This is a genomic window from Roseobacter sp., from assembly GCF_039970775.1.
Lineage (GTDB): Bacteria > Pseudomonadota > Alphaproteobacteria > Rhodobacterales > Rhodobacteraceae > Roseobacter.
Genome location: NZ_JBDVLG010000039.1, coordinates 1 through 54,006 on the forward strand (window position 1 = coordinate 1; position 54,006 = coordinate 54,006).

The 54,006-nt window shown below is 57.5% G+C and carries 51 protein-coding genes, 1 tRNA gene and 1 pseudogene; 24 read left to right on the forward strand and 29 right to left on the reverse strand.

The features are described 5' to 3' along the window. Positions 1-210: 210 nt before the first annotated feature. The 4 genes and pseudogenes from ABJH13_RS09120 to ABJH13_RS09135 all read right to left on the reverse strand — a co-directional run bounded on the left by ABJH13_RS09120 (position 211) and on the right by ABJH13_RS09135 (position 4,358). Positions 211-1,269: pseudogene (locus ABJH13_RS09120) on the reverse strand (IS110 family transposase). Between the two features lie 423 nt (positions 1,270-1,692). Beyond that, a complete protein-coding gene (locus ABJH13_RS09125; RefSeq protein WP_348405907.1) occupies positions 1,693-2,337 on the reverse strand; it encodes a hypothetical protein in 645 nt (214 codons plus the stop codon). A 187-nt stretch (positions 2,338-2,524) separates the two neighbouring features. Beyond that, complete coding sequence (locus ABJH13_RS09130) at positions 2,525-4,069, reverse strand: helicase HerA-like domain-containing protein (RefSeq protein ID WP_348405908.1); 1,545 nt, start codon at positions 4,067-4,069, stop codon at positions 2,525-2,527. A 64-nt stretch (positions 4,070-4,133) separates the two neighbouring features. Then, entirely contained in the window at positions 4,134-4,358 is a 225-nt protein-coding gene (locus ABJH13_RS09135; protein ID WP_348405909.1) for a hypothetical protein, read from the reverse strand. A gap of 131 nt (positions 4,359-4,489) precedes the next feature. Between ABJH13_RS09135 and ABJH13_RS09140 the strand changes: the two genes are divergently transcribed. Further along, a complete protein-coding gene (locus tag ABJH13_RS09140) occupies positions 4,490-5,107 on the forward strand; it encodes an invasion associated locus B family protein (protein WP_348405910.1) in 618 nt (205 codons plus the stop codon). Positions 5,108-5,151: 44 nt separating this feature from the next. Here the strand turns inward: ABJH13_RS09140 and ABJH13_RS09145 are convergent, their stop codons facing one another. From ABJH13_RS09145 to ABJH13_RS09160, 4 genes are read right to left on the reverse strand one after another with little or no spacing between them, the layout of a single operon-like run. After that, on the reverse strand, positions 5,152-6,360 hold the full coding sequence (locus tag ABJH13_RS09145; RefSeq protein ID WP_348405911.1) for a beta-ketoacyl-[acyl-carrier-protein] synthase family protein: 1,209 nt from the start codon (positions 6,358-6,360) through the stop codon (positions 5,152-5,154). Positions 6,361-6,366: 6 nt separating this feature from the next. Next, positions 6,367-6,624, reverse strand: a complete 258-nt coding sequence (locus ABJH13_RS09150; protein WP_348405912.1) for a phosphopantetheine-binding protein — start codon at positions 6,622-6,624, stop codon at positions 6,367-6,369. 34 nt (positions 6,625-6,658) lie between these two features. Continuing rightward, positions 6,659-7,759 carry a UDP-3-O-(3-hydroxymyristoyl)glucosamine N-acyltransferase gene (locus ABJH13_RS09155; protein ID WP_348405913.1) on the reverse strand — a complete coding sequence of 367 codons (1,101 nt, stop codon included), beginning with the start codon at positions 7,757-7,759 and terminating at the stop codon, positions 6,659-6,661. Between the two features lie 31 nt (positions 7,760-7,790). Continuing rightward, positions 7,791-9,323 (reverse strand): L,D-transpeptidase family protein, encoded by a 1,533-nt coding sequence (locus tag ABJH13_RS09160; RefSeq protein WP_348405956.1) that lies wholly within the window; start codon positions 9,321-9,323, stop codon positions 7,791-7,793. A gap of 376 nt (positions 9,324-9,699) precedes the next feature. Here ABJH13_RS09160 and ABJH13_RS09165 point away from each other — a divergent pair, with 376 nt between their 5' ends. Further along, positions 9,700-10,269, forward strand: a complete 570-nt coding sequence (locus ABJH13_RS09165) for a DUF882 domain-containing protein (protein WP_348405914.1) — start codon at positions 9,700-9,702, stop codon at positions 10,267-10,269. Between the two features lie 425 nt (positions 10,270-10,694). On the opposite strand, the gene ABJH13_RS09170 is transcribed toward ABJH13_RS09165, so the two are convergent. The 3 genes from ABJH13_RS09170 to ABJH13_RS09180 all read right to left on the reverse strand — a co-directional run bounded on the left by ABJH13_RS09170 (position 10,695) and on the right by ABJH13_RS09180 (position 14,581). After that, a complete protein-coding gene (locus tag ABJH13_RS09170; protein WP_348405915.1) occupies positions 10,695-11,330 on the reverse strand; it encodes a response regulator in 636 nt (211 codons plus the stop codon). Beyond that, positions 11,314-13,659, reverse strand: a complete 2,346-nt coding sequence (locus tag ABJH13_RS09175) for a cache domain-containing protein (RefSeq protein WP_348405916.1) — start codon at positions 13,657-13,659, stop codon at positions 11,314-11,316. Before ABJH13_RS09175 ends, ABJH13_RS09170 begins: the two co-directional genes overlap by 17 nt. A 337-nt stretch (positions 13,660-13,996) precedes the next feature. Beyond that, complete coding sequence (locus tag ABJH13_RS09180; protein WP_348405917.1) at positions 13,997-14,581, reverse strand: YceI family protein; 585 nt, start codon at positions 14,579-14,581, stop codon at positions 13,997-13,999. Positions 14,582-14,731: 150 nt separating this feature from the next. On the opposite strand from ABJH13_RS09180, the gene ABJH13_RS09185 reads away from it, so the two are divergent. After that, the gene (locus tag ABJH13_RS09185; protein ID WP_348405918.1) at positions 14,732-16,177 is read left to right on the forward strand and encodes an alpha/beta hydrolase; all 1,446 of its coding nucleotides are present in this window, start codon (positions 14,732-14,734) and stop codon (positions 16,175-16,177) included. Positions 16,178-16,235: 58 nt separating this feature from the next. Beyond that, entirely contained in the window at positions 16,236-17,264 is a 1,029-nt protein-coding gene (locus ABJH13_RS09190) for an aldo/keto reductase (protein WP_348405919.1), read from the forward strand. A gap of 63 nt (positions 17,265-17,327) precedes the next feature. On the opposite strand, the gene ABJH13_RS09195 is transcribed toward ABJH13_RS09190, so the two are convergent. The 3 genes from ABJH13_RS09195 to ABJH13_RS09205 are packed head-to-tail and all read right to left on the reverse strand — an operon-like array spanning position 17,328 to position 20,852. Beyond that, complete coding sequence (locus ABJH13_RS09195; RefSeq protein WP_348405920.1) at positions 17,328-18,395, reverse strand: DUF1513 domain-containing protein; 1,068 nt, start codon at positions 18,393-18,395, stop codon at positions 17,328-17,330. After that, positions 18,395-19,366: an imelysin family protein gene (locus ABJH13_RS09200; protein ID WP_348405921.1), complete on the reverse strand. Its 972-nt coding sequence runs from the start codon at positions 19,364-19,366 to the stop codon at positions 18,395-18,397. The genes ABJH13_RS09195 and ABJH13_RS09200 overlap by 1 nt, the downstream gene beginning before the upstream one ends. A gap of 1 nt (position 19,367) precedes the next feature. Further along, the gene (locus ABJH13_RS09205; protein WP_348405922.1) at positions 19,368-20,852 is read right to left on the reverse strand and encodes a di-heme oxidoredictase family protein; all 1,485 of its coding nucleotides are present in this window, start codon (positions 20,850-20,852) and stop codon (positions 19,368-19,370) included. Between the two features lie 146 nt (positions 20,853-20,998). Here ABJH13_RS09205 and ABJH13_RS09210 point away from each other — a divergent pair, with 146 nt between their 5' ends. Together ABJH13_RS09210 and ABJH13_RS09215 are read left to right on the forward strand one after the other, a co-directional pair. After that, positions 20,999-21,436 carry a hypothetical protein gene (locus tag ABJH13_RS09210; RefSeq protein ID WP_348405923.1) on the forward strand — a complete coding sequence of 146 codons (438 nt, stop codon included), beginning with the start codon at positions 20,999-21,001 and terminating at the stop codon, positions 21,434-21,436. Positions 21,437-21,542: 106 nt separating this feature from the next. Further along, positions 21,543-22,013, forward strand: a complete 471-nt coding sequence (locus ABJH13_RS09215; RefSeq protein WP_348405924.1) for a DNA starvation/stationary phase protection protein — start codon at positions 21,543-21,545, stop codon at positions 22,011-22,013. Between the two features lie 94 nt (positions 22,014-22,107). Here the strand turns inward: ABJH13_RS09215 and ABJH13_RS09220 are convergent, their stop codons facing one another. The 5 genes from ABJH13_RS09220 to ABJH13_RS09240 all read right to left on the reverse strand — a co-directional run bounded on the left by ABJH13_RS09220 (position 22,108) and on the right by ABJH13_RS09240 (position 25,780). After that, positions 22,108-22,365 (reverse strand): DUF1289 domain-containing protein, encoded by a 258-nt coding sequence (locus ABJH13_RS09220; protein ID WP_348405925.1) that lies wholly within the window; start codon positions 22,363-22,365, stop codon positions 22,108-22,110. 67 nt (positions 22,366-22,432) lie between these two features. After that, positions 22,433-23,692, reverse strand: a complete 1,260-nt coding sequence (locus ABJH13_RS09225; RefSeq protein ID WP_348405926.1) for an imelysin family protein — start codon at positions 23,690-23,692, stop codon at positions 22,433-22,435. A 33-nt stretch (positions 23,693-23,725) separates the two neighbouring features. Next, entirely contained in the window at positions 23,726-24,205 is a 480-nt protein-coding gene (locus ABJH13_RS09230; RefSeq protein ID WP_348405927.1) for a hypothetical protein, read from the reverse strand. Further along, positions 24,202-24,378, reverse strand: coding sequence for a hemin uptake protein HemP (locus ABJH13_RS09235; RefSeq protein ID WP_348405928.1), 177 nt, complete (start codon positions 24,376-24,378; stop codon positions 24,202-24,204). Before ABJH13_RS09235 ends, ABJH13_RS09230 begins: the two co-directional genes overlap by 4 nt. Positions 24,379-24,751: 373 nt before the next feature. After that, a complete protein-coding gene (locus ABJH13_RS09240) occupies positions 24,752-25,780 on the reverse strand; it encodes an extracellular solute-binding protein (RefSeq protein WP_348405929.1) in 1,029 nt (342 codons plus the stop codon). A gap of 389 nt (positions 25,781-26,169) precedes the next feature. On the opposite strand from ABJH13_RS09240, the gene rbsK reads away from it, so the two are divergent. Further along, complete coding sequence (gene rbsK / locus ABJH13_RS09245) at positions 26,170-27,114, forward strand: ribokinase (RefSeq protein ID WP_348405930.1); 945 nt, start codon at positions 26,170-26,172, stop codon at positions 27,112-27,114. Between the two features lie 15 nt (positions 27,115-27,129). On the opposite strand, the gene ABJH13_RS09250 is transcribed toward rbsK, so the two are convergent. Continuing rightward, entirely contained in the window at positions 27,130-27,576 is a 447-nt protein-coding gene (locus ABJH13_RS09250; RefSeq protein WP_348405957.1) for a hypothetical protein, read from the reverse strand. Between ABJH13_RS09250 and ABJH13_RS09255 the strand changes: the two genes are divergently transcribed. The 7 genes from ABJH13_RS09255 to ABJH13_RS09285 all read left to right on the forward strand — a co-directional run bounded on the left by ABJH13_RS09255 (position 27,551) and on the right by ABJH13_RS09285 (position 35,062). Further along, complete coding sequence (locus ABJH13_RS09255) at positions 27,551-28,582, forward strand: LacI family DNA-binding transcriptional regulator (protein WP_348405931.1); 1,032 nt, start codon at positions 27,551-27,553, stop codon at positions 28,580-28,582. The two genes, ABJH13_RS09250 and ABJH13_RS09255, sit on opposite strands and share 26 nt — an antisense overlap. Before the next feature lie 101 nt (positions 28,583-28,683). Next, positions 28,684-29,988 (forward strand): sugar ABC transporter substrate-binding protein, encoded by a 1,305-nt coding sequence (locus ABJH13_RS09260; protein ID WP_348405932.1) that lies wholly within the window; start codon positions 28,684-28,686, stop codon positions 29,986-29,988. 112 nt (positions 29,989-30,100) lie between these two features. Beyond that, positions 30,101-30,967: a sugar ABC transporter permease gene (locus ABJH13_RS09265; protein ID WP_348405933.1), complete on the forward strand. Its 867-nt coding sequence runs from the start codon at positions 30,101-30,103 to the stop codon at positions 30,965-30,967. A 12-nt stretch (positions 30,968-30,979) separates the two neighbouring features. Continuing rightward, positions 30,980-31,810, forward strand: a complete 831-nt coding sequence (locus ABJH13_RS09270) for a carbohydrate ABC transporter permease (RefSeq protein ID WP_348405934.1) — start codon at positions 30,980-30,982, stop codon at positions 31,808-31,810. Between the two features lie 11 nt (positions 31,811-31,821). After that, on the forward strand, positions 31,822-32,826 hold the full coding sequence (locus ABJH13_RS09275) for an ABC transporter ATP-binding protein (protein WP_348405935.1): 1,005 nt from the start codon (positions 31,822-31,824) through the stop codon (positions 32,824-32,826). After that, positions 32,823-33,596: an L-iditol 2-dehydrogenase gene (locus ABJH13_RS09280; RefSeq protein ID WP_348405936.1), complete on the forward strand. Its 774-nt coding sequence runs from the start codon at positions 32,823-32,825 to the stop codon at positions 33,594-33,596. The genes ABJH13_RS09275 and ABJH13_RS09280 overlap by 4 nt, the downstream gene beginning before the upstream one ends. Then, positions 33,584-35,062 (forward strand): mannitol dehydrogenase family protein, encoded by a 1,479-nt coding sequence (locus ABJH13_RS09285; RefSeq protein ID WP_348405937.1) that lies wholly within the window; start codon positions 33,584-33,586, stop codon positions 35,060-35,062. The genes ABJH13_RS09280 and ABJH13_RS09285 overlap by 13 nt, the downstream gene beginning before the upstream one ends. Before the next feature lie 57 nt (positions 35,063-35,119). On the opposite strand, the gene ABJH13_RS09290 is transcribed toward ABJH13_RS09285, so the two are convergent. Together ABJH13_RS09290 and ABJH13_RS09295 are read right to left on the reverse strand one after the other, a co-directional pair. Further along, a complete protein-coding gene (locus ABJH13_RS09290) occupies positions 35,120-38,269 on the reverse strand; it encodes a multidrug efflux RND transporter permease subunit (protein WP_348405938.1) in 3,150 nt (1,049 codons plus the stop codon). Between the two features lies 1 nt (position 38,270). Beyond that, complete coding sequence (locus tag ABJH13_RS09295; RefSeq protein ID WP_348405939.1) at positions 38,271-39,398, reverse strand: efflux RND transporter periplasmic adaptor subunit; 1,128 nt, start codon at positions 39,396-39,398, stop codon at positions 38,271-38,273. A gap of 1,141 nt (positions 39,399-40,539) precedes the next feature. On the opposite strand from ABJH13_RS09295, the gene ABJH13_RS09300 reads away from it, so the two are divergent. After that, positions 40,540-42,714: an EAL domain-containing protein gene (locus ABJH13_RS09300; RefSeq protein WP_348405940.1), complete on the forward strand. Its 2,175-nt coding sequence runs from the start codon at positions 40,540-40,542 to the stop codon at positions 42,712-42,714. Between the two features lie 225 nt (positions 42,715-42,939). On the opposite strand, the gene ABJH13_RS09305 is transcribed toward ABJH13_RS09300, so the two are convergent. Beyond that, entirely contained in the window at positions 42,940-43,251 is a 312-nt protein-coding gene (locus ABJH13_RS09305; RefSeq protein WP_348405941.1) for a cupin domain-containing protein, read from the reverse strand. Positions 43,252-43,290: 39 nt separating this feature from the next. Next, entirely contained in the window at positions 43,291-43,971 is a 681-nt protein-coding gene (locus ABJH13_RS09310; protein WP_348405942.1) for a GntR family transcriptional regulator, read from the reverse strand. Positions 43,972-44,221: 250 nt separating this feature from the next. Between ABJH13_RS09310 and ABJH13_RS09315 the strand changes: the two genes are divergently transcribed. The 4 genes from ABJH13_RS09315 (at position 44,222) to ABJH13_RS09330 (ending at position 47,921) form a co-directional block, all read left to right on the forward strand. Continuing rightward, positions 44,222-45,001 (forward strand): SDR family oxidoreductase, encoded by a 780-nt coding sequence (locus ABJH13_RS09315; RefSeq protein ID WP_348405943.1) that lies wholly within the window; start codon positions 44,222-44,224, stop codon positions 44,999-45,001. 52 nt (positions 45,002-45,053) lie between these two features. Beyond that, entirely contained in the window at positions 45,054-46,037 is a 984-nt protein-coding gene (locus ABJH13_RS09320; protein ID WP_348405944.1) for a TRAP transporter substrate-binding protein, read from the forward strand. 68 nt (positions 46,038-46,105) lie between these two features. Beyond that, complete coding sequence (locus tag ABJH13_RS09325; protein WP_348405945.1) at positions 46,106-46,627, forward strand: TRAP transporter small permease subunit; 522 nt, start codon at positions 46,106-46,108, stop codon at positions 46,625-46,627. A gap of 13 nt (positions 46,628-46,640) precedes the next feature. Next, complete coding sequence (locus ABJH13_RS09330; RefSeq protein ID WP_348405946.1) at positions 46,641-47,921, forward strand: TRAP transporter large permease; 1,281 nt, start codon at positions 46,641-46,643, stop codon at positions 47,919-47,921. Positions 47,922-47,969: 48 nt separating this feature from the next. Here ABJH13_RS09330 and ABJH13_RS09335 read toward each other — a convergent pair whose 3' ends face one another. After that, positions 47,970-48,329 carry an antibiotic biosynthesis monooxygenase gene (locus ABJH13_RS09335; RefSeq protein ID WP_348405947.1) on the reverse strand — a complete coding sequence of 120 codons (360 nt, stop codon included), beginning with the start codon at positions 48,327-48,329 and terminating at the stop codon, positions 47,970-47,972. Next, entirely contained in the window at positions 48,326-48,655 is a 330-nt protein-coding gene (locus ABJH13_RS09340) for an NIPSNAP family protein (protein WP_348405948.1), read from the reverse strand. Before ABJH13_RS09340 ends, ABJH13_RS09335 begins: the two co-directional genes overlap by 4 nt. Before the next feature lie 75 nt (positions 48,656-48,730). On the opposite strand from ABJH13_RS09340, the gene ABJH13_RS09345 reads away from it, so the two are divergent. After that, positions 48,731-49,414: a winged helix-turn-helix domain-containing protein gene (locus tag ABJH13_RS09345; RefSeq protein ID WP_348405949.1), complete on the forward strand. Its 684-nt coding sequence runs from the start codon at positions 48,731-48,733 to the stop codon at positions 49,412-49,414. 74 nt (positions 49,415-49,488) lie between these two features. Here ABJH13_RS09345 and ABJH13_RS09350 read toward each other — a convergent pair. Beyond that, a tRNA-Leu gene (locus ABJH13_RS09350) sits at positions 49,489-49,572 on the reverse strand. A 127-nt stretch (positions 49,573-49,699) separates the two neighbouring features. Here ABJH13_RS09350 and ABJH13_RS09355 point away from each other — a divergent pair. After that, a complete protein-coding gene (locus ABJH13_RS09355; protein ID WP_348405950.1) occupies positions 49,700-50,278 on the forward strand; it encodes a YqaA family protein in 579 nt (192 codons plus the stop codon). Beyond that, positions 50,275-50,727, forward strand: coding sequence for a disulfide bond formation protein B (locus ABJH13_RS09360; protein ID WP_348405951.1), 453 nt, complete (start codon positions 50,275-50,277; stop codon positions 50,725-50,727). Before ABJH13_RS09355 ends, ABJH13_RS09360 begins: the two co-directional genes overlap by 4 nt. Here the strand turns inward: ABJH13_RS09360 and ABJH13_RS09365 are convergent. Then, entirely contained in the window at positions 50,724-51,149 is a 426-nt protein-coding gene (locus ABJH13_RS09365; RefSeq protein ID WP_348405952.1) for an Lrp/AsnC family transcriptional regulator, read from the reverse strand. The genes ABJH13_RS09360 and ABJH13_RS09365 overlap by 4 nt on opposite strands. A 109-nt stretch (positions 51,150-51,258) precedes the next feature. Between ABJH13_RS09365 and rocF the strand changes: the two genes are divergently transcribed. Next, entirely contained in the window at positions 51,259-52,179 is a 921-nt protein-coding gene (gene rocF / locus ABJH13_RS09370) for an arginase (protein ID WP_348405953.1), read from the forward strand. Between the two features lie 27 nt (positions 52,180-52,206). Beyond that, complete coding sequence (locus ABJH13_RS09375) at positions 52,207-53,262, forward strand: ornithine cyclodeaminase (protein ID WP_348405954.1); 1,056 nt, start codon at positions 52,207-52,209, stop codon at positions 53,260-53,262. 84 nt (positions 53,263-53,346) lie between these two features. Here the strand turns inward: ABJH13_RS09375 and ABJH13_RS09380 are convergent. Beyond that, positions 53,347-54,006 (reverse strand): FAD-dependent monooxygenase (locus ABJH13_RS09380; protein ID WP_348405955.1); only part of this gene is annotated, 660 nt, incomplete at its 5' end.

The following is a 54,006-nucleotide window of genomic DNA, read 5'->3' on the forward strand; positions in this document are numbered from 1 at the left end:
CTGTGCGGACAGCTCCTGCATAGCAAGACATATTTGAAGTAATTTTGCACTGGTCAGAAGCAGACGTGTGTCCGGCCTGTTTGCGCGGCACTCGTAGCCGCTGGCCCTGATGGTTTCCGCGACCAAGTCCCAAACGGCTTATCGAACAACACTGTGTCCTGGATATTCGACGGGGTGTCTTGGTTAGCGGGCTGACTGTGCGCCATCATTTCATTGGTCTTGCTGTCTCGGGTGTTCTTTTTCTTTCTCTTGGGCTGCGTGAGGCCGATAGTATTTGTTCTTGGTTAGTATCGCCCAGACTATTCGTGCGGTCTTGTTTGCCATTGCGATGGCCGCCAATCGAGCAGGCTTACGCTCAAGAAGACTGATGGCCCATGGATCGACGCGGTCAGGTTTCACTTTCATTTGCCGCAATCTCGCTGTCATCCCGGTCAGCAAAAGACGCCGAATGTATCGGTCACCCATTTTTGTGATCCTCCTAATCGTTCTTTTCCGCCACTCGACATGTTCAGAGGTGTGAGCCCCAGCCACGCTGCAAATTGTCGACCATTCTTGAACTGCTTCGCGTCGCCGACTATGGCAACAATGGCTGACGCGGTCACAGGGCCAACGCCTGGGATCGTGCGCAACAGCATAACGCGTTTGTCCAGTTTCGAATGAAGTCGCATGCGCATCTCGTACCAGCGGAACCGGAGATGCATCGCAACAAGTTGGTGACTGAGTTGTCTCAAGACATCTATTGCAACCTCCGGAAGGAAGCGCTTCTCTCCTTCCAGAACACCTTTTGCGTATTTGGCCGCAGCCCCAGCCCTCTGTGGAATGATGACACCAAACTCGGCGAGCAAACTGCGAAGCATGTTGCTGAGTTGTGTTCGTTGCCTGACGATCAAATCGCGCGCACGATGCAGGAACAAGACGGCCTGCTGTTCCTCGGATTTGGGCGCAACAAACCGCATCGTCGGGCGTGTCACCGCTTCACAGATAGCTTCTGCATCATTCGCGTCAGATTTGCCGCGTTTGACATAGGGCTTCACATAATTGGCTGGGATCAAGCGTACATCGTGCCCAAGCTTGCTAAGCTCTCGCGCCCAATAGTGGCTGGACCCGCATGCCTCCAAGCCGATCAGACAAGGCTCCAGATTGATGAAGAACTGCATGAATTGCGCGCGCGCGGGATAGCTCGATTGAAGACACGTCTCCATCCTTGGTAATTCCGTGGACCTGAAAACCGTGTTTGGCCAGATCGATGCCGACTGTTGTAACTTGCACTGGGTAGCTCCTTTCCTAGCAGTGATAGACAACTGCAGTATGGCGCATTGCGGCGCCGGGTGGAGCAGGAGCTATCCACCCTATCCGCTTTGTCACTGCTGCAAGCGCAAAGGAAAATACCGCTGGCTTGTTCAAAAGCTTCACCCCGTTATCGTGCAAAAACTTACTGCACTGTGCCCAAATCTCTAGGTTCCCTCCGGCTTTGCGCGGAATACTTGGGACTAAATCTGTAGCCTTGGGCGGCCAGCTGATAAACATCAAACGCCTGCCCCTTCTCGGCAAAGTGCGACGCAATAACATGCCGGGCAGTCTATGATCTGTTTATCCGTGAAACAGGCCTTCATTTGTCCGCCCTAGCGTCGGGCGGACACGCTACAAATCTGGCGCAGTTTTGGGGGCAAAGGTCTGTCTATGACAGAATAACTAGGGAAGAGCCTTCTGGATGGTGTCAGAAATCACCTTCACTGAGTACTTTGTATCACTGCTCGTCTTATCCTTGCCGATGGCCTTAATCAGCTCTCCGATTTCTTTAGTATATGCTGTTTTATCGCCCATGGCGACAAAGTGTATGGCCTTGTCAAATTGCTTTTTGATCTTTGGTTTCTTCACGATCTGCTGGTCTGGCCCAATGAAAACCGCTTCCACTGCGTTTCTATTCATCTTGACGATCTTGTTTGTCGCAATGTCCGTCATGAACAGCTGATAGTGATCGTTCGCCGGTTTGTTGAACACCTTGAACCCCAATTCGATCTTCGAGCGCGCCCATGTTTCCAGAGCTTTGGCCAAAGCAGTAAACAGGTCAGGATCAAGGTCGCGCCCTTGCCTGATCGCGCCCTCTACTGGCTTTTGCAGATTTCTTGGCGTCACCGACTTGTAGCGGTCGTAGTATTTTTTGACCTGTGCAACAGAATTTGGCGGAAATTTGCAGATATGCCATGCGCCGAGCGCGTCGTTGTCACGCAGCATATTTTCAAAATGGCTCGCCATGAGGGCATTATTGTTCATCGCCTGAACGATTTTGTCCACTTTCAACGCCATACCGGGCGGGACGGGGATTTTTGTTGTCATGTGTTCGGTCCTTTTTCCAATATGCCTGTCCTGTTGATGTCAGGCTTATGGAATGTAAGTACCGTCGGTCCGTCAAAAGGTTCGCACAGTGCCATCCGTCAGCGATGTTTTCGAGCCTTTGACGCCGGCGCGATAGATTTCTCCGGAATGAGACATGCGCTTTTCATCTGAAAATCTGCATATCGGTTCATCGCCCCTTGAACAGCCCGCCCAAGATACCGCGAACAAGGCGGCGGCCGGTGGTACCAGAGAGTTCTTTGATGACGGCATTGGCAACCGCACCGCCCAGTGTTTTCGGCTGGCGGGTGGTGCGTCGCGCAGTAGAACGCGGCACGCGGCTGCCAGAAAACCGGCGCGCGGCGTTAAATTCGCGGGCTTGGGCGGTGTCCTCTTCGGCTTTTTCCTCGGCGTCTGCCGCCGCGACTGCGGCTTGATCGGCGCGGGCCTTTAATATTTCATAGGCCGATTTACGGTCCACCGGGTCGTCGTATTTCCCCGCCATATCCGACGCCGCCATAACGCCCGCACGTTCGGCCTTGGTGAGTGGCCCCAATTGCGATGAAGGCGGACGGATCAACGTGCGTTCTACCACACCCGGCACGCCCTTTTTCTGCAACATTGACGTCACGGCCTCGCCCACGCCCACCTCACGGATCGCCGCTTCGGTATCAAACGCGGGGTTCTCGCGGTAGGTTTCGGCGGCCATGCGCAATTGTTTGCGGTCTTTGGCGGTAAAGGCGCGCAGCGCGTGTTGAACACGGTTGCCCAATTGCCCCAGGATATCTTCGGGCACATCCGCAGGGTTTTGCGTCACGAAATACACCCCCACCCCCTTGGACCGGATCAACCGCGCGACCTGTTCAACCTTATCCACCAACGCTTTGGGGGCGTCATCAAACAGCAAATGCGCCTCGTCAAAGAAGAACACCAGTTTGGGTTTATCGGGGTCGCCGACCTCGGGCAGTTCCTCAAACAGCTCCGACAGCAGCCACAACAAAAACGTCGCATAAAGACCCGGTGCTGCCATCAATTTATCAGCCGCCAGAATGTTGATCTGACCCTTGCCATCCGCAGTGGTGCGCATCAGATCGGCCAACGCCAACGCAGGTTCGCCAAACAACCCCGTGCCGCCCTGATTTTCCAACACCAACAGCCGCCGCTGGATCGCCCCTATCGAGGCCGATGACACATTGCCATACCGCAACGACAGGTCTTTGGCGTTCTGCCCAATCCACACCAACAGCGATTGCAGGTCTTTCAGATCCAGCAGGGGCAACCCATCTTCATCCGCCAACCGGAACGCGATATTCAGAATACCCTCTTGCGCCTCGCTCAGGTCCAACAACCGCGATAACAACAGCGGCCCCATTTCCGAAACCGTGGTCCGAACCGGGTGCCCCTGATCCCCAAACAGATCCCAAAAGGTGACGGGGAATGCCTCGTAGATGAAATCGGCGAACCCAATGGTTGCCGCGCGTTCGGTAAAGGGGCCGTGCAATTTGTGCGTGTCAGATCCCGCCTTGGCCAACCCCGACAAATCGCCTTTGACGTCTGACAAAAACACCGGCACCCCGGCAGATGAAAACCCTTCTGCCAGGATTTGTAGCGTGACGGTTTTGCCCGTGCCCGTGGCCCCCGCGATCAGACCGTGACGGTTGGCGTAGCGCAGGCTGAGATGTTGTTGCGTGCCATATTCAGGGCCGCCCCCGCCGATAAAGATGTCTGATGCCATATGCCCGGTCCCCTTCGAAAAACTATCTGTATGAGAATACGGTTTTAACCTTTGAGTGCCATAGTCAATCTGTCCGGTCGGCATCTATGTCCTTGTCGCGCCGGGCATCCTCCCTGTTAGACTGGCCGTGCCGTTGATCGGTACGGCCTTTTTTTCGCTGAATTGTGATCTCTCTGGGGTTGAAATATTTTTCGAATTTCCAGTTGACGGCGTCCACCCGGTTTCGTAGCTTTTCAGTCAATAAGTCGGCCAGTCCGACGGGGAGAAAATAATTGAAAGGGGATGCCATGTGCATCCCTTTTCTGATTCTCCCCCGCGCGTTAAAAAAACCATGCAAAGCTGCGGATTTTACCTGCGTGGGCCTGACAGCCCCACAACCTCGTGGTACGACTGTGGCAAATGTTCAACGACGGAGCACTCATGTTGACACTGACCACGTTACGCCCGCAGGCGCTCGCCCTTCCTTTGATCTTTGCCGCGACGCTGTCGATGGCACAAACGGAAACCCCACAGGACAGCGCCGACGAAGCCCCGGGCGTCGAGGCTGATCTGAGCCTTGGCGAAGTCGCCACAACCGGCCCACAACTGGGCGAGCCCTACATCAAAGAGACCTTTGGCGATTGGAACATGCGCTGCGTCAAGAGCAACGAAGACGAAGACCCCTGCCAAATGTACCAACTATTGGCGGATGGCGACGGCGCGCCGATCTCTGAGGTCACCTTGTTCCGCCTGCCCACCGGTGGTCAGGCCGAAGCAGGTGCGGCGATCATGGTGCCGCTGGAAACATCCTTGGCGGCGCAGCTGACCATGAAGATCGATGACAACGACGCGCGCCGGTATCCATTTGCGTTTTGCAACACCGTCGGCTGCGTGTCGCGCATTGGGTTAACCCCAGACGATGTGACCGCCCTGAAACGCGGCAGCAAAGCGATCGTTACAATCGTGCCGATTGTGGCCCCTGACCAAAAGGTCGATGTAAATCTGTCCTTGAAAGGGTTTACCGCAGCCTATGACAAAGTGTCCGTGCTGAACCAATAACGACACCAGACACATATCACCGTCCGGTTTGCGCCGGGCGGTTTTTATATGGCGCGCAAAGCCAGCACCGCGTTCATCCCGCCAAAGGCAAATGCATTTGTCAAAGCCACGGTCACCCGTGCATCCCGCGCGGTATTGGGCACCACATCCAGCGCGCATTCTGGGTCTGGGTCTTGGTAGCCGATGGTTGGGGCAATGACACCGTCGCGCAGCGCCATAATACAGGCCAACAATTCCACCGCCCCAGTGCCGCCGATCAAATGCCCGTGCATTGATTTGGTCGACGATATCATCAACTGATCTGCATGGGGGCCAAAGACATCAGCGACCGCTGCGCATTCGGTTTTGTCGTTGGCGGCGGTGCCGGTGCCATGGGCATTGATATAGCCCACCTCTTCGCGGTTGATCCCGGCGTCTGTCAACGCGCCGGCCATCGCGCGGGCCGCACCGCTTTTGGAAGGCATAACGATATCGCTCGCGTCGGACGACATGGCGAAGCCCGCGATTTCGCAAAGGATCTGCGCGCCACGCGCACGCGCGTGATCGTATTCTTCAAAGACAAATACGCCAGCGCCCTCGCCCTGTACCATACCGTTACGATTGGCCGAAAACGGACGGCACGCGTCGCGGCTCATCACGCGCAAACCCTCCCAAGCCTTGACGCCGCCAAAGCACAACATGCTTTCTGATCCGCCTGTGACCATCGCCGGGCTCATCCCTGACCGGACCATGCTAAACGCCTGCGCCATCGCGTGGTTTGACGACGCACAGGCCGTAGACACCGTAAAAGACGGCCCCTTGAGGTTATGTTCCATGCTCACATGGGACGCGGCCGCGTTGTTCATCAATTTGGGCACAACAAAGGGGTGCACGCGGTTTTTTCCGTCTTCGTAGACGGACCGGTAGTTGTCATCCCACGTGCTGACACCGCCGCCCGCTGTGCCCAGCACAACGCCCGATTTCGCGGCCAATTCACCGCTAAAGACGAGCCCCGACTGGTCAACTGCCTCCTTGGCTGCCGCCAGCGTAAATTGGGTAAACCGATCATACAGCGACATTTGTTGGCGATTATAGCGCCCTTCGGCCTCAAACCCGCGCACCTGCCCGCCAATCTGGATCGACAGGCGCTCTATGTCGCGCATCTCCAGCGGGCCAATGCCACACACCCCGTCGCGCATCGCCGCCAGCGTTGTGGGCACGTCATGCCCCAGCGCGTTGATCGTCCCTGCCCCCGTGATGACCACCCGTTTCATAGGATGTCAGCCCTGTTCGGCCAGCAGGCGTTCTATTCCCGCCACAATACTGGCCACCGTCGAGATATCAAAATCAGAGGCCTGCGGTGCGTTGGCGTTGAAGGGCACCGTGATGTCAAAGGCCTCTTCGATGGCAAAGATCGCCTCGACCAAGCCCAAACTATCGATGCCCAAACCATCCAACGTGCTGTCAAGCGTCACGTCTGATGGTTCCAGAACGGCCTGCTGCGCGATAATCGCAATGGTTTTATCCGTGATGCTCATGCGTGTGATCCCCCGGGCGCACCTGTGGCGCGTTTCAATCGCTGTCCCCTGATTTGAAAACTGCCTTTTGCAACGCTGCAATGTCGCGCATCAAGCGTGGCAGGCGGCGGCTGGCTTTGTAGGTTTCGATATGTGTGGCCATCTTGACCGCAGGGTAGCCCAAAATGGACCGGCCAGCGGGCACGTTTGACAGGATCTTACTGCCCCCGCCCGCGATCACACCGTCGCCGATAAAGATGTTGTCGCTGACACCGACCTGCCCGCCCAAGATAACGTGATTGCCGATGGTCACCGACCCCGCGACACCAACGCATCCACACAGCAAACAATCCGTCCCAACGACGCAGTTGTGGCCGACATGCACGAGGTTGTCCAACTTGGTCCGGTCGCCGATGATCGTATCGCGGATCGTGCCACAGTCGATCACGGCGTTCATGCCCATTTCGACATCATCGCCCAGGCTCACCGCGCCCAGCGAATGGATGCGTGTCCAGGATTGGGCCTCGATGTCTTGCTGTTCGCCCAAGGTGCTGCGGGTGGCCTCTACGGCAGAGCGATCCGGCGTGACGTAGGAAAACCCATCCCCGCCGACGCGCGCGCCGGGTTGTGCGATGAACCGCGCGCCAATGCGCGCCCGTGCGCCAATGCCAACGCCCTCACGCAGGAACGCGCCTTCGCCCAGCTCGGCATTCCAACCGATGTAGCACTGGGGCCCGATCACAGACCTCGCGCCAATTTTAGCGCCGGCCCCAATAACACTCAGCGGGCCAACACTGACGTCGGCGCCCAATTCGGCCGTTGGGTCAATCACAGCAGACGGGTGGATTCCTGCGCCAAACCCCTGCCCCGGATCCATCAGCTTGGTGATGCCAGACATCGCATACCGTGGACGGCGCGGGATAATCGCGGCCTTCAGCCCCAGCGCTTCCCAGTCGGCCCCTTCCCACAGCAACCCCACCTGCGCCGCCCCCGCGCTCAGCGCGTCTGCATAGGTCTGGCTGGTGGCAATGGCCAGATCATTGGGCCCGGCGCTTTGTGGTTCTGCGGCGCGGGCCACACGTAGGCTGGTGTCGCCCAAGGCGACCGCACCCAATGCCGTGGCGATATCTGCGACGCTGTGATCTTGCTGTGTCATGGTTTTGCCCCCTCATGATGCGGGCGCAGATTTACCCCTGAACCGCGCGCAACGCCACCCCCGCTTTGGCCAACGCATTCCAAATTCGCCCGTCACGACCATAAATATCACGCCGGAATTGGGGCTGACCTTTGCCGTTGATAAACGCCGTGCGGTACATGATGTGCACCGGCACCGGGGCTTTCAAATCGACCTGCTGTTCTTTGCCTGTCGCCAGCTTGGCCTGAAACAGGCCTTTGGGGTCGTTGGTTTGTTTGGCCAGCAACGCGTAGGCAAAATCAAACGGGTCCGCCAGACGGATACACCCGTGGCTGTAGGCGCGTACTTCGCGGCCAAACAGGCTCTTTGCGGGGGTGTCGTGCAGATAGATGTTGTGCTTGTTGGGGAACATAAATTTCACCAACCCCAACGCATTGCCCCGGCTGGGGGGCTGGCGCATGGCAAACGGGAATGTTCTGGCGGTAAACTGCGTGAAATCCACCGCCGAGCGGTCGACCAGACGGCCGCTTCTGTCGGTGATTTCGATATGGTTCACGGCGTTCGGGTTGGCCTGCAGTTCGGGCAGGTATTCTTTGGTGACAATCGAACGCGGCACGTACCAGCTGGGATTGATCACCATGAATTCCATCACATCGGAAAATTCCGGCGACTGGCGGTCGTTGGCCCGGTGCCCGATGACAGACCGTGTCTCGAAGGTAACCTTGTCATTGTCGATAATCTTGGCGGTGAAATCGGTCAGATTGACTTCAACGTGGCGCTTGCCCCGCGCGATGTTCATCCAACGCTCGCGTTCCATCGCGACGATGATCGATTGCAATCGCGCCTGAACCGACGTGTTGATCTCGGCCATGGTGCCCGGACCTGCGACACCGTCTTGTGCCAACCCGTGCGCCTGTTGAAAGCCCTGCACAGCGGCAACCATTTTGTCGTCATATGATTGGGTCGCGTTGCGTTTCATGTAGCCCATGCGCACCAACCGGTCACGCAGTGCCACAACGCTGGCACCTGATGCACCCGGCTTGAGCGTTTTGGCCGGAACAACCTGCCCCCAGCCCCCCTGCGCCAGCAGCCGTTCAAGGCGCAGCTTTTCTTTCATCAAACCGGTATATTCATGGGTGTTCGGCGCCAACGCCCGAAAGAACCTCTTTGGCGATGATTTCGCGAAATTCGTCAAATAGGAGCCACGGTCGCGGTAGGGCACGTCCCGCACAATCGCCTTGTCGACGCGGCTGGGGATCAACACACCTGTTTGCAGATCGCGCGCATATCCAAGGAACACGCGGCTGATCTCGACTTCGAGCAGGCCACGATCACGTGGTGTCCGGGCCGCTTTCATCTGGGCCTGCAATCCGGCGACATCATACCGCGCTGCGGGTAAACCGTGGTTCCCGGCGGATGACAAAGCCTGGATCAGCGCCGTGCGGCGGTTGCGATCCCGGCCCTTGCCCGTCCAGATGCTGTCATAGCCGTTGGCCTGATAGAACGCGGCGATATCGGGGTCTTGTGCGGCGGCTTCTGCAACGGCCTGTTTGAACGCAGTACCCTGTGCCGATGCGGGGCTCATCCAGACAGATACCGCAAGGACGATGCCTGCCAGCAATACGGCAAAATGGCGCAAGTTCGAATTTGAAATCAACATTCAGGGTACCTCTTACAAATGTTCAAACGGTTTGACCGTCTCAGCCCGGCAAGTCCAATAACAATTTAATACATCCGCGCAGAAAGCGACAGATGATGCATACACGCACCGCTTGTATAAAATCCGAATCTGATCAAGGAACCGGCAAAATTTTGCCTAAAATTACGCCAAACAAATCGTCCTGTTCTTCAGTACTTGGTTAACAATCGGCGTTATGACATACCCAATGTTGCATCTGGGGAAGAGATGACACCCCCCGTGTAACATCACGGGTACAGGCAGAATACGGGGCGAAGACCATATGACGAAAGACATCCCATCGAGCATGTCTCGCCGGACATTATTGAGCGCGTTTGCGGCGACAGCGATCACTGCGGCACCAACCTACGCGAACGCGGCAGGCTTTCTGCGCGGCGGCGGCGATATCCGACGGATCAAAATGTATTCCGGCCGCACGGGCGAACGGATCGATATGATCTATTGGATAGAAGGCGATTACATCCGCGACGCAGTCAATGAAATCAACCACTTCATGCGCGACTGGCGCACCGACGGCATCAAAACAATGGATTTGCGGACAATTGATATCATGTCCGCGGCACACAACTTGTTGGACGTGACCGAACCCTATATGCTGCTATCGGGCTACCGCAGCCCCCAGACCAACGCAATGCTGCGGTCGCGCAGCCGCGGCGTCGCGAAAAACTCGCTGCACATGAAAGGGCAAGCCGCAGACCTACGTTTGGGCAGCCGTTCGGTGGGTCAGGTGGCGCGTGCAGCAACAGCCTGCAAGGGCGGTGGAGTTGGTAAATACTCGGGCTCTAATTTTGTGCATATGGACTGTGGTATCGTGCGCAGCTGGGGACGCTAACCCCCTAAATTCGAGACAACACGACGTAAAAAGGCGGCCTCAAGGGCCGCTTTTTGCGTATCTGGCCGAGCATCTCTGCCCGGACACCGCAAAATAACAGGGGCAGACGCGCGCCGAAAGAACCAGCGCGCGCCCTTTGTATAAATTGACTTCGAGGAAAATCAGAGCAGGCGCGTTGCAATCCGCCCGTGTGCAGTGGATTGCAACGCCCTTCCGGCTTGCTCAAGCGTTACGCACTTGAATTCGGTTTCCGGATGCGAAAAGTGAATTTCAAATGTGTCGCTCGTCAAAAGCAAACAGACATACTCGTTATACGTCGGCACTAAAACGTGCGTCCGATATCCAACATCCACACTGTGACAGTGTAATGCGATAAATTGGCTCGCGGGTAAATTCGTGTGATTGCCTAGGTAAAACTACCTATATTAGCTGTCGGCGAACAGTTTGGTGGAAATCGACAAGTCAACCAATTCGGCCACCGAATTCACCCGCATCTTCTCCAAAATACGCGCGCGGTGGTGGTCCACGGTGCGTGGGCTGATCTCGAGCTGTCGCCCGACATCTTTGCTGGATGCACATGAAGGGTTCGACACCAGCAGCTGCGCGATCTCTTGTTCTCGGTCGGTGAGCTTTTCAAACCGGGCCCGCGCATTGCGCGCCTTGTCACGCCCCTGCCGTCGTTGCACATCGATCTTCAACGCCGCGTCGACCTGTTTGATTAAAACCTCCTGACGAAACGGTTTTTCCAGAAAATCAATCGCGCCCAACTTCATCGCTTGCACCGATTCCGGCACGCCGCCGTGACCCGTCACGAAAATCACCGGTATGCTGTACCCGCGTCTGACCAAAACCTGTTGCAGTTCCAACCCCGACATATCCGGCAGCCCATAATCAAGAATCAGACATCCCGTTTGTTCTGGCGCATAGCCATCCAAAAACGCCTGCGCCGAGGCAAAGGCCTGCGTCGCATATCCGCGTGTGCGCAACGCCCGTGACAGCGACGTCCGGATCGCGTCTTCGTCGTCGACGATAAAAATGCAGGGTTCAGACACTGAATTCATTGCGGGTCTCATTCGTGATCGTGGGAATTAACGCAGGCAGTATAAACCGGAACTGCGACCGCCCTTGATGATCCAGCTGATACCACAGTCTACCGCCGTGGGAATCTATAATAGAGCGACATATCGTCAGACCAAGGCCCATCCCGTCTTCCTTTGTTGTCTCAAATTGTTCGAAAAGTTTCGCCCCAGGACGCACACCCGGGCCTGAATCGGTGATACGCACCGAAAGCCCGCCCCCCGCACTGTCGGCCGTCACCCAGATCTGCCGCACCGACACCCCGCTGTCACCGATCGCCTCGACCGCGTTGCGCAGCAAGTTGAGCAACACCTGCGCGATCTGCACCCGCGATCCATAAACCGGGTCTAACCCCTGAACATCGGTCTTGATCGACACGCCGTTTTCTTTGGCTTCGGCATGGATCAACTGCAACGTCTGCTGCATCAGTTCTTCAAAATCAAACGTCGCTTTTTCTACCCCGTCCTTTTTGACAAAGCCCCGCAATGCTTTGATGATGTCACCAGCACGGTGCGCTTGTTTGTCGGATTCTTCGAGAATGGTTTTGAGTTCATCCACCTGACACGCCCCCTTTTTGAGCGCATAAAGCGCGCTGTCCATGTTTTGCGTAATCGCCAGCAGCGGTTGGTTCAACTCATGCGCGAGGCTCGTGGCCATCTGGCCCATGACCGTCACCCGCGAGGAATGCGACAGATCACGGTTCAACCTGCGTATTTTGCGCTCGGAGTCCTTGCGCTCCCGAATGTCATCGACGGTCACAACCGCGTGGCGGGGCGTGCCGTCTTCATCGCGGATCACGATCACATTTTCACTGACCCAAATCTCGGAGCCTGCCGTGCACAACAGCCGTTTTTCGTGCAGATATTCCGAACGTTGCTGCGTGTTTCCTTCGAAAAAGAACCCCGCCACATCGTCATCGGGATGCGAAATTTCATGCAGGGTCTGACCCAGAATATCGGTCTGATCATACCCCAACATCTGGGCAAACTTGGCGTTCACCCGCATCAAACGGCCGGTTCCCCCTTCGACAAGGGCCATTCCGCGCGACGACAGCTCGAACGTGCGACCGAATTCCGTCTCTGATTGCTTGCGCTCGGCAATCGCCTGCACCAACGTTTCATTGGCCCGTTCCAATTCGCGGTAGGTTTTGGGCAGCGGCTCAGACGCCGCAATTTCCCCCTGCGACACCAACGACGACCGCACCGCAAACGCGCGCACCGGCTTGTGAATAAAATGCGCCAGCCCCAGCCCCAACAGCCCCGTGACCAATGCAATTGTCGCCGCGATCCACACGTTTTGGGTGCGATTGGCCCGGATTTCGCCGGTGAAATCTCGTTCGGGTGCATACACGGCGATGGTCCACGGCAAGGCCTGACTGATCACGGGCATCAACATCGACACGTAGGTCGAACCGCCGTGATCAAATCGCGACAATGTCTCGCGCGCGACGGAAATATGACCCCCACCGCTGAGCCCCCCAAACGCCGTCCGCGCCACCGGATCCGCAATTTCGCGGATATTGACAAAGCGGTAGGTTCCATCGTCGTTTTCGGTGCTGATAAGCGTTTGGTTCGGATGCGCGATCACGTCGCCATTTTCATTTAGTATCAGCGCCTTACCATTCTCTCCGATCATCAACCGGGATAAGAACTCTGATATCGCCTCGATCCCGATATCGACGCCAACAACCCCATGCAGCCCACCCGCGTCGTCAAACACAGGAGACGCCGCGGTAATGCCCGGCGTTTGTGATGTGAAAAAGATGTAGGGGTCCGTCCAGATACTGCCGGACGTGTCGCGCGCCATTTGGTACCATGGTCGCAGGCGCGGATCAAAGGTATCGCCAGGATCGGGGCGTTCAAGGATCACCTCATATTCGTTGTCACGCCAAATCAGGTCGGTGTTGCGACCGTCCGCATCATACCGGATAATCTTGCTGCGAAATGGGCCCGCGCCGCTGCTGCGCATCACATAGACAAAATTACCGGCCTCATCGCCGTAAAACAGCCCCGAAAACTGGGGTGATATTTGCAGTTGCTGGAACAACAGTTTTTCGAGTTGCCCAAAGTTATCGCGCCCGATCACCTCGCTTTCGGCCAGTCGCGTCGCGAGCTCGGCGGCCCCTTTTGCGGGCGTCAGGAAGCCTTTGGAATGGGCAATCGTGTTGCCGCCCACATCGCTCAGTAGCCGGCCCGCATGTTGCAGCAACACCTTTTCAGACGTCAAAAACGACGAAAACACCACCACCGTGACGGCGACAAATTGCAGCCCCGCCAGACAAAGCGCGAGCAACATACCCAGCGACAGCTTCATGCAGCGCGCCCCGTTGCTGTCGCACCACAGACGTCACACGCGCCAAAGCGGTGAACCTCTTGCGCGGCCTGTGTAATCTGCGTGCCCATCAAGTCGATGCTCGTTGTCATCCAATCCCCCGGTGGACGGTATTGTTGCATACTTTCCGGAATACGGAAGTCGATCGCCAATAAATTGAGCGGCAATTCGCTGCAACGTAAAGGTGTCGCGGCATAGGTTACTTCCCGCCGCACGACAGAATAGCAAAACCCGCAATGTTGCCAAGGCGTAGGCCCCTATTCGGGCCGTGAACCGGCACGGGGCAGCCCGACCTTAACGGCCGCCCCGCACCCCCACATTATTTTTCAAACACCATACGGACCGAAACAGGCGCCACGCGGGTGATCCCCGACAGGCCGGCCAGATCCATCAAGATGTCGACGCCCGCGTCGAGCTCCAGATCTTCGGTCGCCAGCATGATCAGATCTGCGGTGGTCACCAGCACCCGGTCTTGGCCCAACCGGGCCACCAACAGCTGCGTTTCGATATCGGCCTCGACCCCGGCAAAGGCCAGCGCGCCGTCAAAATCGACCACGGCGGTGGTGCCAACCTCAAGCGCGTTCAGCACGTCCATATCGACGGCGCCCGTCAACACCGCGCGCGCCTTGCCGGCCTGGAACAGGTGTTCGATCAGCCGTTCGTTGCGGATATCAATGTTGGTTTCCACCGACGTCAGGTCAATGGTGATAGCCACGTCGCCCGCCTCGCTCACAGTGCCCGAGACCGTGTTAAAGGTATGCACTTCGCCGATATAATCGTTTTTGATAGATCCGAACGCGACGCTGGATCCTGCGTCGACAGAGGTCCAATTGGCGTGCCCCCCTGCCATGGCGGTCGTCGCGGCCCATACAGCGGCAAAGGCAAGTGTTGCGATCTTGTTCATTCCAGTGGTCTCCCGTTTCGTCAATTGATGTGCGTATGTCGATAGATAACAGATCAGCCCCGCAATTTATTCTCACTTTTGCAAGATAATCTGATTTGGCATCCACCCGCACGGCCCCTAGGGTGCATGGGTTTGCATCAGGAGACACCCATGAGGCCCTATTTCGCCATCGCAATGACCCTCGCCGTGATCGCAGTGTCCTTCGGCGTACTGGGCCTCGCGCGTCAGGGCGTGACAGTGACCCAAACGCACGTCGGCGCAACGCCAGTCACATCATATCAGGCAGGCCACGCCGATGGACCTGTGGTGGTGATGGCGCATGGGTTTGCAGGTTCGCAACAAATGATGCAAGGCTATGCGCTTACCTTGGCCCGTGCAGGGTACCGTGTTTTTGTCTATGAATTTGAAGGGCATGGCCGCCACCCCCTGCCAATGTCGGGCGACGTTTCTCAGATCGATGGGACCACGCGTTTGCTGATGCATCAAACCCGCGCGGTGTTGGATGCGGTCGCGATAAAAGGGGCCCCGACCGCGCTGCTGGGGCATTCGGTGGCGACAGATATCTTGGTCCGCAGTGCTGCTGACCGTCAAGATATCGGCCCGGTGGTCCTGATATCGGCGTTTTCCCAAGCCATCACTCCCCAGACCCCCACCGACCTATTGTTGATCACCGGCGCGTGGGAACCGGGGCTGCGGGCCTTCGGTCTCGACGCGGTGCAAATGGTCACCCCAGACGCCACCGAAGGGCAAACAGCCGTGGGCGACGGCGTGTCGCGCCGTACTGTGGTCGCGCCCTTTGCGGAACATGTCTCGGTGTTGCACAGCCGTGTGGGGCGGCAAGCGGCCTTGCAATGGCTTGACCAGTCCTATGGCCGGTCCTCGGATATCACGATCTGGCCAACAGGGTGGGCCATTTTGGGGGTGCTCGCAGGGGTTGTCGTGCTGTTTCGGCCCATCGCGGCAACACTGCCCTGCGCGCCCGCCCGCACCCAACTGCGCCCACGGCAATTGACGTGGGTCATCTTGGTGCCCGCAGTGATAACCCCGCTGATCGCCGTGCCCATTCCCCTTGATCTGTTGCCGGTTTTGGTGGCCGATTATCTGGCGCTGCATCTGCTGATCTTTGGCGCGGTGCAATTGGCATTCTTGCGGTATTGGCGCGTCGGTTTGGGGCCCGGATCAAGGCGCGCCTTTGGACTGACGTTGCTGTGGTGCGCGCTTTTTGGGGGCGCCCTAAACCAGTATGCCGCGAACTTCTGGCCCACTTCTGGCCGCGCGTGGATCATCGCCGCGATGATGGTCGGCACCTTACCGTATATGCTGGCCGATACGGCGTTGACCGCGCAGGCGTCCTTGGTGCGCCGCGTCTTTATTCGGGCGGGGTTTTTGGTGTCTCTCGGGGGCGCTGTGGCGCTTGATTTTGACGCGTTGTTCTTTTTGGTCATGATCGCGCCCGTGTTGGTTTTGTTCTACCTCGCCTTCGGGACGATGGGCCGTTTTGTCAGTGCGCGCGCCGGGCCTGTCGCACCGGGCATCGCGTTGGGGCTGGTGTTGGCTTGGGCCCTTGGCGTCAGTTTTCCGCTGTTTCAACCGTGACGCCCTTGGCCAAACCGGTCTATGCTGCGGCCACGATCAAGCGGGGAGCACGACAGATATGACATTGAAAACACGCCATTGGGACCGCATCGGCAACGGCGGCCTGACCTTCACCGAACTCGGCTTTGGCACGGCGCCATTGGGCAATCTGTACCGCGCCATTTCCGATGACGCCGCGCGCGCCACACTGGACGCCGCGTGGGACGGGGGCGTGCGCTATTTCGACACGGCACCTTTGTATGGCATGGGTCTTTCCGAAACCCGTTTGAACGGGTTTTTGCGGGGCAAACCGCGTGACCGTTATGTGCTGTCCAGCAAGGTCGGGCGTCTCATGCAGCATTGTGCGCCCGAACACCGGTCAGGCGTTGGCAAATGGTTCGACGTGCCCCAACGGCGCGAACAATTCGATTATACCTACGACGGGGTTATGCGGTCGGTCGAACATTCGTTTTCGCGGCTTGGGGTTGACCGGATCGACATTCTGTATGTGCACGACCTGTGTGCGTTCAGCCATGGATCCCAAGACGCCTCTGACATGCGGGTACAGGAATTCTTTGGAGGTCGCGGGTATGACGCCATGATCAGCCTGCGTGATCAAGGGATGGTCAAGGCCATCGGCGGCGGTGTGAATGAATGGCAGGTCTGCCAAACTTTGGCCGAACGGGGCGATTTTGACCTGTTTCTGTTGGCCGGGCGCTATACGCTGCTGGAACAAGACGCGCTGACCTCGTTTTTGCCCCTATGCGAGGCACGCGGCATTGGCATCGTCACGGGCGGGCCTTACAATTCGGGCATTCTGGCCACGGGGGCCAAACCCGGCGCCTACTATAACTATGACCCCGCGCCGCAGCACATCCTTGATAAAGTCACCGCCATCGAGGCCACCTGCCGCAATCACGGGGTGCGCATGATTGACGCCGCGTTCCAGTTTCCGCTGTTGCACCCGGCGCATGTTACGGTGGTCCCCGGCGGGCAAGGGGTTGATGAAATGGACAGCAACCTACAGGCATCTCAGGCGCAGATCCCCGCAGACTTATGGGCAGATCTCAAATCACAGGGGCTAGTGCGCGCAGATGCCCCTACATAAAACGTTGGCCTAGGCGGCAGACCACGAAGGCAAACCCCGCGCACCGGCGTCATGTCGGTGGCGTCAGATCGCCACGAGGTGGTTGTCAAACGCCAGCCCATGGGTGTGCAGTCGCCGCAACCCTGCGCCCACCTGGTGCACCCCACCAAGCCCATCCGTAGCCAACGCGCCCCCCGGCCCGGCGCCAATGCCGCAGATATCGGTCTGCGGGCTTTGCGCCCGAAATCCGGCAACCGGATCAAACAGTTGCACGACCCCCCCGCGCGGCGAGGTCACCGCGATCTGCCCCTCAGGCAAGGCCGCGACAGACCCGACATAGGCCGTCAACCGCCGCGTGGCGGGTTCTGGGCTGTCGAGCAACCGCAGCCCGCGACCCGGCTGATACACCCCAACCAACGCAGGGCTCGCCCAAGGGTCCCCCTGCCATTGAAACCCGCAGGCCACACGCCCATCCGCAAACGCAGCAATGTGGCGTAGCGAATTTTGATGATCCGCATCCGGCAACGCCGCCTGATCAACAATTTGCCCATCGCCGGTCATCATCGTCAGATTGGGCCGCATAGTGGGTAGGTTCAGCTTGTCGCGCCCGGTTTCGGGCCGGGTCAAGATGCCGCCGTTAGCGATGGCCAAAACATCCTGCCCCGGCAGTCGCAGGATCTCGTGCGGGCCGATCCCCCCTGATGCAAATTCAGCGATGCGCGCATACCCGCGTGCACGCGCCCACACGCCGATCCGCCCCTGCCCGCTAGAGATATGATTTTCCGTGGTAAAAAGGTGCGTACCATCTGTCGAAAACGCCCCATGCCCGTAAAAATGATGGCCTTTTGGGGCGGTCAATCGTTGCGTCACCCGCCCCGTCACACAATCGAGCACCAGCGCATAGGTGCCCGGCCTGCGGGCAAATGCAACGGCCTCTGGCTGGGTGGGATGGGCCGCGCTTGCGTGGCCTCGGTCCGGCAAGGGCTGGGTGAAAGCCAGCGTGCCGTCGGACCGAAGCCCGGCCAGCACATAGTGCTCTTGCGAGGTCATCGCCGCCGTCAGATAGCTGGGCGCCCCGGCATCAGCCCAGCTCACGCCGGGCACGGCCCCGCTGGCCAGCAACCCCGCCAGAAATGCGCGCCGCCCCCGCATCAATCGCCGTCCAGCGAATTGAACCCGGCTCGCACACCAAGGCCGGTGCCAATCTCTTCTGATATCGCCATCTGGATCCCCGCGACCGCCTGTTGCAACACCTCTATCCGAAACCGTTCGGCCGGGTCTGCGACCCCCTGCAACGCCGGGTCATCCAAGCTTTCCGCACGGTTGATTGCATTCAAAAACGCCGCTTTGGTTTTGGGGATATCCGCGCCCGCCAATGCCACGGCCAGATCTTGTAACGCGGTCAGGTGTAGCGTGATGTTGCGCAGGCTCCGGTCTGACCGGCGCGCCTCGGCGCGTTTGGGGCGGGGCCTGTCGAACGTCCCCAAGGGGCGGCCAAGCCGTTGATCATGCAGAAATTCCAACCCCGATGACAACGCCGTATAGATGACCCGCTGCGCCTCTGCGATATTTTGATAGCGCGGGTTATCCGCGCCCGGCGTCTTGAGCACGGCGGCATGGCCATCGCGCCAATCGGCCTCCAGGGTCTGGGCATTCGCCGCCAGCCGCACGGCCATTGCATGGATCAACGCACAGTCATACGCCGTTTGGTCGCGCCCGCCGTACAGCATGCTTTCCAACGCCATCAGCCCTTGGGCCGCGACCGACACCTCGGCAAATTCTGCGTCATCTTGCACCGCAGGGTCCTGCGCGGCGATCAACCGCGATACGGCCTTTTCGGTCTGGTTTTTCGGGTCCGGCCAGAATGTAATCGCCAGGGTCAACCCTTCGGTTTCGATTGGGCCAAACTGGATGTGGCTTAGGCCCATCCATGCATCAAACGCGGCGTGATAGCCCACGCGCATGGCTGGTGTGTCGCAGGTTTGGGTCGCTGTGACCAGATCTGCGGTGCGGGCAGAAAACGCGCTGTGGGCGGGCAGGATATGTTCATCGACCACCGTGGCCACCCCTGCCGATAGCCCCATTGGTATACCGATGCAGATAGCGGATAAAACATGTTTCATATCAGAGGCTTTCAAGAAATCGGATCAGGGATTCGCGGTCGGGTTTTGGCATGCTGACAACACGGTCACGTGCGGCTTGGGCTTCGCCACCATGCCACAGCACCGCCTCTAGCAATGACCGTGCGCGGCCATCATGAAGGAAGTAAGTGTGCCCCGAAACCTGCTGCGTCAACCCAATGCCCCACAGCGGCGGGGTGCGCCATTCGAGCCCCGTGGCACGCGCCTCAGGGCGGTTATCGGCAAGGCCCGCGCCCATGTCGTGCAACAACATATCCGTGTAAGGCCAAATCAGCTGAAAGCTCTGCTCGGGCTGATCATCCAACCGGTGGGTGACGAATTTGGGCGTATGACACCTGGTGCAGCCGGTCTCGTAGAACACTTGCTTGCCACGCAACACCTCGGGGCTGTCGTAGTCGCGCCGCGCTGGCACCGCGAGATTGGCGGAATAAAAGCTCACCAGCTCCAGTCCAATCTGGCCGATCTCCGCATTGTCGTGAGCGGGCGTGTTGCCGTCAGGCGCGTTACGGCAGGCGGTTTGATTGGCGGTGCAATCACCATACCCGGCCGTATGCAAAGGTGTCGAAATGCCGATGTCCCCGTGAAACGCCCCGGCAGATTGTTCCCATACGCTGGGCATCCCCGCCTTCAGCCCAAACCGACCCAACATCGGTTGATCATAAACCTCTGACCACACAATGTTGGGACGCCCCGAAATACCATCTCCATCGGCGTCGTCTGGGTCGGCTCCCGCCAGAATATCCGCGGAAGGGATCGCATCAAGCAACCCCAGCCCGATCATCTGCGGCGCCACGCGGGCGCTTGTCATGACATCGGCGTGTAACGGCCCGTATCCTAGATCGGTCAGCGCTAGCGTCGGTTTGCGCAATGATACGGTCTCGTCCTCGCTTAACGTCACGGGAGTTTCGTCATAGGTAATGGCGATGCGAGCTTCGGCTGGGTGCCCCGCGACCCCAAAATCCTGGATCTGCCCGCCATATGTCGGGTCGGGCGCCGTCGCGATATACTCGGCGATTTCGTCAGTCAGCGTGTTTTTGGTGGCGGGGATCGAAACACGCACCAACAATGATGTTGCCGCATCCTGCGGGGTTTCCGGCGCATGCCCCCGGCCGTCTTTCAGGTGGCACCGCTGGCAAGAACGCGCATTATAAAGCGGGCCCAACCCATCCGAGGCCAACGTCGACGATGGCGACGACACCCATAGTTTTTTGAACAACCCGTTGCCCACCTTGAACTCCAGCTCGCGTTCAAAGCTGATATTCGCAGATGGCTGGCTAAAGACATCCGCCGTCGCGGACGGGCGCACCGTCGCCGCCCCAGCCGCATTTGCCTCAAACCGTTCGGCTTGCGTGAAATCCTGCGTCGGCGTGGTGATGTTGGCGATTCGCGCGGTTTCATCGGCGGTCCTTGGGACCACGGGCATATGGAGGTCCGCCAGCTCGGCAATGGCGCTAGATGTGGCACACATCACGATCACCGTGCTGGAAACCAAAGATCTTTTAAGCAAGTTTTTGTTACTCCGATTGCGGTATGTCTTTATTTCCGATAAATATACTCGGGTAAGGGGCGCGTCGAGCCCCCGCGAAGGCAAACACCGCGAAAGTGATAAGACATATGATCGCAGTTAAACAGTCCTCAACCGCCCTGCCCCAGCGGCATAGTGAAACCACGCTTGGTGCATTTGGGGTGGACGCAGCCGACCTGTTGAATGAACTGCGCCAAGTTGCGTTGGCCTGTAGATCAGCCGCCCGCACCGACCTGTTTGAAGCCTGCGCCGTGCTATCCCAGACACCAAATGTGGCACGCGCGGCCTACGCAGAGGCCTTGATGAAAAGCCTTGAGCAAGCCTTGGGCACCGCGCCAGTGGTGTACCGCCCCGGCGTGCAGGAGGTTTCCTTTGATGAGGCATGGTTGTTGCGCGCAATCACCACCGCGCGCGCCGATGATCGCAGCAGTTTTCTGTTTCTTTTACGGGCCCGTGTCCCCCACGCATCCCGGCGCAACCTGGGGTTTTTGATACTCTCGGTATCCGAGCGTTTTTCTAAGATTTAGAATAATTCTAATTTCCCCTTGGACTTTTCGCTGAAGGCGCTAAATAGGATTGTATCGCCAGCCAGCGTTACGCCAGCCAGCAGCTTTTTAGTTGGGAGACTACAGAATGACACAAACCGCCATTGCGCTGTCCACTGATGCACAGACACAGATCGTCGAAGCGCTGAACCAGTCCGTTGCAGAGACGGCTGTCACCACGATGCTCGCACAGAATTTCCACTGGAACGTAACCGGCATGGCATTTGGCCCGCTGCATGATCTGTTTCAGAAGATGTACGAAGATCATTTCATCGCGCAAGATGATCTGGCCGAGCGGGTCAAGGCGCTGAACGGTTATGCCGAAGGCACGCTAGCCGGGATGATCAAACGCTCCAAGGTCAGCGAGCAAGACGGCGACGCGACCGACAAAGAGATGATCAAGATGATGCTTGATGCTCAAGAAACACTGGCCAAAACGCTGGCCGGTTGCGGTGAGCTAGCGTCAGAACACGGCGACACGTTGACCGAAGACCTGTGCATCGCGCGCGGTCAGGTGCACGAAAAATTCGCATGGTTCCTGCGCGCCCACCTGAGCTAATACGCCCGGTGAATAAATAACAAAAGCCGCTCCTTGTTGGGCGGCTTTTTTGTGGGTTAGGCAGAGGTTGCTGCTGGTTGCCCAACGGCTCTGGTCAGGCCGCGTCGCGTACAGAGGCCGCAGGTTTGGCCTTTTTCTTCAAACACTTGCGCAGGTATTGCGGCGCCCAATGTTTGTACCGGCCCATCGCCTTTTGCTGGGTCACCAACATATCGACAAACGCTTCGCGGTGACTGTCTTTCTTTAGGTTCTTGAACAGGGATTTCTGTGCCTTGGTCATAGAACAACCAATACAATGGCCTTCGCGCTTAAACTTGCACACATCAATACAGGGGCTGGGTGTTTTGCTCATGCGACCTCTCGCGTCAAAAAGGGAGAGGCGTTTGCCGCCTCCCCCTCTTATGTAAGATCAGATGTCGTTATTGAAAGACCGCGTTGGGGTCATCCAAGCTATCTGATCCCTCAAATGCGATCTCGGACACACCCAAAACATCAACGGCACGTTCGATAGACCGGGTCTGATCAACCAGCGCATCAACCGCACCCAACACCAGCGCCTCGCCTTTTTCGTTGCCGCGTTCCAGCATCATGTCGTAGGCAAAACCTGCTTCGGCGGCGGCCTTCATTTCGGCCATTTCCAACATCGTCGCGTTCAACTTGGATGTCAGCTCGGCGTCGACATCTGCGTTGGTGGCTGCCACCAGAGACGATAGCGATTCGCCCGACACAACCGTGCCGTCGATCCCGGTGTAGCTGCCCAGATAGACGTTGCGGATACCCAAAGCGTCATAGAAATGGCTGTTGTGCGTGTTATCGGAGAAGCAATCATGCTCTTCTTCTGGATCGTTCAACAACACGCCCAGCTTCATGCGTTCGCCGGCCTGTTCGCCATAAGACAACGACCCCATGCCTGTCAGGATCGCCGTGATCCCTGCGTTTTCGTCTGCGATAAGTTGGGCGCGGGCATCGCCGCCATCCTGCCATTGCGCTGTCATCCATTCCAGATCGGACACCAAAAGATCGGTGGCCGCCTGAAGGTATGCACCGCGACGGTCGCAGTTCCCGCCTGTGCAGGCGTCATCTTGGGCGTAATCAGACCAAGGCCGTGCACCAGCGCCAGCGCCATGACCGTTCAGGTCCTGACCCCAGAGAAGAAATTCGATCGCGTGATATCCAGTGGCCACATTGCTTTCGACCTCGTCGGCCTCGTGCAACACGCTTTCAAGGAATTCAGGTGTGATGTCGCTTGCGTCGATGGCGTTACCAGACAATGTGAACGTCGGGTTGGCGATCACGTTCAAAACGGCATATTCGTTTTCGTCAGTGGCCCCACCGTATGCGGCATCGACGTAGTCGATCAAACCTTCGTCAAGCGGCCAAGCATTCACTTTGCCTTCCCAATCATCGACGATTGCGTTCCCAAAACGGTACACTTCGGTCTGTTGGTATGGAACGCGCGCGTTGATCCAAGCCGTTTTGGCGGTTTGAAGTGCTTCGGCAGAAGGGTGGCTGATCAATGCGGCAACGGCTGACTGCAAGGCCTGCGCGGTTGTTAGACTGTCACCGTATTTCGCGGCTGCGATATCGGCGTAATTGTCTAGAACTGCTGCCTTATCCGCGAGGGCGGGCGCAGCGATCAGCATCGTGGTGCCGAGTACGGCTGCAAGAGTGGTCTTCATTGGTTGCTGTTCCTTAATAGTTTTAGTTGGTCGTTAGTGAAGAGTTACAACATTACCGGCGCGGTGGGTCTCTTGGACCATATGCGCGCCACTAATAGATTTACGGGCGCAGCCGACCTGCGCCGCCAAAAGAGCCACCCGTTCGGCATGTGCCGCAGTGACCAAAAGCGTGGCAATTTGTGATGCCTCACCCAAATCCCCCGCGCTGGCCACACGTACGAGATGCGCAAACACCCCCTCGTCGGCACCCACGCAAGAACATCCAATGCCATGCCGGACCAAAGGCCGGTGTGCGTAGGTCGCAACCACAGACACTAGTTGCTCAAACGCACGCATTTCTTTGGCCGCCTCGCCTTTTGGCAAAGACATCGCGAATTCGTTCCAAACCTTGGCCTGCCCGTCCGGGCTGTCGCACCACAGCCGCAGGGTGACGATCAGATCCGCCTCCCAAGGCTCCAGATGCATGAGCACACCAACAGATGCGCCCCCACGATTTTGCGGATTAGGTCTCATTTTGTCAGGATCAATTTGCCTGCGCGTGTGATGCGCAGAAAATAGGGCTGTCCGTCCAGAACCAACCGGGCCTGCACGCCCGCGGTAATCAGGTCGCGCACATCGTAGGTTGCGAGATCGGCGGCGACCGCTTCGGACGGGTCCATTTGGGTGGGTTGTGACATCGCGTTCATGACCCCACCTCGATCCGGTCCAGTAGGGTTTCCAAGCGGTGATCCAGTGGGACTAGCCCGCTGAGCGCGGATTGGAGCAGTTCGATACGGCATAGGGCTTTACGATGGCCTTGCGGTTGGTTTCGGGCAGTGTCAGGGCAATGCTGCATGGTGGCCTCCAGGTGACTGTATGGCTCCGGGCTGCCCTGCAAAAAGGGGTGGCTGGGAATCTGTGTTAATTCTTGACTAATAAAGTAAGGAAAGTCAATCCCGACTATTTTACTTAGCTAATTTATTTGACCGTTTTTAAGGCACCCACCACGGCCAAACCCGCCACTGCACAAAAAAGGGGCGCGACGATATCGCACCCCTCTTCGGAAACTTAAGGCTTGGATTACTTCCAGCCGACTTCGTTAAAGATCTTCTGCGCGGCAGGCACATTCTTGGCCACCGCAGATAGGTCAACGGCGTCGCCTTCGTAGGCGCCCAATTGCGCCACGCTATCGCTCAGCGGCACACCCGGTACGGCCGGGAATTCATCATTGCCCGCCGAGAAATACACCTGCGCCTGCTCGGAGGCGAGGTATTCCATGAACTTAATCGCGTTCTCGAGGTGTGGCGCATGCGCGGCCACACCGCCACCTGACAGGTTCATATGCGCGCCTTCAGCGCCCTGTGCCGGGAACACCCAACCGATTTTATCCAGATCAGATGACAACCCATCGACGTCTTTGCGAATGGCACGCGCGAAATAATAGGTGTTCGAAATAGACACGTCACACTGCCCCGACACCAGCCCACGCAGCTGGTCGGTATCGCCGCCTTCAGGGTCACGTGCGAAGTTATCTACCACGCCCTGCGCCCAGGCTTTAGCCGCCTCTTCGCCGTGGTTTTCGATCACTGCGGCCAGCAAGGTTTGGCTGTATACGTTAGATGACGACCGGTGGCACACCATGCCTTTGTATTTAGGGTCGGCCAGCGCGACGTAATCCATCGGTGGCTCGGCAACGTCTGCTTTGTCGTAAAAGATGATCCGTGCGCGTTGCGAAAATCCGAACCACTGGTTGTCACTGTCTTGCAGGTTGCCGGGGATACGCTCTTCGAGGGTCGCACTGTCGATCGATTGCAGAACGCCTGCATCTTTGGCGCGCTCAAGACGCGACGTGTCGACCGTCAGCAGGATGTCTGCCGGGGAATTCGCGCCTTCGGCTTGCATCCGGGTGATCAGCTCATCCGCTTTGCCCTCAATCCGGTTGATGGTGATGCCTGTTGCTTCGGTAAAATCCGAATACAAGCGCTCATCGGTGTCATAGTGACGCGAAGAATAAAGGTTCAATTCGCCGTCCGCCTGCGCCAATGACGCAGTGCTAATGGCGGTTGTTGCGGCAACGAGTGCCACCATGGATGTCCGAAGTGTTGACATTACAAGCTCCCAGTAGATTAATTCTTATGGTTTTAGTCAATTATACGGTTCTGCGCAGAACGCAATATAGTTGATAAAAATTATCGGGAAAATTTCCACGAACACATACACGTGATCTACCCCTGCACAAAGTGGCATCATTTTACCCCGCTGCGGTCAATCCAAGCGGGAAATTCAGGTTAAAACCCCACCTAAAGTTGCTGCAATTGATGAATGCGCCCCCCCCGGATCTGCCCCCAATGTCAGGCATTGTGTCTGGACCGGCCAAGGTAGTATGTGCCGCCGCAGGGCCGGTGTCGGCACACGCAGGGTGTGCGACAAATCATCCCCAAATTGGTGAACGTGATCACTGTTATTCCCGATCACAATCATGTTATGCTTGGGTTATTATGAGTGATATCGTCGTCGTAGGCAGCATTAACATCGACCTAACCAGCCATTTGCCGCGCTGGCCGCAGGTTGGCGAGACCATCACAGCCGATCGTACGTTGGTCGATCTGGGTGGAAAAGGCGCAAATCAAGCCGTCGCGGCGGCGCGATTGGGCGCCCATGTCAGCCTTATCGGGGCCGTGGGTGCCGATGGGTTCGGGCAACAAGTGCTGCGCACTCTGACAGATGCGAACCTCAAACTGGCCGTCGAAACCCAGACCACTGCAGCAACCGGTATGGCGTTTATCGACGTGGGGCCAGAGGGCGATAACATCATCCGTCTTGCCCCCGGTGCCAATGCGACGCTGACCCCCGAGATCATCTTGCGCCATGCCCCGCTGATTGCCAAAGCCAAGGTGCTTTTGCTGCAAAACGAAATCCCGCTTGATGCGTCATTGCAGGCCGCCAAGATCGCCCGCAGCTATGGCGCCCGCGTCGTCATGGACCCGGCCCCCGCCCCGCAAACGATGTGGGATACCGAGACGTTGGCCCATTTTGACATCATCACCCCCAACGCACACGAGGCCGCATTGATGACCAAACACACGGCACAGACCCTGTCTGATGCCCAGAAAACGGCGTCTGATCTGGTCTTATTGGGGCCGCGCGGGGCTGTGGTTACTATGGGCGCACAGGGGGCTGCCTGGCAAATCGGGGGCATTCGGGGCCAACAGCCCGCCCCTTCGGTGGAAACCGTCGATACTGTCGCTGCGGGCGATTGTTTCAACGGAACGCTGGCGGTGTTTTTGGCACAGGGCTGCCTACCGGATCAGGCGATACAATTCGCGGTGGATGCCGCCGCATTGGCCACCACAAAACCGGGCGCGGCCGCGGCTGCGCCATCCTTGTCAGACCTTCTCGCCTTTCGCGAAGACACTGGCCAGCCATCGCCTGACCCTCACTGAGTACATGTGCGCTACTCACAAAAGGCGCGCTGATTCTTGACGGCCTGTCGGTTTATGAGGCCGCTCAAAACGTTCCGGCTTGCCCATTCGCGTCATGTCAAAGGCACATTCCCACCCTGCCCTGAACCGCCGCGCAAAGGTCACTGCGCCTAAAAATCTTACCCTCGCCAAGAAAGAGGTTTGTGCACAGACGCGGACTAATCCATTGATAATGCCGTTAATTTCTTTCGCCGCAATTGCAACTTTTAGGTTAATTCTTTCCACAATACATTCCACTATTTTAACGAATTCCATCGCGCGATCTTGACCGGGAAAACTATTTATTTCTACAGTCAAACTGAAAATTAACGCGCGAAAAGTTTTCGGACGTGATGTGAAGGTCCGCCAGACGGCACACACCACATTTGAAGGCGGCGCCGAAGGCCAGAGTAGAGGCATGAGCGACAACAAGATAAAAAACATGGCAGAGTTTGCCAACGTAAGCGGTATTTCTCGCCCGACGATCTCGAAGTATTTCAACGATCCCAGCAGCGTGCGTGACGCGATTCGCACCCGCATAGAGGCCGCATTAGAAGAACACGACTACCGCCCAAACATCTACGCCATGAACCAAAACCGGCGTCTTACCAAGAACATAGGCATCGTTGTTCCCTACCTCGCGGACCCCTTCTTTGCCGAAATTGCGCGCAATATCGAACAACGATGTATCGCCGCAGGCTATTGGCCCACCCTCTTTTCGTCCCACGGCTCGCAAGAGCTCGAAAGCAACATCCTCGACAGCCTCAGATCGTTAAAACCAGCGGGCGTTCTGCTGGCAGCCTTGGGACGCATTTCAAACCGCGCAGAGATCGAAAAGTTCTGTGCCGACGTGCCAACGGTTTTGTTCGACAGTGATCTCGAAGACATAGGTGCCGCGTTTGTTGGGTCTGACAACTACAGTTTTGTCTCGCAAAGCGTCGAATATCTAGTCCGGTCGGGTGCGCCCCCGTGTTTTTTCGAAATGCGAACCCCCGCCAACCCAAACGCCAACAAACGCCGCAAAGCCTACATCGCCATCATGGAGCAACTGGGCCTTGATCCTCAGATCATCAAAGTCGATGGCGAAGGATGGGCCTTTGAAGAAATCGGGTACCAAGGCGCGATGGAACTTCTGACGCACAACACCCTGAAAACAGATACGATCTTGTGCAGCAATGACCGGCTGGCAATTGGCTTTCTTGCCGCCGCTTACGAAAAAGATGTGCGCATTGGCCGGGGCCCCGATTGCGCCTTGCGTGTCGCGGCCCATGACGACCATCCGTTCTCGCGGTTTACCAACCCATCGTTGACCACGGTCGCACATGACTACGAGGCGGTGTCGAACCGGGGCGTCGAAATGCTCTTTAGGCTGATCGAAGGAGGGGGGCAATTGCCCGACCGCACCGAAAAACTATTCCCGGCACGGTTGATATTACGGTCATCGGCCTGAAATCACCCGATAATCTTTTCGAAAAAAATAAAAACTTGACGCGCGCCAATTTCCTAACAATGCTGGGGGTGGGAAATCCAAAATACTAAGGGAGGAATCGGATGTACCTAAGAACCGCACTTTGTGCGGCGAGCGCGCTCGCGCTTGTCGCTGGCGCAGCCGCCGCGCAGACAACCGTCACAATCGCAACCGTGAATAACGGCGACATGATCCGGATGCAGGGTCTGACGGATCATTTCACAGCAGAAAACCCAGACATCACGTTGGAATGGGTGACACTCGAAGAAAACGTTCTTCGTCAGCGTGTTACACAAGACATCGCAGCCAAGGGTGGCCAGTTCGACGTGCTGACAATCGGCATGTACGAAACGCCGATCTGGGCCGCGCAGGACTGGTTGGTCCCGCTCGACGATCTGAGCGCTGAGTACGACGTAGACGACATTCTGCCCGCGATGCGTGCTGGTCTGTCCTACGAAGACACGCTTTATGCCGCACCGTTCTACGGCGAAAGCTCGATGGTTATGTACCGCACCGACCTGATGGAAGCCGCTGGCCTTGAAATGCCAGAAGCCCCCACATGGGAATTCATCGGTAAAGCCGCCCGCGCGATGACAGATCGCGATGGCGAAATCTACGGCATCTGCCTGCGTGGCAAGGCCGGCTGGGGCGAGAACATGGCGTTCATCACCACAGTTGCGAACTCGTTCGGGGCGCGTTGGTTTGACGAAAACTGGACACCACAGCTCGACACACCCGAATGGGGTGCGGCGATCAACTTCTACAACGACCTGATGACAGACGCGGGCCCTCCCGGTGCAGCCACAAACGGCTTCAACGAGAACCTGGCGCTGTTCCAACAGGGCAAATGTGGCATGTGGATCGACGCAACAGTTGCGGCGTCCTTTGTGACCAACCCTGACGATTCAACCGTTGCAGACAAAGTCAGCTTTGCGCTGGCACCCGACACCGGCTTGGGCAAACGCTCTAACTGGCTGTGGGCATGGGCGCTGGCAATTCCTGCGGGCTCCGACGCAACAGACGCTGCCAAGAAATTCGTATCCTGGGCGACCTCGAAAGAGTATCTCGCACTGGTTGCGGAAAACGAAGGTTGGGCAAACGTACCTCCCGGAAGCCGGACGTCTCTCTATGAGAACCCCGAGTACCAAAAGGTGCCTTTCGCACAAATGACGTTGAACTCGATCAACGCAGCTGACCCGAACAACCCAACCGTCGATCCGGTGCCATATGTTGGTATCCAGTATGTGGCGATCCCTGAGTGGGCGGGTATCGGTACGTCGGCAGGCCAAGAATTCTCCGCGATGTTGGCCGGTCAACAGACCCCAGCCGAAGCGCTTGAGAATGCTCAGGCCTTGGTTGCAGACGAGATGGAAGCCGCTGGCTACTAATCTTTGCTAGGACGGGGGCGGCGGTTGTCGCCCCCCTCTCCTTTTTTTTCGCTCTTTTTACCAGTGTGCCCGTAGGGCTGCGTTTCTCCCGTAAACCGCGAGGACTTTCTCCATGGCGACCACTCACTCACGTTCTGCTGCCCGTTTCATGATGGCACCCGCTGTGGTGCTACTCTTGGGATGGATGCTCGTACCGCTCTGTATGACGCTGTACTTCTCATTCAAACGCTACCTGCCGTTGCGCGGTGGCGATCAAGGCTGGGTCGGATTTGAAAACTACGTCCGATTTGTCACCTCGAGCGCCTTTTGGCCATCGGTGCAAGCCACGCTGATCATTGTAGGTGGGGTTTTGCTCATCACAATCTTCTTTGGCGTTTTATTGGCCATCTTGCTAGACCAACCCATGTGGGGCCAAGGGGTCGTGCGCATCCTCGTGATTGCACCCTTCTTTGTTATGCCCACCGTTTCTGCTTTGGTCTGGAAGAACATGTTCATGGACCCTGTGAACGGCTTGTTTGCACATTTTTTCAAATTCTTCGGGCTTGCGCCGGTCGAATGGCTTAGCCAGGCGCCGATGACGTCGATCGTGATGATCGTGTCGTGGCAATGGTTGCCCTTCGCCACGCTGATCTTGCTGACCGCGATCCAGTCATTGGACAGTGAACAGCTAGAGGCCGCAGAGATGGACGGCGCCCCGCCGTTGTCACGGTTCCGGTTCATCACCCTGCCCCACCTTAGCCGGGCGATCACAATTGTGGTGCTGATCCAGACGATCTTTCTGCTGTCGATCTTTGCAGAGATCTTCGTGACGACCCAAGGCTCTTTCGGTAGCCGTACGCTTACGTATCTGATCTACCAGCGCGTGCTGGAAAGCCAGAACGTCGGGCTTGGTTCCGCAGGCGGCGTTTACGCCATCATCCTTGCCAATATCATTGCCATCTTCTTGATGCGCATTGTCGGCAAAAACCTGGACACCTGAGGAGAGACGATCATGGCACGTACCGTCACAAACCGCCGCAAATCGATCAACACTCTCGCCGCATGGACGGTTGGTTTGTTGATCTTCTTCCCAATCCTCTGGACCATCCTGACCAGCTTCAAAACCGAAGCAACAGCGATTGCCGACCCACCTGTTTTCTTGTTCTTTGACTGGACGTTAGAGAACTACCAGGTGGTCACCGAACGGTCTGATTATGGCCGCTTCTTGTGGAACTCGGTGTTTATCGCCGGGGGGTCGACCATCCTAGGCCTAATCGTGGCCATCCCTGCCGCCTGGAGCATGGCCTTTGTGCCCTCCAAGCGGACCAAAGACATCCTGCTTTGGATGCTGTCGACCAAAATGCTGCCCGCTGTGGGCGTGCTTTACCCAATCTACCTGCTGTTCATTCAGCTTGGATTGCTCGACAGCCGGATGGGTTTGATGATTGTTCTGATGTTGATCAACCTGCCCATCATCATCTGGATGCTCTACACATACTTCCGTGAAATTCCCGGCGAAATCCTGGAAGCCTCGCGGATGGATGGGGCCGGTCTACGCGAAGAGATCCTTTATGTGCTCACGCCAATGGCGGTGCCGGGGATCGCATCAACCTTGCTGCTGAACTTTATCCTCGCCTGGAACGAAGCGTTCTGGACGTTGAACCTCACAGCCGCAAAGGCAGCCCCCCTCACCGCCTTCATCGCCAGCTATTCTAGCCCTGAAGGTCTGTTTTACGCGAAACTCTCAGCCGCCTCGACGATGGCCATTGCGCCCATCCTCATCCTCGGCTGGTTCAGCCAGAAACAACTGGTTCGCGGTCTCACCTTCGGCGCAGTCAAATAAGGAACGTAAACATGGGACAGATTACGCTTGAAAAGGTTACAAAGAGCTTCGGTGACGTACAGGTTATCCCGCCGCTCGATCTCGAAATCAAAGATGGTGAGTTCACCGTTTTTGTTGGCCCCTCGGGGTGTGGTAAATCAACGCTGTTGCGGCTGATTGCTGGTCTGGAAGACATCTCATCCGGCACCATCAAAATCGACAGCAATGACGCCACCGACATCCCCCCTGCCAAACGCGGGTTGGCCATGGTGTTCCAATCTTACGCGCTCTATCCACACATGAGCGTGCGCAAGAACATCGCGTTCCCGATGCGGATGGCCAAGATGGATCAGGCCGAACAAGACAGCCGCATCGAAGCAGCCGCCAAGGCCCTGAACCTGACAGATTACCTCGACCGTCGCCCCGGGCAGCTGTCGGGTGGTCAACGCCAACGGGTGGCCATCGGCCGTGCCATTGTGCGCGAACCCTCGGCGTTTTTGTTCGACGAACCCTTGTCGAACCTCGACGCGGCCCTGCGTGTCGGCATGCGCATGGAGATCAGCGAGCTTCACAAAAAGCTTGCAACAACAATGATCTACGTGACCCACGACCAAGTCGAAGCCATGACAATGGCCGACAAGATCGTGGTCTTGCGCGCCGGCTACATCGAACAGGTCGGCACCCCGCTTGAGCTCTACCACACGCCGCGCAACACCTTTGTCGCGGGTTTCATCGGCTCTCCAAAGATGAACCTCATCGAAGGGGCCGAAGCGGCCAAGCACGACGCGCACACCATCGGCATCCGTCCGGAACACATCGATGTATCGGACAGCGCGGGCCTGTGGCAGGGCACCGTGGGCGTGGCCGAACATCTTGGGTCTGACACGTTCTTTCACGTGCACAACACCGGGCTGGCCGAAATGATCACCGTGCGCGCGCCCGGCGAGGTCAACCTGACCCATGGCGACACCCTCTTCATGACACCACGCGCAGATAAATTGCACCGGTTTGATGACAAAGGACTGCGGATTGCATGAACCGTCTTGAAGGAAAGACAGCCCTCATCACTGGGGCTGCGCGGGGCATTGGCCTTGCCTTTGCCCAAGCCTATGTTCGAGAGGGTGCACAAGTCGCTATCGCAGATATTGACTTGCCTCGCGCACAGGCTGCGGCGGCTGATCTGGGCGCCGGGGCCTGTGCGGTACACATGGACATCACCGATCAAACCAGCATCGATGCAGCTATCACACAGACGGTACAGCACTTTGGCCAGATCGATATTCTGATCAACAATGCGGCATTGTTTACCGCCGCCCCGATCGCCGAAATCACGCGCGAGGACTACGCACGTGTGTTTGATATCAATGTGGGTGGCACGCTGTTTACCCTGCAAGCCGTCGCCAAACACATGATTGCTAGCGGCCACCGCGGCAAGATCATCAATATGGCTAGCCAAGCGGGGCGTCGCGGCGAACCACTGGTCGGCGTTTATTGTGCAACCAAAGCCGCGGTGATCAGCCTGACGCAATCTGCGGGGCTCGACCTGATCAAGCACGGGATCAACGTAAACGCGATTTCCCCTGGCGTAGTGGATGGTGAGCATTGGGATGGCGTCGACGCGTTCTTTGCCAAATATGAGGGTAAAGCCCCCGGTCAAAAAAAACGAGAGGTTGCCGCAGCCGTCCCTTTTGGCCGCATGGGCACTTCCGACGATCTGACTGGTATGGCGATTTTTCTGGCCAGCGATGATGCGGATTACGTTGTCGCACAAACCTACAATGTGGATGGTGGACAATGGATGAATTGACCCCCCTGTCGAATGCGACCTTGGACGATCTGGCCAAACATATACGCATCCCGACATACGACCGAACTGCCCTGACACCAGGCATTGTGCATATCGGCCTTGGCAACTTTCACCGCGCACATCAGTCGTGGTATTTGCACCGCTTGTTTGATGCCGGTTTGTGCACCGATTGGGCCATCATCGGCGCTGGCGTGCGCGCGCCCGATGCCGCCCAACGCGAACGGTTGTTGGCCCAAGACTGCCTGACCACGCTCATCGCGTTGGACCCCGCCAGCAGCAGCGCCGAAGTCGTTGGGTCGATGATCGACTACCTGCCCGTGTCTGAAAATCACCACGCGCTAATCACCCAAATGGCCGACCCATGCATTCGCATTGTCGCGCTGACGGTCACCGAGGGGGGGTATTACATTGATCCCGCGACAGGTGGGTTTGATGCAGATCACCCCGATATCCAACATGACGCCGCCCACCCGACCGCACCGCGCACCGCCTTTGGGGCGATCATCGCCGCCCTGCGCATGAGACGCGACGCAGGCCACGGGCCGTTCACCGGCATGTCCTGCGACAACCTACAGGGCAACGGTGATATCCTGCGCCAAACGGTGGTGTCTCTGGCCCGGATGGCCGACACAGAGCTCGCCGAATGGATCGATCAATCGTGCTGTTTCCCCAATTCGATGGTCGATTGCATCGTACCGGCGACGGGGCCCAATGAAATCGCACTGGCCCACGGGTTTGGCATCGACGACAAAGCCCCCGTCACCCACGAGACCTTTCGCCAATGGGTCATCGAAGACAGCTTTTGCGCGGGCCGCCCCGATTGGGACATGGCAGGCGCCACGTTTACCCATGACGTGCACAGCTACGAGGCCATGAAAATCCGCATGCTGAACGCGGGCCATCAGGTGCTGGCCAATGCGGGCGACATCATGGGTATCGGAACGATAGCGGATTGCATGGCCAACCCGCAGATCAACGGTTTTTTCCGCAAGGTTCAGCAGGCCGAAATCGCCCCCCATGTCACAGCCGTGCCGGGGATGAGTGGGGCCGCCTATGTGGATCTGATCGCGGGGCGTTTTGCCAACCCGTCGATTGTTGATACCACGCGCCGTGTGGCGTTTGATGGGTCATCGCGGCATACGGGTTTTGTGCTGCCCACCCTGCGCGAAGCATTGGCCGCAGGCACCCCGATAGAGGGGCTCGCGCTGGTAGAAGCACTGTGGGCGCGCATGTGCGAAGGCACCCGCGAAAACGGCACCGCGATTGAACCCAATGACCCCTTCTGGGATGATCTGACCGCCGTGGCCGAAACCGCGCGTACGCAGCCAAGTGCCTGGATCGAGCAGCGCCAATTCTATGGTGATCTGGCCGATAACAGCACGTTTGCCGCAGCGTTTGACCGTTGGCTGACCGCGTTATGGGCAGATGGCTGCACCAAAACGCTGGATCTGTATCTTCAGGATTAACCCGGCCCAAATGATGGTATCACCGCGCAGACCCAGTACCGGGCCCGCGCGGTTTTTTTATGCCTTTTCGGCGGTGGGCTTTAGTTTGAACATCTGGCGCAGCGTTACGTAAAACACCGGCGTCAGAAAAAGCCCCAGCATCGTCACCCCAGACATCCCAAAGAATACCGCCGTGCCCAAGGCTTGGCGCATCTCGGCGCCGGGGCCCGTGGCCATCATCAACGGGATCACGCCCAAGATGAACGCAAAGGCCGTCATCAAAATGGGTCGGAACCTTAGGCGGCTTGCCTCTAATGCGGCGTCGATGGGGCCTAGGCCGCGTTCTTCTTGGGCTTGTTTGGCAAATTCCACGATCATAATGGCGTTTTTAGCCGCAAGCCCCACCAAGACAATCAGCCCCACCTGAGTGAGGATGTTGTTGTCCATCCCGCGGATCATCACACCGACCAACGCGGCCAAAACCGACAGCGGAACAATCAAGATAATCGCGACCGGCAAGACCCAGCTTTCATAAAGCGCCGCCAGAAACAGGAAGGCAAACAGGATCGAGAACCCAAAGATATAGATGGTAGAATTGCCCTGTTCGCGTTCTTGCAGGGCCAGTTCTGTCCATTCGTAATCCACGCCGGGCGGCAGGATACTATCGGCCAGTTGCTCCATCGCGATCAGGGCCTCGCTCGTCGAAACACCCGGCGCGGCACTGCCTTGTACCGGAACGGACACCTGTTGGTTGTAGCGTTGCACCAACACGGGCCCGGCGGTTTCGCGCATAGACACCAATGTCCCCAGTGGGACCAATGCCCCCGTAGCAGAGCGCACCCGCAAGGCGGCGATATCTGCTTCTTCCAGTCGGAAGCTTTGATCGGCTTGCGCGCGCACTTGGAACAGTCGGCCAAACGCGTTGAAGTCGTTCACATAGGCCGATCCTAGGTTGATCGCCAAGGTCTCAAAGATATCACCGATGGGCACGTTGAGCATCTGCGCGCGCACCCGGTCGATTTCCAGAAACACCTGCGGCGCCCCGGCCGAGAACGTCGTAAACACGCGCTGCACCTTGTCGGATTGGCGCGACGCCCCCATGATGGCATAGGCCGATTGCAACACGCGGGTCATGTCGGCGCTTTCGTTTTCGCGCAGTTGCAATTTGAAGCCACCCCCGGTGCCAACCCCGCGCACAGCAGGCGGCGCGATGGCGATAATGAATGCCTCGCGCAGGGATTGCATGCGGCCAAACAACTGCCCCACGATGGCCTTTGCGGTTTGGCCATTGGCGGCACGATCCTCAAAGCTATCGAAGGGGGTAAAGATCACCCCTTGGTTGCTGGCGTTGGTAAAGGTCGCGCCGGAAAACCCTGCAAAGGCCACGGCATTGGCGACGCCGGGCGTGTCCAGCGCGATTTCGGTGGCTTGTTTTATAATCGCGTCCGTACGTTCTAGCGACGCCCCATCGGGCAGTTGCACAACAACGATTGCATAGCCCTGATCAGCGTCTGGGATGAACCCGGTGGGCACCTTTTGGCTAATGAAATAGGTGCTGGCCAGAAGCCCCGCAAACACCAATAACGCCAGTGTTTGCATAGGCTTGGTACTGACAAGCGCCCGCACCAGCCACACATAGCCGCGGGTCAGCCCATCAAACACCCGGTTGAACCCGCGCGACACGGGCCCAAACAGGCGGGCTGCGGGGCTGGGCCGGTCTTCTTTGGATTTGGATTTCAACAAGATCGCAGCCAACGCCGGAGACAAGCTCAGCGAATTGATCGATGAAATCACCGTTGCCACCGATATCGTGACCGCAAATTGTTTATAGAACTGCCCGGTGATGCCCGGCACAAAGGCCGACGGCACAAAGACCGCAACCAACACCAATGTCGTGCCGATCACAGCGCCCTGCACTTCGTCCATGGTGCGTGCAGAGGCCGCGCGGGGCGGCATTCCGTTGGCGATGTTGCGTTCGACGTTTTCAACCACCACAATCGCGTCGTCCACGACGATCCCGATAGCCAAGATCAACCCAAACAACGTCAGTAGGTTCAGCGTATACCCAAGCGCCAGCATCACCGCGAATGTCCCGATCAGAGACACCGGGATCGCCAGCAACGGGATCAGCGCCGTGCGCCAATTCTGCAAGAAGACGATGATCACGATCACCACCAGCAACACGGCCTCGAATATCGTTTCATAGACCGCATTCACCGATGCTTCGATGAATTCTGTGGGGTTATACACCACCCGGTATTCCAGACCGGCCGGGAAATCGGCGGCCAGTTCATCCATCACGTCGATGATTTCATCTGCCGTCGCCAGCGCGTTGGATCCGGGGCGCTGAAAGACGCCCAACGCCACGGCGGGTTTGTTATTGAGGTAGGAATTGTTGACGTAGGACCGCGCGCCAATCTCGACACGGGCCACATCGCGCACCCGCACGACCCGCCCCTCTTCTGAGGCGCGCACAATGACACGGCCAAATTCACGCGGGGTTTCCAGCCGCCCTTGGGTGGTGATCGTGACCTGAAAGGCGCTGTCACTGTTGTTGGGCGGCGCCCCCAGCGACCCGCCAGACACCTGCACGTTTTGTTCGCGCAGCGCATTGACCACATCGCCCGCCGTCAGCCCCAGCGAAGCCAATTTGTCTGGGTCCAGCCAAACGCGGGCCGAAAATTCCCGTTCACCAAAGATCCGCAGATCCCCCACACCATCCAGCCGCACCAGCCGGTCACGCACCCGCGCCCGCGCGTAATTGGACACATAGAGCTGGTCAAAGCTCTCGTCCGGCGACAGCATATGCACCACCATCATCAGATCTGGCGATGATTTGGTCGTGGTTACCCCCAACGCGCGCACCTCTTCGGGCAGGCGCGGTTCGGCGATGGCCACCCGGTTTTGCACCAACACCTGCGCCGCATCCAAATCGGTGCCCAACTCAAATGTGATCGTCAGGCTCATGGCACCATCGGCCGTCGCGTAGGACGACAGATACAGCATGTCTTCTACGCCGTTGATTTCCAGTTCAAGCGGCGTGGCAACGGTGGCCGCGATTGTCGCGGCATCCGCACCGGGATAGGACGCGCGCACAACAATCGATGGCGGCGCGATTTGGGGGTATTGTTCAACCGGTAGCTGAAAATACGACACCATGCCGACAATCGTCAGCAGGATCGAAACGACGATCGCAAAGATCGGGCGGGTGACGAAAAAACGACCCATATCAGTTGGCCGCAACCAAAGGCAGCTCAGTCATCTCAGGCGACACAACGCTGCCTGGTCGGGCCCGCACAATCCCTTCGACCACGATGGTTTCTGACCCATCCAGCCCGTCGCGAATGACCCGGTAGCCGTCAATGCTTGGCCCAGGCCGCACCTCTATCGGGATAACATTGCCCTCGGCATCGACGCTCATGACCAAACGGCGGTTTTGGTCGGCCACGACGGCGGCGTCAGGGACCAAAACGCCTTCGTAGGGCAATGATCCAGGCACATTCACGCGCCCAAAAAGCCCCGGTGTCAGCAATTCATCGGGGTTGTCCAGAACTGCGCGGATGCGCATCGTACCGGTTTCCTGATCAATGCGGTTTTCCGAGAAATCCAGATGTCCGATCTGCGGTGGGATGCTTTCATCCGACAGCGTGACCTTGACCTCAAGCCCCCCGCCGCCTTCCTGCAATGTCGCCCCGCGCGCACGTGCATCGCGCGCATAGGCCAGAAAATACCGTTCATCGATGTCAAAAAAGAAATGGATCGGGTCTGACGACACGATGGTTGTCATTAGGGTGTCATTTGCCGTGACCAAGTTGCCCGGATCCACTTGGTTTTGGTCAATCCGGCCCGCCATGGGCGCGCGGATGTGCGAATATTCGATGTCTAGCTGTGCCAATTCCAACGCGGCACGGGCTTGTTCTAACCCGCCCTGCGCCGATAGATACGCCTCGCGGCGCTCGTCCACGGTGCTTTGAGGAATATTGCCGTTTTGCACCAGCGATTGCGCCCGTTCCAATTGTTCGGCGCTAAACGCAAACGTCGCCTCTGCCACGTCGATTTGTGCCTGCGCTTGGCGCAACGCGGTGCTGAACTGGCGCTGGTCAATGGTAAAAAGGATCTGGTCTTTTTCAACCAACACACCGTCCGTGAAATGCACCGTTTCAAGGTACCCCGACACGCGGGAGCGCACCATGACTTCGGCCTGCGCATCAAAACGGCCAATGAATTCATCGTCTTCCACAATGGTTTTGACGACAGGATGCGCGACTGTCACGGGGGGTGGACCTTGTTGGGCGATCGCGGGGGGGGCCAAAACCAATGTGCCAAACGTTAGCAACAGTGCGGTGAAACGTGTCATAAGGGGGATCCGCCAATATATGTATCGGCTCGATCCTTATACCTGATTGACACAAATGAAAGCAGTTTATTCAAGGCATGTGTTGATTTGAGCCATAGAACGCCCTCATTGGGGCATTTATTACCATAGAGTTAATAAAAATCCCGTGATTTCGGGGTGATACGGGTGTTTCTGGGGCGAGGCGGTATGCCGCGGCCGGATGTGGAGCACAGGCGTGATTTGCGGCCACGCCAAGGCGACGCGGGCCCTGCGAAAGTATAGCTAAATTGACACAACAAGAAGGTATCGCGTCGGGGTTTTATGGCGGGGATACCCGTTTCTCCCTATGGGTGAGCGACGTATCATACCATATTTACTTCGATACAAGATATTGAATAAAAACAGTAATTCCTTTCGACAATCCGAAACTCAATACCATTCGGCACTGGCCATGCGCCCCGGTTTTTACTTATCATCAGACACCGACCAACAACCGCTAACAACCGACGTAACAGCGGCGGTTTTCACAACGCGTTAACTGGCCAATGGTATTTCTCAGAGCATTCTTTTGACCTAAAGTGAATAAGTATGAGGGTAACAATCTAAGTATGCCGATCTTGATCACATACGCCCTTCTACCGGCCCATAGCACCGCCAAATGCACCGGGAAGCACGCGCGATTATGTCAGCGCAGTGTGGGTTGGTTTATGTGCCTACCCATCGATTTTTCACCCATCTGTGGCCGCTAGGGGACTGGTAGCCAATGCAAAATATCAGCTTTTCCACTCGATTTTTAAAATTGACCTTTGTCGGGTATGTTTTCTCGATCCTATCCGTCGCGGCGGCCATTTGGTTTGCATCGGCCCCTGCACTTTATCAGATGCAACAGGACGCCATGCGCGTCCACTTGGAGATGAAGGCCAACATCGTTGCAAATCTTCTCGATGGATTTCTTGATGAGGGCGAATTCCTCGCGCGGTCCCCTGAGATTATAAACTACGTTATGGGCTTTGAAAATCGGTCAACCCGCGCCAAAAGCGCGCTTTTGAGATTGCAAAATGCAAATGATGTCAGGCTGATAAACCACAGTGGGCGCGTCATCCTTCGCGTAGGTACTCAGAACCCGACCTCTCCGTTTTTTCCCGTTGAGGCGCTCGAAGGCATGACCGACATGATCGAGCGTCGCGCCCCAATCGAACCGCGAATCTCCTACCGGCCCGCCGACGGGAAACATGAGGCGTATTTTCTTGTTACCATCCCTATCGTTTCAACAGGGGGGCTCGAAGGTATGTTGGCATTCGAACGCACGCTGGATTTATCGCATGTCCTAAGTGCTGGAAAAGAGGCCCCTCCCACGATCATCGCAACCACCTTCCAACGCGAGTATTGGGAAGAATGGCACAATGGGGCCGGCACTGCCGTTTCGACCGAAATGCCTGGGGCGGATTTTCACCTGATCGTCGACACTGATGCCGAAGTATTGCAATCCGTTGGGCGCAGGCTCGTATTGACGGGTATCGCTGTGGCGATGCTGGCTCTTGTTCTACCCTTTAGCGTGATGGCCGCGTCTGGCATGCGCGCCATCGTGCGGCCACATCAAGAGTTGGAGAAATCCCGCGCGGCGCTTTCGACGCAACAAGACGAGCTGACTGAACTGGCCCAGATCGCGCAATTGGCGCGTGAGAGCATTATGGTCATGGATGAATACGAACGTATTTTATGGACCAACAGCGCCTTCACCCAATTGAGCGGTTACACCCAAGACGAGGCGATCGGCAGGCGCCCCAGTGAACTGCTGTATGGGCCACATACCGCGTTAAAAACACGACGGGAGATCCGCAAGGCAATCGAAGACGAACGCCAGGTTCAGACAGAAATCCTGAACTATCGAAAAGACGGGACGGCATATTGGGTCAACATCGGGATTTCGCCCCTAGCCGCATCTGTCAAAACAGGGCGTCGTTTTGCCAGTATTTCAACAGATATCACCGCGACCAAGGACGCACAGGCCAAGGTGGCAGAGGCAACCGCCGCCACAGAAGAGCAATCGTTGCGCGATCCGTTGACCAACCTGCCAAACCGCCGTTTCCTTGACAATATATTCGACACGAGTGTGACAAACACAGATTTGCCACGCACACTCGTACGCATTGATCTCGACCATTTCAAAAACGTGAACGACACCCTTGGGCACAGCGCTGGTGATTTCGTTTTGCAGCAAGTTGGCAAAATTCTAAAAGACGGGATCGGCACAAATGACGTCGCCGTACGGGTTGGCGGGGATGAATTCGTGATCCTTATGGCCGCAGGCTCAGGAACCGGCGATGCCGCCGAACTTACCAAACGACTATTGGTCAAAATCCGCGAAGAAATGATCTTCGAAGGTAAAATTTGCCGGATTGGGGCGAGTTTCGGCGTCGCATCCGCGATCGGTGGATTGATCCAGAACTGCGATCTTTTGAAAAGCGCGGATTCGGCGCTTTACACAGCCAAAGATCTGGGACGCAACACGACAACCGTCTACACGCCTCAGCTGCACAGCATCGTCAACGAAAAACGGATGCTCTCTGCCGAAATCGAATACGGATTGGCGAATGGTGAATTTCAGCCATTTTTCCAACCGCAGTTTGATGCGCAAACCCAAGACATGGTCGGCATTGAAGCGCTGGCAAGGTGGCATCATTCGACCCGTGGCCTATTGTCACCGGCGCAATTTTTGCCTGTTTCCAATCAACTTCGCCTCACACCTGAGATCGACCGGCAGATCTTTCGCTACGGCATCGAAAAAGTGCAGATACTGAATTCGTTAGGTTTGTTCATACCCAAAATTGCTTTCAACATGGACACCCATCAAATCGTCAACACGCGGATAGAAGACATCATGCTCGGGTACGATTTGGGTGAAACGCGTGTTGCATTAGAGGTCCTAGAAAGTGTGCTCGTCGAAGAACAAGATCATAACTTTGTGAACCGGATCAACAATCTAAGGCAGAAAGGATTTCAGATCGAGGTAGATGATTTTGGGTCGGGCCATGCATCTGTCATTGGCCTGAAACATCTACACCCCCATGTTATGAAGCTCGACCGCATGCTGGTTCAACCGGTAGACAACGACCCCACCGCCCGCGCCTTGATTCGAAACATGATTGAGATGGGAAAGGCGCTCGGAATTTCTGTGACCGCAGAAGGTGTAGAAACCGCCGAACACGCAGCGATCATGGCAGACCTAGGCTGCGACACGTTGCAAGGGTTCTATTTTGCACGACCCATGGATTTTGAAGATCTCAAGTCCTTCGTCTCACAACAAAATCATGGAGTCGCAGGGCACGCTTCCTAATCCTCTTGGACATTTCCGACCCGGGGCCTGCCGTTTTGTGGCGAGTGCGACTATGCGCCTGCCCCCATCATTCCAATCGATCAAGGCAGGTTGCATGGTTCATGCCCATCGCCAGCCCAAAACTGTCACGCGGTATACCGGAGAAAAGCATCGAACCCTACTCCGATCCACATACAACCCTAGCCGCGTGCCAAGCACCCGGCCAGGACAGTGGCCGCGTTGCGACTACAGGAAATCATCTCGGCGCGGTGTGAAACAATCAATCAGTTCGCCGGCCTCAATACACACGCATCCGTGCCGCGCGCCCGACGGGATGACAACGCTGTCACCTGCCGCAATCTCGGTCTCTTTTCCGTCAATAGAAAACGTAAAACGCCCCGATTTCACATAGCTAGATTGCACATGTGGGTGATCATGCAGCTTCCCTTCTGCTCCGTCTTCAAAACAAAAAGACACCATCATCAGATCAGCATGATCGGACAAAACTTGACGGGTAACACCGGGATCGGTGGTGATACATGGAAATTCGCGGCTCACAGGTAGCTCCTTTATAGGCAAGATATCTGACACAGATGGTCAGTCGAAATAGGTTGCGTGGGTCTTGTAGATTTCACCGATGGTATCGTCCAGCCGTGCAAGATGGCGGCGTGCACCTGCGGTGGCGCGCTCGATGTCTTTGGCCTTCAGCGCGTCTGCCAGCTCTTGGTGGTCTTTAACCAATGTGGCCGCCGCGCTCGCGCGGCCCAAACTTAGCATGCACAACCGATCAATCCGCTGTTTGCATTCCTCAATGGTCGTGAACGCCAACGGATAGCCCCCCAGTTCGCAAATCAATTTATGAAACTGGTAGTCTAACGCGTGGAATTTGTCCGGTTGGCCCTTTTCGATGATCTCATGCTGTTTGTCTAAATTTTGCCGCAGCTTTTTTTCGCGGGCGTCGTCCCAGATCAAACAGGCACTGCGCACCACCTCGATTTCAACCGCAAGACGGACGAAGCGCGCGTGGTTGATAAGTTCCATCGAAAATCCACGTACTGTGGTCGCTTTTTGCGGGCGGATCAGCAGCAGGTCGAGGCCTTCCAATCGATTGAACGCATCTCGCACCGGTTGTCGCGACACCCCAAAACGCCGCGCGATCTCGGCCTCCGATAGCTTTGTGCCGGGCAGTAATTCCAACGAGACGATTTCTTCTCGCAACTGGTCAAACACCAGATCGGTGGTCGTACGGCGTTCAAATACCTCGGAAATTTCCTGCATACGCGCATCCTACTCCATGTTGTGCCGACCCGGTCCAGAAACATGTACCGCACCAGTGAACCGCAGTGCGCCTCCCACAAGATAGGTATCATCTTTCCTTTGATGTGCCGCGCAAGCGGGCGATCAACTGACAAGATATCACTTGACAATACTAGTATACTAGTCATCTACATAAACCAACACTTACCTGCCGATCCGCACCATTTTCCGCACAACGGACTGGGCGACAGGCACCTTGAAAGGACGACACATGACCGACACGACTGCCCCATCTGCAAACCTGCCCTTGGCAGGACAGGTCGCGATCATCACCGGCGGTGGGCGCGATATCGGACGGGCTTGCGCGTTGCGGCTGGCGGCATCAGGTGCCGCCGTGAGCATCAACTACCACAGCTCATCCGAAGGTGCCGAAAGCGCCGTTGCCGAGATCACCGCGGCAGGTGGCCGTGCGTTGTGCAAGCAAGGCGACATGACATCTGATGCAGATGTTGCCGCCTTGATCGACGCCACAACCGGCGCATTTGGCAGCAAAATCAACGTTTTGGTGCACGTCACCGGTGGTTTGGTTGCTCGCAAAACCATCGCCGAGATGGATGTGGATCACTGGAACGCAGTGATGGATCTGAACGTCACGTCCTTCATGCGCGCGGTCAAAGCGTCTTTGCCCCACATGACAGACGGTGGGTCCATTGTCGGGTTGGCCAGCCAAGCCGGCCGTGACGGTGGTGGTGCCGGTGCCGTCGCCTATGCGGCATCCAAGGGTGCCGTGATGACCATGACACGGGGTTTGGCCAAAGAACTGGGCCCGAACATCCGCGTCAATTCAGTATGCCCCGGCATGATCGACACCGATTTCCACAACACGTTCACCAAGCCCGAAGTCCGCAGCCATGTGGCCGGGATCACACCGCTGAAACGCGAAGGTCATTCGGAAGATGTCGCCAATTTGGTGAACTACCTTGCGTCAGATGAATCGGCGTTTATCACGGGTACGAATGTCGACATCAACGGCGGCTTGGTCTTTTCATAAGACCCAGTCACCGTTTTCGGGCCATTGGCCCATTATCCTAGGGAGGAAGAAAATGAACAAGAAACTTACAACATCATTGCTGGGGGCCGTTGCGGCGGTCTCTTTGATGGCTGGTGCTGCTGTGGCAGACACATGGCGCGGGTGGAACATCCACGCGGATGGCTACCCCAACACGGTTGCCATGGATAAATTTGCCGAGCTGCTGGCAGAAAAAACCGGCGGTGAGATCACCCTGCAAATGTTCCACGGCGGCACGCTGGGCAGCCAGCCTGACGCGGTTGAGCAAGTCCGTCTGGGCGGTATCGCCATCGGCAACTTCAACCTTGGCCCAATCGGTCCGATCGCGGCTGAAGCCAACGTTGTGTCCTTGCCGTTCATCTTCAAAGACGTGCCACACATGTTCCGCGTGTTGGACAGCCAAGGCGGCGAAGCCATCACCGCAGGTATGGCCGCAAAAGGTCTGATGCCATTGGCATGGTTCGATGCGGGCGCACGGTCTTTCTACAACGGTGAAAAGGCGATCAATACGCCTGCGGATGTCACCGGCATGAAAGTGCGCGTGATGAACAACGACCTGTTCACAGGTATGATCGCAGAATTGGGCGGCAACCCGTCACCAATGGCGTTCGCCGAAGTGTACCAAGCGCTGAAAACCGGCGTTGTCGATGGGGCCGAAAACAACTGGCCGTCCTACGAATCCACAGGCCACTTTGAAGTTGCAGGCTACTATTCGCTGTCCCAGCACCTGATCATTCCTGAATGCATCTGCGTGAACACGGCGACCTTCCAGGCGCTGTCATCCGACATGCAGGCCGCAGCACTCGAAGCGGCACAAGAAGCTGCATTGATGCAACGTGATCTGTGGGCCGAACGCGAAGCCGTCAGCCGCAAGGCCGTCGAGGCCGCAGGCGTTGTCGTCAATGACGTCGCTGACAAAGCACCGTTCCAAGCAGCAATGGCACCGGTTTACGAAGCGTATTTCGAAACCAACCCAAACCTGCGTCCTTTGGTAGAGCTCATTCAAGCGACCGAATGAACCTGACCTGATATTGACACGCCCGCCGCACGAACCGGCGGGCGTGTCCTTTTCAAGAAAGAACCAAAATGACGGACAGCCGCCCCCCTGCCCCCATCGCGTTGATGAACACCATCTTGGACGCTATCGCAGCCTTCTGCCGCGCGCTAACGGGCGTGTCGCTGGTGGTGCTGACCGTGATTTTCGGCTGGCTTGTGTTTGGCCGATACGTGCTAAACGCCACCCCCACCTGGGTAGAGCAGGTCGCCTTGCTGTTGGTCATGACCATCGCGTTTCTTGGTGCGGCCGTTGGGGTCCACGAAAACACGCACCTGTCGGTTGCAGCATTTCGCAACGTTGCACCTAACTGGCTGCGCACGGGTTTTGTCATCCTGACAGACATCCTTTTGGCCGGTTTCGGGCTGTTGCTCTTGCTGCAAGGCACCAAATTGACGATTTTCAAATGGGGGTCGATGATCCCGCTGATCCAAGTGCCCGAAGGTCTGCGCTCGCTGCCGCTGACAATAGGCGGTGGGTTGATCTTGTTGTTCACTCTTGGCCATCTCATTCGTATGGCCACGGGGCACGACGACCGCAGCGACATCATATAAATAGGAAAAGATCATGGGGCTCTTTGTTCTTCTGGGTATGTTTGCCCTCTGCGTGATCATCGGTGCGCCGGTGGCTTTCGCGCTTGGCATCTCTGCCTTGGCCGCGTTCTGGTTTGAAGGGCTGCCCCTGATGATCGGGGTCCAGCGGATCATCTCGGGTATCAACGTCTTTTCGCTGATGGCGATCCCGTTCTTTATCTTTGCGGGCGAATTGATGTTCCACGGCGGCATCGCGGCCCGGTTGGTCAAATTCGCCTCTGCGGCGGTGGGCGCTGTGCGCGGCGGTCTGGGTATCGTGAACGTGTTTTCCTCGATGCTGTTTGGTGGCATCTCCGGGTCTGCGGTCGCCGATATTTCGGCGCTGGGGTCTATCCTGATCCCCGTGATGAAAGAAAAAGGCTATGACGCCGATTATGCCGTCAACGTCACTGTGACATCTTCGATTGCCGGTATCATCATTCCGCCCAGCCACAACATGATCATCTTTGCGATCGCTGCTGGCGGCAGCATTTCGATCTCCAAACTGTTTTTGGCAGGCGTGTTGCCCGGTCTTTTGATGTGCTCCTGTCTGGCCCTCGCGGCCTATCTGGTGGCCGTCAAACGCGGCTACAAAGCCGAGGTCTTCCCCGGTTGGACCGCTCTCGCCATCAGCTTTGCCAGCGCCATCCCCGGCCTCTTCACTGCGGTGATCATCGTGGGCGGCGTGTTGTCGGGCATCTTTACGGTCACCGAATCCGGTGCATTCGGCGCGATCTACGCCTTTGTCGTCACGCTGTTGATCTACCGCAACATCACTTGGGCCAACTTCACCACGGCGGTGCGCCAGTCTGTGCGCACCACGGCCATGGTAATGATCCTGATCGCCTGTGCCGGGGCCTTCGCCTACATGCTGACCTTCTACCGGGTGCCCGATAAAACGGCGGCCCTGCTGACCAGCCTGACCGATAACCCCATCCTGATCTTGCTGATGATCAACGTTGTCTTGTTGGTGCTGGGCATGATCATGGACATGGCCGCGCTCATCCTGATCTGCACGCCGATCTTCCTGCCCGTAGCTATAAGCCTCGGCATTGATCCGCTGCAATTTGGTATGATCTTGATGGTGAACCTGGGCCTTGGCCTGTGCACACCGCCGGTGGGGTCGTGCCTGTTTGTTGGATGCGCGGTGGGCAAGCTCCCGATGGAACAAGCTATCCGCACGATCTGGCCCTTCTATCTGGCGATCTTCGCCGCGCTGATGATCATCACGTTCTTCCCGGCGATCTCCATGACACTGCCAGCGGTGTTGGGTTAACCCCCAACACCGCCACAGCTATTTCGGACCCTAAGCGCCTAAGCCGCCTTAGGGTCCGGGACATCCAGAATGGGTCTCTTTGCTATCCGCAGGCGCCTGTGCACGATCAAACATACCGTAATCGCGGATCACACCAGCGACTTTCAGACGGTAGTCATCAAACACGCCGCCCCGCCCTGCCGTCTGCGCGCCCCGGTGCGCGTTCAGGCACCGCCAGCGGGCAACCGCCTCTTCATCCTCAAAGAACGACAGCGACAAAAGCTTGCCCGGATTGGTCAGGCTTTGGAACCGCTCGACCGAGATAAACCCCTCGACCTGCTCCAGCATGGGGCGCATCTTGGCGGCAATATCCAAATATTCGTCCTTGCGGCCCTGTGCGATTTCCACCTCAAATATCACCGCTATCATGATGTCGCCGCACCGTTGTGCGGGGCTGACGCTAACGTCAGGAATGTTCTGTCTTCGCGTAACAAAAATCTCTCCTTTTGAGCAAATTCATAGTTTTCACGCCCCAATGGATCTTGCGCCAGCCGGGCCCGATAGGCTTCGTAGTCAGCCAGACTTGCGACGTTATAGATACCATAGGCGCGCGTGCTAGATCCTTCATGAGGCGCGTAATACCCGATCAGATCCGCACCGCAACGGGGAATAGCCTCTCCCCAATTGCGCGCGTATTGGGCAAACTGGGCCTTTTTGGTGGGGTCGATATGATAGCGTATCACGCAGGTCAGCATGGCGGTTCCTTTCAGTGTTGATCCCCCGTGATGTAAACTGTTGCGACAACGGAATGCTTCGACTACCATCGAACTATGAAAGAAGGTCCAGATATCGCCCATATCGCCGCGCTGATCGGTGACCCGGCCCGCGCCAATATGCTGACGGCGTTGATGACCGGCAAGGCCCTAACCGCAACCGAATTGGCGCAAGAGGCCAGCGTGACGGTTCAAACCGCCAGTTCACACCTATCCAAACTCGACGCAGGTGGGCTGCTGCGACCCCGCAAACAGGGGCGACATAAGTATTTCTCGCTCGCCAGTGACGATGTGGCCCATGTGCTCGAAGGGTTGATGGGTTTGGCCGCACATTCCGGGCATATGCGCACACGAACCGGCCCGAAGAACGCCCAATTGCGTCAGGCGCGCGTGTGTTACAACCATCTCGCGGGCGATATGGGCACGCAGATGTTTGACAGCCTGCTGGCCCAAGGGCATCTGGCGCTTGACGGCGATGCCTTGTCATTGACCGGTTCGGGCGCAGATTTCATGGCGCGACTTCACATAGATGTGACCACGCTTCGGGCCAAACCCGCGCCCCTGTGCCGTGAATGTTTGGATTGGAGCGCGCGCCGCTCTCATCTGGCCGGTAGCCTCGGGCGCGCCCTGCTTAGCAGGTTCGAAGACCTCGCATGGGCCAAACGCCAAACCGGCACGCGCGTCATATTGTTTTCGTCCGAAGGTACGCGCCAGTTCGAACACCTGTTTTCCGTCCGCTAAACGCCGCCCCCGGCCCCTTGGGGCCCGCCGGCATTGCGGCACGGGGTCGATATACGGAAAACTGAAAAAATCAGTGGTACCCAAGGCCGGACTCGAACCGGCACGCCTCGCGGCGGGGGATTTTGAATCCCCTGCGTCTACCATTCCGCCACTTGGGCAACGAGGCTGACTTACCGCGTGTGTGAACTATGGGCAAGCGGATTTTGCACATTCTTTTCACCCTTTGCTTGACCCCATAGTCAGCCCATGATTTTGCAACGTTAACGCAACCATGAGGCACCAGCGATGCTGCGCTCCATTTACGACTGGACCTTGAATAAGGTCGACCACCCGCAGGCCCTGTGGGTCTTGGCATTTGTCAGCTTTATCGAAAGCTCGGTGTTTCCGATCCCGCCCGATGTGCTGATGATCCCGATGATCATCGCACGCCCATCACGTGCATGGCTGATCGCTGGTGTGGCGCTGATTGCGTCGGTTCTGGGCGGCATGCTTGGCTATGCGATCGGCGCCTTTGCGTTTGAGGCCATTGGCCAACCGGTGCTGGAAATGTGGGGCAAGGCTGATGCGATGGCCTCGTTTAACAGCCGCTTCAATGACCTCGGCTTTTGGGCCGTCCTGACGGCAGGCGTGACCCCCTTCCCCTACAAAGTGATCACGATCATGTCTGGCTGGACAGCAATGCCACTGGGCACCTTCGTCGTCACGTCTATCCTGGCGCGTGGGCTGCGGTTCTTTATCGTCGCGTTTTTGCTGTGGAAATTCGGCGAACCGATCCGTGATTTCATTGAAAAACGTCTGGGGTTGATGTTCATCCTGTTCATCGCCCTTCTGGTGGGTGGATTTGCCATGCTAAAATTCCTATGACGCGCCGCGCCCTGATCGCCTGCGCCGCCGGTGGCTCTGCCGCACTGTTGCTGGGGGCATTTGCCTTCCAGCACCTCGGCGGGTTGGCGCCGTGTAAAATGTGCATCTGGCAACGCTATCCACATGCGGTGGCCATGGCGATTGGGCTCCTTGCGCTCTGGTCGCCCCGCGCGGCGTGGCTGGGTGCGGGGGCCGCGCTGATCACCGCCGCGATTGGCGTCTTTCACGCCGGGGTCGAACAGGCCTGGTGGGAAGGTCCAACAACCTGCACCTCTGGGCCAGTGGGTGGTCTAAGCACTGACGATCTGCTCAGCCAAATCATGAACGCCCCATTGGTGCGCTGCGACGACATCGCATGGCAATTGATGGGCATCAGCATGGCCGGTTGGAACGCACTGATCTCGCTAGGGTTGGTCGCCGTCTGGGTTATGGCCGCGCGCCGCGCCTAACTGGCCTTGCGCGTGCTTAGCAACAGGCTCGTTTCGCTCGTCGCCACGCCGTCGATGCGCCGGACCTGAAACAGGATCTGATCAAACCGTTCCAACGTGTCCGTGCCGATCTCTACGATGACATCCCAACGTCCGTTGGTCGCATACACACGGCGGATCTCGGGCATGCCCGTCAACTGCCGCAAAATACGGTCGGTGCCCCGCCCCTCGATGCCGATCATCATCAACCCGCGCACCGGGTCCTCTTGGGTGTCGTCTTTCAACACCACCGTGAACCCCAAAATGTCGCCACGCGCCTGCAACTTGGTCAGCCGGCTACGCACGGTTGCGCGTGTAAGCCCCAACGTCGCGGCTAAATCAGACAAGGACGCCCGCGCGTTATGACGCAATGCGGCGACCAATTTGCTATCCATTTCGTCCATTTTGTGCACCCGATTTGGTTAGTTGGTCAACATTATGGTCGAAATATACACTTATCAATCACTCAATACGTACACTACCTTTGATGCAACCGACAAACAGGAGCATCTTATGACCTCACAAACATGCATTCTTTACGGCGCCCCTGTCGACTGTGGCAAACGCCGACGCGGGTGCCTCATGGGCCCAGATGCCTACCGCACCGCCGGGCTGCGCGAAGCCCTCGAGGGGCTGGGCCACGAGGTCGAAGATCGCGGCAACCTGAGCCCGCGCGCCTTTACCCCACGGCCCGATGACCGTCTGCATGCCCCCCAAGAAACCATCGCCTGGACCCAAAGCCTCGCCGATGCTGCCACCACCGGGTTGCGCGACGGTCTGCCAGTCTTTATGGGCGGCGACCATGCGCTGGCCCTCGGTACAATGCTGGGCGCACAGCGCCACGCCGATGCCCTAGGCCGCCCGCTTTTTATCCTGTGGTTGGATGCACATAGCGACTTTCACACCCCCGCCACCACCGACAGCGGAAATCTGCATGGCACCCCGTTGGGTTATATCACCGGTCGGCCTGATTTTGACGCCTTCCCCCCGATCACACGGCCCATACCGGGCGAAAACATCGCCATCATCGGGCTGCGGTCCGTCGATGATGCCGAACGCGCGGCCCTGCAATCCACTGGTATCCAACGGGTCGACATGCGCGACATAGACGAAACCGGCATTGCCAAACCGTTGGCTGGTTTTCTGGCCCGTGTGGCGGCGGCGAACGGCCTGCTGCATGTGTCGCTTGACGTCGATTTCCTTGACCCCAGCATCGCGCCCGCAGTTGGCACCACAGTGCCCGGCGGCGCCACCATCCGCGAAGGTCATTTGGTGATGGAAATGGTGCACGACAGCGGCCTGATGACATCGCTCGATCTGGTCGAGCTCAACCCGTTCCTGGATGAACGCGGACGCACAGCGCAAGTCATGGTCGATCTGGCCGCCTCCGCGCTTGGACGGCGCGTTTTTGACCGCCCGACGCGCGCCTACTGACCCGACCATCAATAGAAAGGTCCCGATATGCCCCCTCTGCAACCGTCTGCCAAAGCGCTTGTTCCGTTTGTGTCCGTCGACAATATGATGCGCCTGATCCACCATATCGGCGTCGAAGACATGCTACGCGGCCTCGCCGATTACATCGAAGAAGATTTCAAACGTTGGCCACTGTTTGACAAAACCCCACGTGTGGCCAGCCATTCCGCCGAAGGCGTCATAGAACTGATGCCCACCTCAGACGGCGAGGTCTACGGTTTCAAATACGTCAACGGCCACCCCAAAAACACCGCCGAAGGGCTGCAAACGGTCACCGCCTTTGGCCTGCTGGCCGACGTGGGCTGTGGATATCCCGTGTTGCTCAGCGAAATGACCCTGCTGACGGCCCTGCGCACGGCGGCCACCTCTGCGCTCGTGGCGCGTATACTGGCCCCAAAAGGCGCCACAACAATGGCCATGATCGGCAATGGCGCGCAGTCCGAATTCCAAAGCCTCGCCATGAAGGCGATCTGCGGCATCACCCATATCCGGCTCTATGACACAGATCAGGCGGCCACCGAAAAATGCGCACGAAATCTGTACGGACTTGGCCTCACGGTCACCCCCTGCGACACCGCCGAACATGCAATTATGGGGGCCCAAATTGTCACCACCTGTACGGCGGACAAACAATATGCGACCATTCTGACCGACAATATGATCGGTGCGGGTGTGCATATCAACGCCATCGGCGGGGACTGCCCCGGCAAAACGGAACTGGCCCCCGCGATCCTACAACGCGCGGATATATTTGTGGAATACCCCGAACAAACCCGCATCGAAGGTGAGATCCAGCAGCTGCCAAAGGATCACCCCGTCACTGAAATCTGGCAGGTTCTGACAAATCAGGCACCGGGCCGCAGTTCGGATGCGCAGATCACGCTGTTTGATTCCGTGGGCTTCGCCATCGAAGACTTCTCAGCCCTGCGCTACATCCGTGCAAAGGTGCACGACACTGGCCTCTTCGACACGCTAGACATGCTGGCAGACCCCGACGACCCGCGCGATCTTTTCGGCATGCTAGAACGGTCAAACCCGACCTAAACCTGTCCGTCCTGCGCGTTTTGGGCCTGCCCAAAACCAAAACATAGCGTGCGCGGCGCAGCCGCGCTCCGCTGGATCAAGACATCACGGCTGCGTCACATCGTGGCCATAGATCCACTCAAACTGGCGTATCATCTGCCCCGGTGCCAACCGGCTGCCCAATCCCAGTGCAAAATGGGCCGCGCTGCGCACAGGTCCCTCGCGCAAATGGTATTTCCGCGCGTTACGCCCAGCCGCATCAATCACCCGCACCGCCCTGCCGCGTCGCAGGCGCTGATACTCACTTTGCACGGTTCCGTTGCACAGGCATTGCGCAAGAACCCACGCATCTTCCAACGCCAGATTGGCCCCCTGCGCCAAAAACGGCAACGTCGGATGCGCGGCATCCCCCAGCAGCGCCACGTTGCCGCGTACCCAACGTTCGGCGACAGGGTGCCGGAACAGCCCCCAAACGCCCACCTGTGTAACCCGATCCAACAGCGGCCCAACCGGCCCTCCAAAATCACCAAACACCGCCCTGAGCTGTTCTGGATCACCCGATTGTTGCCACCCTTCTTCGGCCCATGCAGCGCGCTCCTCAACGGCCACCAAATTCATCATCGAGCCATCCCGCAAAGGATAGCTCACCACGTGACGCCCCGGCCCCATAGACACCCGTGTCTCGGCCAACGGCGACTGCGCAGGCACCGTTGCCCGCCAGGCCACTTGGCCGGTGAATGTGGCCTGCGGCCCCCCAGACACCAC

Bases quoted from the DNA above. Each gene is read 5' to 3' on its own strand.
- ABJH13_RS09125 (WP_348405907.1), bottom strand. From the start codon at position 2,337: ATGACAACAAAAATCCCCGTCCCGCCCGGTATGGCGTTGAAAGTGGAC.
- ABJH13_RS09130 (WP_348405908.1), bottom strand. From the start codon at position 4,069: ATGGCATCAGACATCTTTATCGGCGGGGGCGGCCCTGAATATGGCACG.
- ABJH13_RS09135 (WP_348405909.1), bottom strand. From the start codon at position 4,358: ATGGCATCCCCTTTCAATTATTTTCTCCCCGTCGGACTGGCCGACTTA.
- ABJH13_RS09140 (WP_348405910.1), top strand. From the start codon at position 4,490: ATGTTGACACTGACCACGTTACGCCCGCAGGCGCTCGCCCTTCCTTTG.
- ABJH13_RS09145 (WP_348405911.1), bottom strand. From the start codon at position 6,360: ATGAAACGGGTGGTCATCACGGGGGCAGGGACGATCAACGCGCTGGGG.
- ABJH13_RS09150 (WP_348405912.1), bottom strand. From the start codon at position 6,624: ATGAGCATCACGGATAAAACCATTGCGATTATCGCGCAGCAGGCCGTT.
- ABJH13_RS09155 (WP_348405913.1), bottom strand. From the start codon at position 7,759: ATGACACAGCAAGATCACAGCGTCGCAGATATCGCCACGGCATTGGGT.
- ABJH13_RS09160 (WP_348405956.1), bottom strand. From the start codon at position 9,323: ATGAGCCCCGCATCGGCACAGGGTACTGCGTTCAAACAGGCCGTTGCA.
- ABJH13_RS09165 (WP_348405914.1), top strand. From the start codon at position 9,700: ATGACGAAAGACATCCCATCGAGCATGTCTCGCCGGACATTATTGAGC.
- ABJH13_RS09170 (WP_348405915.1), bottom strand. From the start codon at position 11,330: ATGAATTCAGTGTCTGAACCCTGCATTTTTATCGTCGACGACGAAGAC.
- ABJH13_RS09175 (WP_348405916.1), bottom strand. From the start codon at position 13,659: ATGAAGCTGTCGCTGGGTATGTTGCTCGCGCTTTGTCTGGCGGGGCTG.
- ABJH13_RS09180 (WP_348405917.1), bottom strand. From the start codon at position 14,581: ATGAACAAGATCGCAACACTTGCCTTTGCCGCTGTATGGGCCGCGACG.
- ABJH13_RS09185 (WP_348405918.1), top strand. From the start codon at position 14,732: ATGAGGCCCTATTTCGCCATCGCAATGACCCTCGCCGTGATCGCAGTG.
- ABJH13_RS09190 (WP_348405919.1), top strand. From the start codon at position 16,236: ATGACATTGAAAACACGCCATTGGGACCGCATCGGCAACGGCGGCCTG.
- ABJH13_RS09195 (WP_348405920.1), bottom strand. From the start codon at position 18,395: ATGCGGGGGCGGCGCGCATTTCTGGCGGGGTTGCTGGCCAGCGGGGCC.
- ABJH13_RS09200 (WP_348405921.1), bottom strand. From the start codon at position 19,366: ATGAAACATGTTTTATCCGCTATCTGCATCGGTATACCAATGGGGCTA.
- ABJH13_RS09205 (WP_348405922.1), bottom strand. From the start codon at position 20,852: ATGTGTGCCACATCTAGCGCCATTGCCGAGCTGGCGGACCTCCATATG.
- ABJH13_RS09210 (WP_348405923.1), top strand. From the start codon at position 20,999: ATGATCGCAGTTAAACAGTCCTCAACCGCCCTGCCCCAGCGGCATAGT.
- ABJH13_RS09215 (WP_348405924.1), top strand. From the start codon at position 21,543: ATGACACAAACCGCCATTGCGCTGTCCACTGATGCACAGACACAGATC.
- ABJH13_RS09220 (WP_348405925.1), bottom strand. From the start codon at position 22,365: ATGAGCAAAACACCCAGCCCCTGTATTGATGTGTGCAAGTTTAAGCGC.
- ABJH13_RS09225 (WP_348405926.1), bottom strand. From the start codon at position 23,692: ATGAAGACCACTCTTGCAGCCGTACTCGGCACCACGATGCTGATCGCT.
- ABJH13_RS09230 (WP_348405927.1), bottom strand. From the start codon at position 24,205: ATGAGACCTAATCCGCAAAATCGTGGGGGCGCATCTGTTGGTGTGCTC.
- ABJH13_RS09235 (WP_348405928.1), bottom strand. From the start codon at position 24,378: ATGAACGCGATGTCACAACCCACCCAAATGGACCCGTCCGAAGCGGTC.
- ABJH13_RS09240 (WP_348405929.1), bottom strand. From the start codon at position 25,780: ATGTCAACACTTCGGACATCCATGGTGGCACTCGTTGCCGCAACAACC.
- rbsK (WP_348405930.1), top strand. From the start codon at position 26,170: ATGAGTGATATCGTCGTCGTAGGCAGCATTAACATCGACCTAACCAGC.
- ABJH13_RS09255 (WP_348405931.1), top strand. From the start codon at position 27,551: ATGAGCGACAACAAGATAAAAAACATGGCAGAGTTTGCCAACGTAAGC.
- ABJH13_RS09250 (WP_348405957.1), bottom strand. From the start codon at position 27,576: ATGTTTTTTATCTTGTTGTCGCTCATGCCTCTACTCTGGCCTTCGGCG.
- ABJH13_RS09260 (WP_348405932.1), top strand. From the start codon at position 28,684: ATGTACCTAAGAACCGCACTTTGTGCGGCGAGCGCGCTCGCGCTTGTC.
- ABJH13_RS09265 (WP_348405933.1), top strand. From the start codon at position 30,101: ATGGCGACCACTCACTCACGTTCTGCTGCCCGTTTCATGATGGCACCC.
- ABJH13_RS09270 (WP_348405934.1), top strand. From the start codon at position 30,980: ATGGCACGTACCGTCACAAACCGCCGCAAATCGATCAACACTCTCGCC.
- ABJH13_RS09275 (WP_348405935.1), top strand. From the start codon at position 31,822: ATGGGACAGATTACGCTTGAAAAGGTTACAAAGAGCTTCGGTGACGTA.
- ABJH13_RS09280 (WP_348405936.1), top strand. From the start codon at position 32,823: ATGAACCGTCTTGAAGGAAAGACAGCCCTCATCACTGGGGCTGCGCGG.
- ABJH13_RS09285 (WP_348405937.1), top strand. From the start codon at position 33,584: ATGGATGAATTGACCCCCCTGTCGAATGCGACCTTGGACGATCTGGCC.
- ABJH13_RS09290 (WP_348405938.1), bottom strand. From the start codon at position 38,269: ATGGGTCGTTTTTTCGTCACCCGCCCGATCTTTGCGATCGTCGTTTCG.
- ABJH13_RS09295 (WP_348405939.1), bottom strand. From the start codon at position 39,398: ATGACACGTTTCACCGCACTGTTGCTAACGTTTGGCACATTGGTTTTG.
- ABJH13_RS09300 (WP_348405940.1), top strand. From the start codon at position 40,540: ATGACCGACATGATCGAGCGTCGCGCCCCAATCGAACCGCGAATCTCC.
- ABJH13_RS09310 (WP_348405942.1), bottom strand. From the start codon at position 43,971: ATGCAGGAAATTTCCGAGGTATTTGAACGCCGTACGACCACCGATCTG.
- ABJH13_RS09315 (WP_348405943.1), top strand. From the start codon at position 44,222: ATGACCGACACGACTGCCCCATCTGCAAACCTGCCCTTGGCAGGACAG.
- ABJH13_RS09320 (WP_348405944.1), top strand. From the start codon at position 45,054: ATGAACAAGAAACTTACAACATCATTGCTGGGGGCCGTTGCGGCGGTC.
- ABJH13_RS09325 (WP_348405945.1), top strand. From the start codon at position 46,106: ATGACGGACAGCCGCCCCCCTGCCCCCATCGCGTTGATGAACACCATC.
- ABJH13_RS09330 (WP_348405946.1), top strand. From the start codon at position 46,641: ATGGGGCTCTTTGTTCTTCTGGGTATGTTTGCCCTCTGCGTGATCATC.
- ABJH13_RS09335 (WP_348405947.1), bottom strand. From the start codon at position 48,329: ATGATAGCGGTGATATTTGAGGTGGAAATCGCACAGGGCCGCAAGGAC.
- ABJH13_RS09340 (WP_348405948.1), bottom strand. From the start codon at position 48,655: ATGCTGACCTGCGTGATACGCTATCATATCGACCCCACCAAAAAGGCC.
- ABJH13_RS09345 (WP_348405949.1), top strand. From the start codon at position 48,731: ATGAAAGAAGGTCCAGATATCGCCCATATCGCCGCGCTGATCGGTGAC.
- ABJH13_RS09355 (WP_348405950.1), top strand. From the start codon at position 49,700: ATGCTGCGCTCCATTTACGACTGGACCTTGAATAAGGTCGACCACCCG.
- ABJH13_RS09360 (WP_348405951.1), top strand. From the start codon at position 50,275: ATGACGCGCCGCGCCCTGATCGCCTGCGCCGCCGGTGGCTCTGCCGCA.
- ABJH13_RS09365 (WP_348405952.1), bottom strand. From the start codon at position 51,149: ATGGACGAAATGGATAGCAAATTGGTCGCCGCATTGCGTCATAACGCG.
- rocF (WP_348405953.1), top strand. From the start codon at position 51,259: ATGACCTCACAAACATGCATTCTTTACGGCGCCCCTGTCGACTGTGGC.
- ABJH13_RS09375 (WP_348405954.1), top strand. From the start codon at position 52,207: ATGCCCCCTCTGCAACCGTCTGCCAAAGCGCTTGTTCCGTTTGTGTCC.